The sequence below is a fragment of the Acidobacteriota bacterium genome, assembly GCA_018001935.1.
GTDB lineage: Bacteria > Acidobacteriota > JAAYUB01 > JAAYUB01 > JAAYUB01 > JAGNHB01.
Window position 1 is genome coordinate 115,005 of the sequence record JAGNHB010000001.1, and the last position, 57,671, is coordinate 172,675.

The 57,671-nt window shown below is 67.4% G+C and carries 44 protein-coding genes (1 of these 44 only partly in view); 19 read left to right on the plus strand and 25 right to left on the minus strand.

Annotation, left to right across the window (positions count from 1 at the left end; genetic code table 11):
- Positions 1-68 precede the first annotated feature (68 nt).
- From KA419_00465 to KA419_00515, 11 genes are all read right to left on the minus strand, one after another.
- Positions 69-1,703, minus strand: a complete 1,635-nt coding sequence (locus tag KA419_00465) for a SpoVR family protein (protein MBP7864391.1) — start codon at positions 1,701-1,703, stop codon at positions 69-71.
- 156 nt (positions 1,704-1,859) lie between these two features.
- Positions 1,860-2,774: a DUF3395 domain-containing protein gene (locus KA419_00470; GenBank protein MBP7864392.1), complete on the minus strand. Its 915-nt coding sequence runs from the start codon at positions 2,772-2,774 to the stop codon at positions 1,860-1,862.
- 49 nt (positions 2,775-2,823) lie between these two features.
- Positions 2,824-3,240 (minus strand): response regulator, encoded by a 417-nt coding sequence (locus KA419_00475; protein ID MBP7864393.1) that lies wholly within the window; start codon positions 3,238-3,240, stop codon positions 2,824-2,826.
- A gap of 275 nt (positions 3,241-3,515) precedes the next feature.
- On the minus strand, positions 3,516-4,637 hold the full coding sequence (locus tag KA419_00480; protein ID MBP7864394.1) for a DUF4388 domain-containing protein: 1,122 nt from the start codon (positions 4,635-4,637) through the stop codon (positions 3,516-3,518).
- A complete protein-coding gene (gene tatA / locus KA419_00485; GenBank protein ID MBP7864395.1) occupies positions 4,637-4,831 on the minus strand; it encodes a twin-arginine translocase TatA/TatE family subunit in 195 nt (64 codons plus the stop codon). Before tatA ends, KA419_00480 begins: the two co-directional genes overlap by 1 nt.
- Positions 4,832-4,903: 72 nt before the next feature.
- Positions 4,904-6,811, minus strand: coding sequence for a selenocysteine-specific translation elongation factor (gene selB / locus KA419_00490; GenBank protein MBP7864396.1), 1,908 nt, complete (start codon positions 6,809-6,811; stop codon positions 4,904-4,906).
- Between the two features lie 16 nt (positions 6,812-6,827).
- Positions 6,828-7,835 carry an AmmeMemoRadiSam system radical SAM enzyme gene (gene amrS / locus KA419_00495; protein MBP7864397.1) on the minus strand — a complete coding sequence of 336 codons (1,008 nt, stop codon included), beginning with the start codon at positions 7,833-7,835 and terminating at the stop codon, positions 6,828-6,830.
- Between the two features lie 135 nt (positions 7,836-7,970).
- Positions 7,971-8,213, minus strand: a complete 243-nt coding sequence (locus KA419_00500) for a hypothetical protein (protein MBP7864398.1) — start codon at positions 8,211-8,213, stop codon at positions 7,971-7,973.
- 33 nt (positions 8,214-8,246) lie between these two features.
- Positions 8,247-11,699: a protein kinase gene (locus KA419_00505; protein MBP7864399.1), complete on the minus strand. Its 3,453-nt coding sequence runs from the start codon at positions 11,697-11,699 to the stop codon at positions 8,247-8,249.
- Positions 11,700-11,838: 139 nt separating this feature from the next.
- Positions 11,839-13,221, minus strand: a complete 1,383-nt coding sequence (locus KA419_00510) for a replication-associated recombination protein A (protein MBP7864400.1) — start codon at positions 13,219-13,221, stop codon at positions 11,839-11,841.
- A gap of 39 nt (positions 13,222-13,260) precedes the next feature.
- The gene (locus KA419_00515) at positions 13,261-14,046 is read right to left on the minus strand and encodes an RNA methyltransferase (protein ID MBP7864401.1); all 786 of its coding nucleotides are present in this window, start codon (positions 14,044-14,046) and stop codon (positions 13,261-13,263) included.
- A 267-nt stretch (positions 14,047-14,313) separates the two neighbouring features.
- Here KA419_00515 and KA419_00520 point away from each other — a divergent pair, with 267 nt between their 5' ends.
- The 7 genes from KA419_00520 (at position 14,314) to KA419_00550 (ending at position 21,858) form a co-directional block, all read left to right on the plus strand.
- Positions 14,314-16,479, plus strand: coding sequence for a LysM peptidoglycan-binding domain-containing protein (locus KA419_00520; protein MBP7864402.1), 2,166 nt, complete (start codon positions 14,314-14,316; stop codon positions 16,477-16,479).
- Between the two features lie 48 nt (positions 16,480-16,527).
- Positions 16,528-17,139 (plus strand): hypothetical protein, encoded by a 612-nt coding sequence (locus KA419_00525; protein MBP7864403.1) that lies wholly within the window; start codon positions 16,528-16,530, stop codon positions 17,137-17,139.
- 4 nt (positions 17,140-17,143) lie between these two features.
- The gene (locus KA419_00530; protein ID MBP7864404.1) at positions 17,144-18,040 is read left to right on the plus strand and encodes a zinc ABC transporter substrate-binding protein; all 897 of its coding nucleotides are present in this window, start codon (positions 17,144-17,146) and stop codon (positions 18,038-18,040) included.
- Between the two features lie 5 nt (positions 18,041-18,045).
- Positions 18,046-18,837, plus strand: coding sequence for an ABC transporter ATP-binding protein (locus KA419_00535; GenBank protein MBP7864405.1), 792 nt, complete (start codon positions 18,046-18,048; stop codon positions 18,835-18,837).
- The gene (locus KA419_00540) at positions 18,822-19,697 is read left to right on the plus strand and encodes a metal ABC transporter permease (GenBank protein ID MBP7864406.1); all 876 of its coding nucleotides are present in this window, start codon (positions 18,822-18,824) and stop codon (positions 19,695-19,697) included. The genes KA419_00535 and KA419_00540 overlap by 16 nt, the downstream gene beginning before the upstream one ends.
- Positions 19,694-20,086: a hypothetical protein gene (locus KA419_00545; protein ID MBP7864407.1), complete on the plus strand. Its 393-nt coding sequence runs from the start codon at positions 19,694-19,696 to the stop codon at positions 20,084-20,086. The genes KA419_00540 and KA419_00545 overlap by 4 nt, the downstream gene beginning before the upstream one ends.
- Before the next feature lie 89 nt (positions 20,087-20,175).
- On the plus strand, positions 20,176-21,858 hold the full coding sequence (locus tag KA419_00550) for a hypothetical protein (protein ID MBP7864408.1): 1,683 nt from the start codon (positions 20,176-20,178) through the stop codon (positions 21,856-21,858).
- 15 nt (positions 21,859-21,873) lie between these two features.
- On the opposite strand, the gene KA419_00555 is transcribed toward KA419_00550, so the two are convergent.
- The 10 genes from KA419_00555 to KA419_00600 all read right to left on the minus strand — a co-directional run bounded on the left by KA419_00555 (position 21,874) and on the right by KA419_00600 (position 35,456).
- Positions 21,874-23,514 carry a hypothetical protein gene (locus KA419_00555; GenBank protein MBP7864409.1) on the minus strand — a complete coding sequence of 547 codons (1,641 nt, stop codon included), beginning with the start codon at positions 23,512-23,514 and terminating at the stop codon, positions 21,874-21,876.
- Positions 23,515-23,545: 31 nt separating this feature from the next.
- Positions 23,546-24,784, minus strand: coding sequence for a radical SAM protein (locus KA419_00560; GenBank protein ID MBP7864410.1), 1,239 nt, complete (start codon positions 24,782-24,784; stop codon positions 23,546-23,548).
- Positions 24,785-25,264: 480 nt separating this feature from the next.
- Positions 25,265-25,957, minus strand: coding sequence for a YggS family pyridoxal phosphate-dependent enzyme (locus tag KA419_00565; GenBank protein ID MBP7864411.1), 693 nt, complete (start codon positions 25,955-25,957; stop codon positions 25,265-25,267).
- Between the two features lie 315 nt (positions 25,958-26,272).
- Positions 26,273-27,355: an ABC transporter permease gene (locus KA419_00570; protein MBP7864412.1), complete on the minus strand. Its 1,083-nt coding sequence runs from the start codon at positions 27,353-27,355 to the stop codon at positions 26,273-26,275.
- Positions 27,348-28,325, minus strand: coding sequence for an ABC transporter ATP-binding protein (locus KA419_00575; protein ID MBP7864413.1), 978 nt, complete (start codon positions 28,323-28,325; stop codon positions 27,348-27,350). The genes KA419_00570 and KA419_00575 overlap by 8 nt, the downstream gene beginning before the upstream one ends.
- Before the next feature lie 271 nt (positions 28,326-28,596).
- Positions 28,597-29,349 carry a hypothetical protein gene (locus KA419_00580; GenBank protein ID MBP7864414.1) on the minus strand — a complete coding sequence of 251 codons (753 nt, stop codon included), beginning with the start codon at positions 29,347-29,349 and terminating at the stop codon, positions 28,597-28,599.
- A 182-nt stretch (positions 29,350-29,531) separates the two neighbouring features.
- Positions 29,532-31,343 carry a M36 family metallopeptidase gene (locus KA419_00585; protein MBP7864415.1) on the minus strand — a complete coding sequence of 604 codons (1,812 nt, stop codon included), beginning with the start codon at positions 31,341-31,343 and terminating at the stop codon, positions 29,532-29,534.
- A 14-nt stretch (positions 31,344-31,357) separates the two neighbouring features.
- The gene (locus KA419_00590; GenBank protein MBP7864416.1) at positions 31,358-33,556 is read right to left on the minus strand and encodes a PP2C family protein-serine/threonine phosphatase; all 2,199 of its coding nucleotides are present in this window, start codon (positions 33,554-33,556) and stop codon (positions 31,358-31,360) included.
- Positions 33,553-34,008, minus strand: coding sequence for an acyl-CoA thioesterase (locus KA419_00595; protein MBP7864417.1), 456 nt, complete (start codon positions 34,006-34,008; stop codon positions 33,553-33,555). Before KA419_00595 ends, KA419_00590 begins: the two co-directional genes overlap by 4 nt.
- Positions 34,005-35,456 (minus strand): insulinase family protein, encoded by a 1,452-nt coding sequence (locus KA419_00600; GenBank protein MBP7864418.1) that lies wholly within the window; start codon positions 35,454-35,456, stop codon positions 34,005-34,007. Before KA419_00600 ends, KA419_00595 begins: the two co-directional genes overlap by 4 nt.
- A 372-nt stretch (positions 35,457-35,828) precedes the next feature.
- Between KA419_00600 and KA419_00605 the strand changes: the two genes are divergently transcribed.
- The 6 genes from KA419_00605 to KA419_00630 all read left to right on the plus strand — a co-directional run bounded on the left by KA419_00605 (position 35,829) and on the right by KA419_00630 (position 46,050).
- Positions 35,829-38,111 carry a hypothetical protein gene (locus KA419_00605; protein MBP7864419.1) on the plus strand — a complete coding sequence of 761 codons (2,283 nt, stop codon included), beginning with the start codon at positions 35,829-35,831 and terminating at the stop codon, positions 38,109-38,111.
- Between the two features lie 67 nt (positions 38,112-38,178).
- Positions 38,179-40,467 carry a lytic transglycosylase domain-containing protein gene (locus tag KA419_00610; GenBank protein ID MBP7864420.1) on the plus strand — a complete coding sequence of 763 codons (2,289 nt, stop codon included), beginning with the start codon at positions 38,179-38,181 and terminating at the stop codon, positions 40,465-40,467.
- A 20-nt stretch (positions 40,468-40,487) separates the two neighbouring features.
- Positions 40,488-41,372: a site-specific tyrosine recombinase XerD gene (xerD, locus tag KA419_00615; GenBank protein MBP7864421.1), complete on the plus strand. Its 885-nt coding sequence runs from the start codon at positions 40,488-40,490 to the stop codon at positions 41,370-41,372.
- A gap of 26 nt (positions 41,373-41,398) precedes the next feature.
- Positions 41,399-42,301 (plus strand): substrate-binding domain-containing protein, encoded by a 903-nt coding sequence (locus KA419_00620; protein MBP7864422.1) that lies wholly within the window; start codon positions 41,399-41,401, stop codon positions 42,299-42,301.
- Between the two features lie 84 nt (positions 42,302-42,385).
- On the plus strand, positions 42,386-44,137 hold the full coding sequence (locus KA419_00625) for a TldD/PmbA family protein (protein ID MBP7864423.1): 1,752 nt from the start codon (positions 42,386-42,388) through the stop codon (positions 44,135-44,137).
- A gap of 11 nt (positions 44,138-44,148) precedes the next feature.
- Complete coding sequence (locus KA419_00630; GenBank protein ID MBP7864424.1) at positions 44,149-46,050, plus strand: hypothetical protein; 1,902 nt, start codon at positions 44,149-44,151, stop codon at positions 46,048-46,050.
- Here the strand turns inward: KA419_00630 and KA419_00635 are convergent.
- A complete protein-coding gene (locus KA419_00635; GenBank protein ID MBP7864425.1) occupies positions 46,044-47,270 on the minus strand; it encodes a response regulator in 1,227 nt (408 codons plus the stop codon). The genes KA419_00630 and KA419_00635 overlap by 7 nt on opposite strands.
- Positions 47,267-48,223 carry a phosphatase PAP2 family protein gene (locus KA419_00640; protein MBP7864426.1) on the minus strand — a complete coding sequence of 319 codons (957 nt, stop codon included), beginning with the start codon at positions 48,221-48,223 and terminating at the stop codon, positions 47,267-47,269. Before KA419_00640 ends, KA419_00635 begins: the two co-directional genes overlap by 4 nt.
- Positions 48,224-48,497: 274 nt before the next feature.
- Here KA419_00640 and KA419_00645 point away from each other — a divergent pair, with 274 nt between their 5' ends.
- From KA419_00645 to KA419_00670, 6 genes are all read left to right on the plus strand, one after another.
- Positions 48,498-49,475 carry an ABC transporter ATP-binding protein gene (locus KA419_00645; protein ID MBP7864427.1) on the plus strand — a complete coding sequence of 326 codons (978 nt, stop codon included), beginning with the start codon at positions 48,498-48,500 and terminating at the stop codon, positions 49,473-49,475.
- Complete coding sequence (locus tag KA419_00650; protein MBP7864428.1) at positions 49,475-50,233, plus strand: ABC transporter permease subunit; 759 nt, start codon at positions 49,475-49,477, stop codon at positions 50,231-50,233. The genes KA419_00645 and KA419_00650 overlap by 1 nt, the downstream gene beginning before the upstream one ends.
- Positions 50,234-50,240: 7 nt before the next feature.
- Positions 50,241-51,794, plus strand: coding sequence for a Gldg family protein (locus KA419_00655; protein ID MBP7864429.1), 1,554 nt, complete (start codon positions 50,241-50,243; stop codon positions 51,792-51,794).
- On the plus strand, positions 51,791-52,315 hold the full coding sequence (locus tag KA419_00660) for a hypothetical protein (GenBank protein MBP7864430.1): 525 nt from the start codon (positions 51,791-51,793) through the stop codon (positions 52,313-52,315). Before KA419_00655 ends, KA419_00660 begins: the two co-directional genes overlap by 4 nt.
- A complete protein-coding gene (locus tag KA419_00665) occupies positions 52,312-53,259 on the plus strand; it encodes a methylenetetrahydrofolate reductase (protein ID MBP7864431.1) in 948 nt (315 codons plus the stop codon). Before KA419_00660 ends, KA419_00665 begins: the two co-directional genes overlap by 4 nt.
- A gap of 543 nt (positions 53,260-53,802) precedes the next feature.
- The gene (locus KA419_00670; protein ID MBP7864432.1) at positions 53,803-54,039 is read left to right on the plus strand and encodes a transposase; all 237 of its coding nucleotides are present in this window, start codon (positions 53,803-53,805) and stop codon (positions 54,037-54,039) included.
- Between the two features lie 74 nt (positions 54,040-54,113).
- Here KA419_00670 and KA419_00675 read toward each other — a convergent pair whose 3' ends face one another.
- Together KA419_00675 and KA419_00680 are read right to left on the minus strand one after the other, a co-directional pair.
- A complete protein-coding gene (locus KA419_00675; protein MBP7864433.1) occupies positions 54,114-56,195 on the minus strand; it encodes a carboxypeptidase regulatory-like domain-containing protein in 2,082 nt (693 codons plus the stop codon).
- Between the two features lie 123 nt (positions 56,196-56,318).
- Positions 56,319-57,671, minus strand: partial view of a hypothetical protein gene (locus tag KA419_00680; protein ID MBP7864434.1) — the 3' portion only. The gene runs 1,152 nt beyond the window's last position; the window shows 1,353 of its 2,505 coding nt (coding positions 1,153-2,505); the start codon falls outside the window, past its right edge; it ends in the stop codon at positions 56,319-56,321.

A 57,671-nucleotide genomic window follows, 5' to 3' on the forward strand; every position in this document is an offset into this window, starting at 1 on the left:
CGTGCTCCCTTGCCGCTCAACCAACGAAACGACCTGGCCGTCCAAAAAGTTCCCGCGGGGAAAAGAAATCAGAGGTTGGTCCGGGTGAGCTTCCGGTTCTTCATGGTGTAGACCACCCGGCGGAACTTGAGTTCGCGGGGGGGGGCGTCCTCGTCTCCGTCGTCGGTGACCTTGCCTTTGTGGGGCCCGTCGTCCACCCGTTCGCTGGTCTCCAGCTTGACCGTGTTGCCCCAGAGGTACTCGATCCCCATCAGCACGGCCGGGACGAACTCGGCGAGGAGCGGCTTGCCCTCGAAGCGATGGTCGAGGTAGAGAAGCCCCTCCACGGAACGGCCGGCGTCCACCTGAACGAAGGGCGGGTGGTAGAGATGGTGGAGGATCATCTCCCGGTAGTCCTCCACCTTCCGGCTCCGGACGAAGTACTCCCAGACCATCCGCGACCGGTTCAAGCGCCGGCCGGCGACGAAGAGGTGGTTCCGGTCGAGGAAATCCTGTTCGAGAAAACGGTTGACGAAGGTGAAATCGCAGAGTTCCCGCCGGACCTGGAAGATGAGGCCCCGGCCTTCACCGGTCCCGGCGTCCCAGGCGCGGCGTCGGTCGTGGTCCCGGACCTTCTGGAAATCCCAGCGGTACCGGCCCTTGTCGGAAGACTCCTCGAGGTACTCGAACAGCTTCATCCCGAGGGCGTAGGGGTTGAGCCCAACGCGGGGCATGGCGGTGACGCCGGCGTTGACCCGGGCGTAATCCACCTCGTGGCCGCGGATCCGGTCGTCGGTAAGGAAGAGCCGGTTGTGCCAGTAGCTCGCCCACCCCTCGTTCATGATCTTGGTCCGGATCTGGGGCTGAAAGAAGACCGACGTGTCCCGGACCACCTGGATCACCGATTTCATCCACCGGTTTTCGGAGCGGTTGAGGAAGGCCGAGTGCTCCAGGACGTGATCCATGGCGTCGAGGGCCTCGACCTTCCGCTCCTGGCCGCTTTTCGCGAACAGGGCCTCGAACTCGGGGTGATCCCGGATCACCTCGGCGAAGAAGAGCCGTTCCGCCTGGTCCGCGTACTTCTTCAGCAGCGCGTTGTAGCGGTCGACCTCCTTCAGGTAGTCGTGGACCGGGACCTTGCGTTCCTGCTGAAGGAAAACGTCGAAGTAGTAGTCCAGGCGCCCCGGGCGCGTTTTACCCTCCCTGCCGGACCGGGAGAGTTCACGGAAGTAGCCGACGAGGTTGTCCATGCCGCGGGCGAATTCGATGACGTAGTCGAGCTGCCGCCCCTTGTCTGCCCTCAGCTTGGCGATCAGGCGCTTGTCCGCCAGGGCGCGCCCGTTGAAGTCGTCGTTCCAGGTCCGGGCGAAGAAGAGGTTGTTCTGGAAGAAGTCGATGTGGGCCAGGACGTGGTAGAAGATCATCACGTTCAGCCAGTCCGGGTTGTTGTCGTTGTAAAAGGAGATGGCGGGGCGCGTGTTGATGACGGTCTCGTAGGGGTTGCCCGGGTAAAGCTCGTAACGGCCTTTCTCCCTCAACAGTTCTACGTCGTTGACCCAGTAGTCGTAGAGGGTCGGGATCATGTTCTTGGGACCCAGCTCCAGGAGGTCGCGGTTGGTGACGATGTACTCCAGGGTCTCGTCCTCGAAGACCAGCCCCGCCGCGGACGCCCTGGCCTTGCAGCCTTCCATGATGGCCTTGGTGTGCTGGCTGATCAGTTCCATCCCTCACCTCTGCGCGATGGTGTCACGAACATCCGCGTCCTCCGCCCGGTGCCGGAACGGGACCGTGACGGGACCGGAGCGGGGTCTTCACCGCCCCGCTCCCGGGGTTTAAAACGGAATCCCCCGCCGGGGCGGGGGATGGGGGACGATGACGGATCAATACCCGATGTCTTCGGGCAAGATCAGGTACTCGTACTCGGAAGCGGAAATCGTGTACTGGCGCCCCCGGTAGCGGTAGGTGACCCGGAGTTCCTTGTCCTTGCCCGGGGCGGGGTCTCCCCCGAGGTTCCGGTTGCTGACGTAGATCTCCAGCCGATCCCGGTAGACCCGGTCCCGGAGGATCCGGGTCACGTCACGCCAGTTGCGGCCCCAGCCGTAGTCGGCGTCCAGGATCTCGAGCCGTCCCCGCCGGGGCGGGCCGCCGGGGTCGCCGTCCATGTCCGGGAGGGAGAGGTACTGGTATTCGGGGACCACCACCTGGCGGCGGGAACCGTTGTAGGCATAGCTGACCGTGAGCCGCTTGTCGGCCCCCGGCAGGGGGTCGCCGCCCAGGTTCTCGTTGCAGACGACGATCCGGAGGCGATCCCCCCGGATGTAACGCCGGAGGCGGTTGGTCACGTCCCAGAAAATTCCCTTGGCCCCGTACCGCGCATCGAGGATCTCGAGACGCCCGTAGCCCGGTCCCGGCCCCGGTCCGTGCCCGGGCCCCCCGGGTCCGGGCCCCGGTCCCCCCGGCCCCCCGGGTCTCCCTTCGATGACCAGCCAGTCGTTTTCCATGACGTTGGCCTGGCGAATCTCGCCGTCCCTGCGGACCCTGTACTCCACGCGGAGGTTCTTGATCTTCCCGGGGTAGGGGTCTCCACCCATGTTGGCGTTGGTGACCTGGACGTTGATCCGGTCGCCGCGGATGTAGGACTGGAGCAGGTTGGTGACGTTTTTGCCCCGTTGGCCGTAACCGTAGAATGCGCGCTCGATGATGATGTCGGCGAGGGCCTGGCCGACAGCGACGACCGCGACAAGGAAAAACACCATGATCAATTTTCGACGAAAGACGTTGGGTTGACGCATCATGTCTTCTCCTGGCAGTGGATTTTTCCGATGCGGCCTCGGCTCGAGGCCGTCAGGGTGAACCGGGGTCCCGGGCGGAGGACTCCCCGCGGCACAGCGGGAGGAGTTCCTCGACCAGGTTCGCCTTGTTGAGAAAGGTTACACCCGCCACCCGAAGGGCTTTCCGCAATTCCTCCGTGGGGTCGTCACCGCTCATGAGGATCACCCGCAGCCCCGGGTGAAGCCGGACGATGGTCTCCATGGCGTCCAGCGGGTTCGTCCCGGGCATGATGAGGTCCATGATCACGAGCTGGACCTCGGGGGAGCGCGGGTCCGTGAGGAACGAGAGGGCGCCGTCGGCGGACGCCACCGAAAGGGCCTCGATCCCGGACTCGGCGCACAGGTCCACCGCCATCTCACGGACCAGGTCGTCGTCATCGACGACCAGGACCCGATGCGCTCTGTCTGAAAACGGCCCGCTGACGGCCATCGCTCCTTCCTCTGAGTTACCGGTGATTTGCCGCGCGATCGAACCCATTATAAACGAAAACCGGCCCGGTTACAATCCGTCAATGCCCACGGCCGGCCGGGCCGCCAAAGCCGGAATCCCCGCGAAAAGCCCCTTGCAGCCCGCGAATCACGCGAACAGTCGCGAATCGGAATATCAAAAGCCATCGTATTTCTTTGTATTCGCTATTCGCGTCTATTGGCGTTATTCGCGGGAAATATCCAATTGGCGACTTGTGGCGGGGGCATCAAGACCGATCAGCGGAGGCCGATGATGCCCTTCCGTTCCAGGTCGTCCAGGAGGCGCAGGATCTCGGTCGCCCCCAGCGGCATGATCTGGGAGAGCATCTTGATGTTCATCCCCTCGCCCAGGCGGCTGAGCAGGAAGGCCTCTTTCGGGGAGATCTCCTCCTTGCGGATCCCCGAAAACTCCTTCTTGACGAAAGGGGCCATCAGCGGGGTGAACTTCAGGATCAGGTAGGAGTGCTCCTCGTTGACCAGCCACTTTTCGGTGCTCTCGAGCCAAACCACGTCCGCGCCGCCCCGGCGGAGGTCGTCGACGGTTTCCCAGGCCCGGGTGAACTCCCGGCGAAGGACCATTTCCCGGAGGCCCTCCTCCGCTTCCTCGAGCGAGGGCGCCGGCCTCAGCTCGGGCTGGAGGACGACGGGTTCCGAGATGGAATCGATGCACTCCTGCTCGAAGAGACGGTAGAGGGCCTCGAAGACGTCGTAGGCCGAGTGCCGGGTTTCCATGACGAGTTCGGACGGGGAGTGGTCGTGATCCTTGAGCCTGCCCCAGATCGAGATGGCGAACTCCGACAGCTTGCGCATCCGGGGGATGGCCCCGGGGACGGCCCGCAGGCGGATGTCGGGCGAGGGCATCAGTTCCCGGAAACGCCGCCAGTCGTCCTTGCGGCGCATGCCCTCCAGGACCAGGAAGTCCAGGCTCAGGTTCAGGTCGGGGAAATCGTCGGGGATCCCGGCTTCCTCGTCGAACAGGAAACTCCCGTCCTCCAGCAGGAACAGGTCGTAGACGGTTTCCTGCGCCCGCTCCCGGATGGCGGAATCCAGCGCCTGCAAGGTCATCAGGCCCTTGCGGATGAGGATCTCCCCCAGGAGACTCCCGCTGGGTTCCCCCTCCTGGTGGTTCAGGGCCTCCATGAGCGTGTTCTCGTCGATGTACCCCCGGGAGAGGAGAAACTGGCCGATGCGCCGCTGGGGGTCGTTGCTGACGGCGTTGGCGAGGTGGCCGCGGAGGACGGTCAGTTTCACGTAGCGGGCTTCGGCGGAGATGAGGAGGATACCTGACTTGCGGGACAGCGAGAACCACTGCAGGAGTTCGGCCAGGGGGAAGGTCTTGATGTTGCTTGCCAGGGACATTATTTTTCGGGGGCCTTGGGTTTGTCCTTCTCGTCCTCGCCTTTCTCCGACGACTTCAGGGAGGTCTTGAAATTGCGGATGCCCTCGCCGAGCCCCTTCGCCAGTTGCGGGATCCGCGTCGACCCGAAGAGCAGGAGGACGATGGCCAGGATGATGAGAAGTTCTGTGACGCCGAGGTTCAATTCAGCCTCCATATCATGCAATGCGAAGATACTATCTTACCCCATGGTGTAAAGCAAACGATTTCATCCCGGCCGTCGGGCGCGTCATTTCAGCCGGCGGCCGTTGCCGATGCGCAGGGTCACCCCCCGCCGGTCCAGGAACTCGAGAAGGTCGATCACGGGCTTGCGGGAGAGGCCGACCAGGTCGCGCACGGTGGCGGCGTCGAACACCGTCTCCCGGGAAAAGTTCGCCCGGAGGGTGGAAACGAAGGCGTCCAGGATGGCGGGGTGGAGGTAGAACCCGTCGTGAACCCGGATGACCCGTTCCGTCTGGAGGGCATAGTCGAGCAACGCCCCGGGGGCGGCCGGCTCCCACCGCGTGAGGACGGGCTCGAGGCTCTCCCGGTCGACTCCCGTCGGGCCCGCGTCCCTGAGGAACTGGTCGAGGGCTTCGAGGAAGGCGGAATGCCGCCGGGCGAGATCCTCGGGGCGGCCGGGGAGCGTCAGCCGCTCGTCGTCCGCCCGCAGGTGGCCGGCCTGGGCCAGGCGGTCGAGGACGTGCCGCACCAGGGGTTCCCTCAGTCTCCGGAAACGCCCCAGGACCTCGTCCTTGCGGATGGCGGGCGCGTAGGGATTCTTCTCGAAGTGACGGGCCAGGCTGTCCCGGATTTCCGCGCCCGCTTCGTCGATGCTTCGGGAGAGGGCCCAGAAGGTGTTGTCGGCGGTGCACGACACGAAACAGGCGTCGGGAGGCGCGGCCGCCAACCGGGCGGCCAGGGGTTCGACCGGCAACCCCGTCAGGGCCGCCAGTTCGCCGAGCGCCAGGCCGCCGCCGACGGCATTGCCCAGGAGGTGGCGCAGCAGGCCCGTCTCGCCGGAGGTCCCGAGGGCGCCGAGCTGCTCGCGCAGGACGAGGGAGTTGCGCCGTCGCAGCATCTCGGGGTGGTTCTCCAGCACGGTGCCGCCCCCCATGGTGATCAGCGGCGAGTACTGGCGGAACACGAAGTGATCGCCGGGGAGGGCCGGCGTGGCCGACTCCAGGAGAACGCGGGCGAAACCTTCCTCCCCGGGGGAAAGGGCGCTCTGCCCGAGAAAGCGGAGACGGGCCAGGATCTCCGCGCTGCCCAGGTGAAAGTGCACCGGGACCCCGCTCCGGACGGGGCGGGGAAACGACGGGAGGAGCTGGACCCTGGCCAGGATCGAGGTCGAGGGGATCAGGCCCGAGGGCGTGGTCAGCACCACCCCCCGCTCGATGGCCTGGTGCCCCACCCCGGAGAGGTTCAGGGCCGCCCGCTGCCCCGGGAGGGCGACGTCCTCCTCCGCGCCGTGGACCTGGAGGTTCCGCACCTTCGCTTCCGTGCCCGCGGGCGAGACCACCATCGTGTCGTTCTTCCGGATGGGGCCCCCGCGCACCGTCCCGGTGACCACGGTGCCGAAGCCCTTCAGGGTGAAGACCCGGTCGATGAACAGGCGGGGGATGCGTTCCTCCCGGTCGGCCGTCTTCGAATCCGCCAGGTCCCGGAGCACGGTCTTCAGGGTGTCGAGCCCTTCCCCCGTGACGGCGCTGAACCGGATGACGGGGGCGCCGTCGAGGAAGGACCCCGCGAGCATCTCCGCCACCTCCACCTCGACGACCTCCAGCAGGTCGGGGTCTGCCAGGTCGGTCTTGGTCAGCACCACGGCGCCTGCCCGGACGCCGAGCAGCCGGGCGATGTCGAAGTGCTCCCGGGTCTGGGGCATGATCCCCTCGTCGGCGGCGATCACCAGGAGGATCCCGTCGATGCCCCCCGTCCCCGCCAGCATGTTCTTGACGAAGCGCTCGTGACCCGGCACGTCGACGAACCCGAGGGTGTACGGCGGGTCCACCCAGTGGGCGAACCCGATGTCGATGGTGATGCCCCGTTCCTTCGCCTCCTTGAGGCGGTCCGCGTCGATCCCGGTGAGCGCCTTGAGGAGGGTCGTCTTGCCGTGGTCGATGTGGCCGGCGGTCCCGAGGGTGAGGTGCACGCTCATGAAGTGCGTCCCTTCATCAGAGGATGATCCGGACCGCGGCGCCGCAGTCCGGGCAAGCCGGGCGGTCGAGCCGGTTGCGGACCACCCGGAAGCCGCGCCGCTCGATCAGGAGGGCGCCGCAGGCGGGGCACGCGGTGTCCTCCCGGCCCAGGCCCGGGACGTTCCCGCAGTAGACGTGTTTCAGCCCGATCCCGGTCCCGATGCGATGGGCCTCGAGCAGTTTTTCCGGCGGGGTGGGGGGGCGGTCCGTCATCCGGTAGTCCGGGTGGAAGGCGGACACGTGCCAGGGGATCTCCGGGTGCACTCCCGCCAGGAAACGGGCGATCTGTGCAATCTCCCCGGGGGAGTCGTTGAGGCCCGGCACCAGGAGGGTCGTGACCTCGACGTGAACCCCGGCGCCCGAAAGGCGCCGGATCGTGTCGAGGACGGGCTGCAGGCTCCCGCCGCAGACCTCCCGGTAGAAATCCTCCGAGAAGCTCTTCAGGTCGACGTTGGCGGCATCGAGGAAAGCGGAGCAGGCTTCGGCGGCTTCCGCCGTCATGTAGCCGTTCGTCACGAACACGTTCCCGAGGCCTCTTTCCCGGGCCCGGATGCCCGTGGAGCGCGCGAGTTCGAAGTAGACGGTGGGCTCGGTGTAGGTGAAGGACAGGCTGCGACACCGGCTGTCGAGGGCCGCCTGGACGAGTTCGTCCGGGGTGACGGCCCTGCCCGCCGGCGGCCCGCCCCGGAGCGGCAGTTGGGAGATGGCGGAATTCTGGCAGAAGCGGCACCGGAAATTGCACCCCTCCGCCGCGACGGAATAGGATCGGGAGGCGGGTTGATAATGGTAGAGGGGCTTCTTTTCGACGGGGTCCACGTGCTCGGCCACGATCCGGTCCGCGACGAGGGAGAAGAGCGTTCCCCCGCGGTTTTCCCGGACCCCGCAGACCCCTCTCCGGCCGGGGGAGACCCTGCACCGGTGGGCGCAGAGCCCGCACCGGACGGCGTCATCCTCGATTCGCTGGTAGAGCAGGGCCTCTTGCATGTTCCCCCGTTCCCGGCGTCCCCGCGGGCCCCGGCCGAAAACCGGGAGGTGCGGCCAGGCCGGCGTCGGGGAGAAAAACGGGATGCTTCGCTGGGGGCGAGAGCATCCCGTTCGATTCGTAAGATGGCGGAAAGGCTAGGAAGCGATTTCCTTCGCGATGTCCACGGTGGACTCGGAGAGCTCGCTCTTGACGCCCAGCCGCATGCAGGCGCCGTCGTAAATCTGCCGGGTGGCCTTCTTGCTGTTCTGCAACTCGATCAACCGCTGCTTGACCCGGGCCAGTTCCTCCTCGATCTTCCGATCGATGTCCTCGATCTCCTTGCGGGCCATCTCGCGGGTCTCTTCGTAAAACTTGCGCTGTTCCTTACTCAACTCCATGATAATACCTCCCATCCGGTAGATTATAGTCTGTTATCTGACCTCGAAAGCCAGGGTGACGTTGGTCCACACCTTGACCTTGACCCCGCTCTTCTCCGCGGGGGTGTACCGCCACTTGGCGAGGGCGGACTGAACGGGCCCGGAGTAGATGGGGCCGGCGTTCGGGGGGCTCACGCTCCGGATGATGACCTTCTCCACGGCGCCGGTGTGGGAAACCAGCAACCCGCAGGTGACGGTGACTTTTCCCCGGATGTTGATCCGCTTGGCCGCGTCGGAGGGGTTCGAGGGAGACGGCTGAGCGACGGGTTTGGGCGGTTTGACGTCCGAGGTGAGGGCGACCAGGTCCCCGGTTTTCACCTGGTCCTGCGCCGTGGGCAACCCGAGCTGGAAGTCGCTCCGGGGCTGGACCGCGGGCGTGGCCGCGGGGCGGGGCGCCGTGGCCGGCGGAGGCGCGGGCGCCGTGGGCACGGGGGCCGGGGCCGCCGGGGCCGGTTGTGGCGGCAGGAAGGGCAGGCCGGAGGTCGGGAGCGGAACGCTGCTGGTCCCCTGGGCGCCCGGGATCACGCCGATCGCCGCGGGTTGCACGTTGGGGCGGACGGGTTGGGGCGGCTGGGGCGTCCCGGGCGGGGGCGTCTTGGCATCGGGGCGGGTTCCGGCGACGGGCGCGGTCTGAGAGGGACCGGGCGCGGTCGAGGACGGGGTCTCCCCCGTCTCCCCGGGCGCGGGTTCACCGCTGGACGTTCCAGGTTCCGAAGAGGGCTCGGAGGGGCCGGCCTGTTCCTGCCGGGTCCCCGGCGCAGGTTCCGGCTCTTTCTTGCCGCCGCCCATGAAGAGGACGATCAGCAGGATGATGATCACGACGCCCGCGGCGGCCCCGATGAGGATGCCTTTCGGGAAGGGCTTGCCGGCGGGGGCGGCGGCGGTGAACGCGGGGGCCTGGCTGGCTCGTTTCTGCTCTTTCAGCAGCTTGGTCGGCGACTTGTCGTCCGCCGGCTTGGGCGCGACCGGGGCCTTGGGAACCACGGGGGCCTTGGGGGCGGCCGGGGCCGCCGGGGCCGGCTTCGGTTCGGGGGCCTTGACCGGTTCCGGGGCCTTCCTGACTTCCACGGGTTTTTTCGGCTCGGGGGCCTTCTTCGGGGGCGGTTTGACCGGTTCCGGGGCCTTCTTGGCCTCGGCCGGTTTCCGGATTTCCAGCGGTTTCCGCTGATCCGCGGCCGGCTTGAGCTGCGGCGTCGGCGTCGGGGGCTCCATGGGCTTCGCGGGGGCTGCCGCGACCGGCGTGAGGAACGGGGCGGTCGGGGCGGAAGAGGGTTTATCCGCCGGCTTCGCCTGGCTGGAGACGATGATCTCCTCGTTGACCGCGGGGGGGGCTGCCGCCCGGGCCCGGGTTTCGACGGGCATCGCCTGGAGGCCCGCCATTTCGTCCTGGCCGAGGAGGACCGTTTCTTCGCTCGGCGGTTTCGGCGCCGCACTCTCCGCGCCTTCCTGGAACTCGTCGAAGGACAGGTGCTGGACTTCGGCCTCTTTCAAGCCGAAGTAGTCGGGGAACACCCGGATCAGGATCTGGGCGAGGTCCTTCGGGGTCGGAACCGCCCCGCCCGCGTGCAGGTAATCGTGCAGGTCCTTGATCATGGAGGCCGCATTCTGGTAGCGCTTGGCGGAGTCGATCATCAGCGCCTTGTCCACGATCTGCTTCAGACGGGGCGGGAGGTTGTTCAACTCGTTGTCGAGCAGGGGGATTTTACCCGAGCGCACCTTTTCCAGAACGTCGAACTCCGAGGAGTCCTCGAAGAGCACCTTGCCGCTCACCATCTCGCAGAGGACGATACCCAGGGAGTAGATGTCCGAGGACTTGTTGACGTTCTTCCCCCACGCCTGTTCGGGGCTCATGTAGAGCAACTTGCCCTTGAGGGCGCCCTTCACGGTGTGGTGAATCTTCGATTCGGCCTTGGAGATCCCGAAGTCCACCAGCTTGACCTCGCCTTCCCGGGAGATGAGGATGTTCTGGGGTGAGACATCCCGGTGGACGATGTTCATCTCCTTGTTGTTGAAGTCCTTCTTGTGGTGGGCGTAGTCGAGGGCGCTGGCGATCTGCAGCGCGATGTAGGCGGCGATCTTGTGCGGGACCCGGATCTTGATTTCCTTGGCCTTGCTGAGCACTTTCTTCAGGTCGAACCCGTCGACGTGCTCCATGGCGATGTAGTAGGAGTTGTCGATTTTCCCGAAATCGAAGATGTTGGCGATGTTCTGGTGGGTCAGCTGCGCGGCGATCTTCGCCTCGTCGATGAACATCGTCACCAGTTCCTTGTTGTCGGAGAGGTGCGGGAGGATCCGCTTGATGGCGACGATCTTCTGGAAGCCCTCGTGCCCGCGCTTCTTGGCCTTGAACAGCTCGGCCATCCCGCCGTGGCCGATTTTCTCGATGAGGGCGTACTCCCCGAACTTCTGGCCCTCCTCGACGACTTCTTCCTCCGGTTCGGGGCGGGGCGACTCGATGACCTTCCCGATGCTGGTGTCCGAGAGCCCCACGCCGCTGAGGGTGTCGCTGAGCTTCCGCTCGAGGTCGGTGTCGAAGGACATCATGAGCCGCTCGACCGCCTTTGCGCTGTCTTCCGCATCCTTGTCCCGGAGAATGTCCTCCTCGAGCTGCTTGATCTTGAGCTGACCGGTGTCGGGCATGACGGGGGCGACGGCCGTCGCGGCCGGAGCGGCCGGAGCGGCCGGGGCGGCCGCGGCCGCGGCCACGGGAGCTGGGGCCGGGGCGGGTTTCGGCGCCTTGGCCCGGTCCTTGGTGTCGAGGGAGATGCCCAGGCCGGAGAGCGTGTCGCTCAGCAACCGGTCCAGGGACTCGTCGCTGTCCACGGGTGCGCTCTTGACCTCCTGGGCGAGGACCGTGGACGCAATCTCGTCCTTCAGGAGTTTTTCAACGTCGAGGACGCGGGGCTCGGGCTCCGCCGCGGTGGGCCCGGGCCGGACCCTGGCGACCGGGGGGGGCGCCTTCACGGGTTCGGGCGGGGCCGCGGACGGGGAAACCGGTCTCGCGGTGGAGGGCTTCAGGGAGGCGTCCAGCATGGAGTCGATCGTGCTCTCCTCGGCGACCTCCTCGGCGATCTCCCGCTGCTTCTCCCGGATGGAGTCGCGCTTCGAGCTGATCAGGGCCTGGGTTTCCCCGGCGTACCGGCGGACGATCTCGAGAAGCTGCTCGTCGGGGATGGGCTTTTCGACGAACTCACTGGCCTTGTTCTCGTGAATGGCCTTGACGCGGTACTTCTGGCCCTTGTAGACGGAGGTGGCGATGATCACCGCCGTTCCCTTGCCGCTGTCGCTCTCCTTGATCTGCCGGCAGACGTCGAATCCGTTAACCTTGGATAACATGGCGGATAGCAACACCACGTCGGGTTGTTCCTGGGCGAAAAGGTCGAGGGCCGCTTTGCCGTCCTGGGCGGTGATCACTTCGTAACCCGCGTCCCCGAACAGCTTTTTCATCTGTTGAAGATCTCGCGTGTTGTAATCAGCTACCAAGATTTTCCTGTCACCCATTAAAGCCCTCGAAACCCCTAAATTTCCTAGAGATATTATCCCATTTCGGATCGGATGTAAACAGAAAACCGACCCGTTTTTTATTTTATCGCCGACGTTTCGGGCGGTTCAAGGTGAATTGCTCCTTCCGCTGACGAATTTCCCTCAGCTTCTCGGCGATCCGGGACTCGGTCCCCGCGTTCGAGGGGAGGTAGTACGACCTGCCCGAGAGGCTTTCGGGCAGGCACGGCATGTCGGTCGTCCCCTCCGGGTAGTCGTGGGCGTAGAGGTAACCGTCGCCGAAACCCTCGGCGCGCATCAGCGCCGTGGGCGCGTTTCTCAGGTGGAAGGGGACCGGTTCCTGGAAGGATTCGGCCACGTCCTTCGCCGCGGCGAGGTAGGCGCTGAGGATCGTGTTGGACTTCGGCGCCAGGGCGTTGTAGACCGCTGCCTGGACGATGGCCAGCCGGCCTTCCGGGAGCCCCAGGAATTCGTAGGCCTGCCAGGCGCGCACCGCCAGGTGAAGCGCCTGGGCGTCGGCCAGGCCGATGTCCTCGGAAGCGCACTGGATGATCCGTCGGCAGATGTTTCGGGGGTCCTCCCCCCCCTCGAGCATGCGGACCACCCAGTAAACCGTCGCGTCCGGGTCGCTGTTCCGCATCGACTTGTGGAGGGCGGACAGCAGGTTGTAATGCTCCTCCCCGTCCTTGTCGTAGCGGAGGACCTTGCGGTGGAGGACCTCCCGGAGGTCGTCGTCGGTGGGGACGATGGGGGCGGCCCCGTCCGACCGGCTTTCCGCGAACGCGCAGAGTTCCTCGAGGAGGTTGAGGGCCTGGCGGGCGTCGCCGTCTGAGAACCGGGCGATCTTGATGAGGATCTCCGGGGAGAGGGACAGCCGCGGGTCGCCGACGCCGTTTTCGGGGTCGCCGACCGCCCGGTGGAGGATTCTTTCCACGTCGCCGGGCGACAGGCTCCGCAGGGAGAAGACCTTCAGGCGGCTCAGCAGGGCGGGGTTCAGGTCGAAGCTGGGGTTGACGGTGGTGGTCCCGATCAGCAGGATCTGGCCCTTTTCGACGAAGGGGAGGAAGGCGTCCTGCTGGGCCTTGTTGAAGCGGTGGATCTCGTCGATGAAGATGATGGTGCGGTTGCCGGTCTTCTCACGGAAGAACGCGGCGTCCGACATGGCTTCCCGGACTTCCTTGATGCCGGTCAGGCAGGCGCTGAAGGAGATGATCTGCGTCTCCAGCAGCCGGGCGATGATGAGGGCGAGTGTCGTTTTCCCCGAGCCGGGCGGCCCCCAGAGGACCATGGACGGCGGGCGCCGGGACTGGATGAGCCGGTGGAGGGGCTTGTCCTTGACCAGCAGGTGTTCCTGCCCGACGAAGTCCTCCAGCGCGGTCGGCCGCATCCGCTCCGCCAGCGGGGGCCTCCCCCGGGCTTCAGCCCCGGTGGGGGGGGATTCTGCGTGCGTTTCTGATGGACCGCCCATGCCGCTTCGTTCCTCTCTCGTCTGTGAACCCATTATACCTCAGGAAAGACCGGAACGGTACCCGCGATCCAGCGTAAAGAGAAGCAGGGAGGCGGCGGTCGAGGCGTTGAGGGATTCCGTGCACGACGACGTGGGGATCCGCACCCTGAGCGAGGCCCCGGAGACGATCGCCTCCGAGACGCCGTGCCCCTCGTTGCCGACGACGAAAAGAAATCGTTCCGCGGCCAAAAGTGCCGTGAGGTCGGTTTCGCCGCGGGGGTGGAGCACGGCGATGCCCAGGCCCGCCCGGTCCGCTTCCGCACGGAGGGCGTCCACGGAGGCCGGTCTCCAGGTGGGGACGCGGAGGCTCGCCCCCGCCGAGGCCCGGATGACTTTTTCGCTGAACGGGTCGGGGGCCGGCGGGATCAGAATCAGGAAGGGGAGGCTGAACGCCGCGGCCGACCGGTAGATGGCGCCGACGTTCCCCGGGTCCTGCAGGCCGTCGAGTGCCAGCCACGGCCCGGGGGGCGCCGGTCGTTCCAGGAGAAGGCGGCGGTCGATGACGCCTTCGGCGAGGACCGCGGACGGCGACTTGAGGGAACTCAGCCTGGCCATCACCCCGTCGGAGACGGTCACCCGTTCGCAGGGGGGAAGGTTCTCGGGCAGAACGCCTTCCGACCCCTCGCGAACGAAGAGGGCCCGGATGCGGTGGGTCGATCGGAGGGCTTCCCCGAGCAGCTTTTCGCCCTCGACGAAGAAACACCCGCTTTCCGAGGGGGGAAGCCGCCGGAGGCGGAGCAGGGCCACCACGCGGGGGTTCTGCCGGCTGGTGATGCGAACGGACATGGAGGCACCTTGAGGGACGCGGGATTCGAGGGCGCGAGGCCGGGGCCCGGGAGCGGGGCGCGTGGAAACGGGTCGGGGGAGGGCCTTCGGGACGCGCCGGCCGCGGCGCGGCCGGGTCGTCCCCGGAACCGGCCCGCCGTCCCCTTTCCCCCGGTCGGCACCCCCCTCAGTCTGCCGTCCCCGAAGCGCGAATGCAAGGGTTTTTCAAAGCGCCGGGTGAAATCCTCAGTTGACTTCCCGGCGGAATTTCGTTAGGTTTGACCGGTTATGAGAGTCGTCCTTCTCGCCGTCGTAACGCTCGTCGCGGGAGGTCCATCCGTCTGGGGCCTCCCGGGGCCGGATTTACCCCGGCGGCCCCCATCGGTCCAGGAGACCGATCTCCCCCCGGACCGCTCGAACCTGATCGAGTACAGCGAGGAACTGCAGCCGGAGAACCTGGTCCTGTCGGCCTGCGAGCGGTCGTTCGCCATCGGGGAGTTCCTCTGGTCGTGCGGGAGGGCGGAGGACGCCCTGGCCCAGTTCACCTACGCCCTGGAGCGCCTGGCCCTGAACTGGCAGATCTTCGACACCAACCCCATGGCCCGTTCCCGGATCTACCTCCTCCTCATGCGGGCGGCGAACTACCGGAGGGAGCTGGAGTTCTTCCGCCGGTCCGAGGAGGACCGGGAGGACATGGCCAACCGGGAGATTCCCCCGGTGGAGCGGCTCGAGGAGGACGACGGCGTCAACCTCCACCCCGACCTCGAGGCCTTCATCCAGGACAACATCCGCAACGGCGGGTACAACATCCCCATCACCCTGAACCGCCAGGTGGGAAACTTTCTCGGGTACTTTTCCGACCCGAAGCGGAAGCGCTCCATCGAGATCGGTCTCCAGCGCCTGGGGCGTTACCGGGGGACCTTCGAACGGATCTTCCGGGAGGAGGGAATCCCCCTCGACCTGATCTTCCTCGGCATGGTGGAGAGCAACTACAGCCCCAACGCCTATTCGCGGGCCAAGGCCAAGGGCATCTGGCAGTTCATCGAGGAGACGGGGCGAAACTACGGCCTGCGGATCGACTGGTGGGTGGACGAGCGCTGCGACTTCGAGAAGTCCACCCGCTCGGCCTGCCGCTATCTGAAGACGCTCTACGAGATGTTCGGGGACTGGAACCTGGCGATGGCGGCCTACAACTCCGGGGAGAACCGCATCCTCAAGATCCTTTCCAACCAGCCGGGGAAGAGTTTCTGGGAGATGTGCTCAGACCGCAACCTCCCCCTGGAGACCCGGAACTACGTCCCCGCCATCCAGGCCTCGGTCATCATCAGCAAGCACCCGGACCGCTTCGGCCTCACGCCGCGAAAACCGGACACCCTCGCGTACGTCACCGTGGAAATCCCCTCGCCGACGGACCTCCGAATCCTGTCCAGGATCATGGGAATCCCGGACACCGTGCTCCAGGACCTCAACCCCTCGCTCCGCCGGATGGTCACCCCCCCCGACACCGAGTCCTACCTGATCAACGTCCCGACGGGGATCCCCCTGGCGGAGTTCGCCCGGGTCTGGGACATGCCCGATTTCCAGCGGATCGATGCCCAGACCCACACCGTGTCGGACGGCGAGACCATTCACTCCATCGCCCGGAAATACGACGTCGCCATCCCGACCCTCAAGGACTTCAACCGGATCAAGGACACGCAGCCCTCCCTCCCGCCGGGCACCGTGCTCCAGATCCCCCTGGCGTCCTCCTACAAGAAGGACCTGCCGCAGTTCCGGTTCGACGTCTACGGGAAACAGGACGCCCGGTACCACAAGGTGAGGAAGGGAGAGAGCCTGTCCTCGCTCTGCCGCAAGTACGGCGTTTCGGTCAAGGACGTCCGCAAGTGGAACAAGCTCGGCAAGAAGAGCATCCGGCCGGGCATGGTGCTCAGTTTCGGCCCGTCCCGGTCGAAAGGGAAGGGGGGCGGTTCGCGCGAACCGGGGGCGGTGTCCACCGACGGCGGGACCTACCAGGTCCGGAAGGGCGACACCCCCGCTTCCATCGCGAAAAAACTCAAGATTTCGACGGGGGCCCTTCTCTCCGCCAACAACCTGAAGTCCGGCGCCCGGCTGAAGGCGGGGACGCGCCTGAGGGTGCCCGACGGCGGCCCGGGCCCGGGAGACGACCCGGGGCGAAACCGGAAGACCGCCGGCAGGGGGAAGGGAAAAACCGGCGAGAAGACCGCTTCCGTGAACCGGAAAGGAACCGGCAAGGCTCCCGTCGTTTCGGAGGGCAGTGCCGGGAAGGGGAAGACGGGAGCGAAAACCAGGCCCGCCCGGAGCCACAAGGTCCGAAAAGGGGACACCCTGTTCTCCCTCGCCCGGAAGTACGGCGTCGACGTGGCGGCTCTGAAGAAGGCCAACCATCTCAAGTCCAACGATCTCCGGCCGGGTGCAACCCTGGTCGTCCCCTAGGGGGTTCGCCGCGAAACGGGAAGGGCCCGGGGGGAAAGGGAGGGAAGCATGAGACCGATCCGCATCGCCGTTCTGACCGTTGCCGGGTTCCTGGCCGCGGTCCCGTCGTTCGGCGTGGGACAAAGCTCCGGGGACACCCCGTTGCCGGCCCGGGAGCCGGAGCTGGGCGGGCAGACCTCCTCGCAGGCCAGGACGCCCCTTCCCCTGGAGCTTCCGGAGGAACTTCCCGTGACCTGGGAACTCATCCACGACGTCCTGGAGAAGATGGGTTACGAGGTGGACAGCGAGGACCGGGGCGAGGGGCGGATCACCACCCGCGAGGATGCCGGGATCTCCGGGGCGAGCGCCCTGGCCACCCTGAAGAAGATCGCGACGGTGGCCACCGATTTCGTCTCTTCCTTTCACGAGGCCCGCTACACCCTGGAAATCCGGGTGGCTTTTCTCCAGCCCCAGCGGACGACGGTCAGCGTTTTCGCCGCCATCCAGGGCCTCAAGCGCGCTCTCGACGGCACGGAGACCTGGGTGAGGCTGGACTCCATCGGCACCCTGGAGCGGCGGATGCTGAACGAGATCAGTTTTGCCGCCACGGGCAAGCGCCCCTACCACGACCCGCTTCCGTACTGGAAGAAGCGTTCACAGGAAATTTCCATCAAGCAATAGGCGAATGGTGCACAGAACCGCTGTCGTCCTCCTCCTCCCCGCTCTCCTCCTGGCCTGCGCCCCCCGGGTCGAACGGCCCGACGGCCGTCTGCGGGTGGTGGTCAGCATCCTTCCCCAGGCGGACTTCGTCCGGGCCGTCGGCGGCGGTCGGGTGGACGTCACCGTGATGGTCGGCCCGGGGCAGTCCCACGAGACCTACGAACCGACGCCTCGCCAGGTCGCGGAACTCACCCGGGCGACCGTGTACTTCACCGTCGGCATCCCCCTGGAGACGAACCTGGTTCGACGGTTGGCGGAGTCGAACCCGGGCCTCCGGATCGAGGACATCTCCCGCGCCGTCGAACGGATCCCGGGACCGGCCTGCCACGGGGAGCACCACCCCGGCGAACACGACCACCCCGTGGACACGGCGGACTTCCACACCTGGATGAGCCCGCGGAACGTCAAGGCGATGTGCAGGGCCATCCGCGACACGCTCGTGAGGCTCGACCCCGGCCACCGGGCGGAGTACGAGGCGAACTTCCGGCGCTACGAGGGGCAGCTCGATGACCTTGACCGGCGGATCGCCGCCATCCTGGCCCCGATCCGGGGGGGGGTGCTCTTCGTGTACCACCCGGCGTTCGGGTATTTCTGCAGGGATTATGGCCTTCGCCAGGAGGCGGTGGAGACGGAGGGGAAGGAACCCAGCTCCGCCCGGTTGGCCCGGCTGGTGGACGAGGCGAGGGCCAGAGGGGTTCGCGTGATCTTCGTCCAGCCCCAGTTCGCGGCCCGGAGCGCCGAGGCCCTGGCCTCCGCCATCGGCGGGGCGGTGGTCGCCATCGATCCCCTGCCGGAGAACTACCTGCGGGAGATGGAAACCATGGCCCGGACCATCGAACAGCACCTGTCGGCCGAACGGTGACCCCCGTGACGGCCTCGGACCCCCGGATCGCTGTCGCCGTCGAGGGACTCTCCTTCTCCTACGGGAGACACCGGGTCATCGAGTCCGCCGACTTCCGCATCGAGGCCGGGGATTTCGTCTGTGTCATCGGCCCCAACGGCGGGGGGAAGACCACGCTGCTCAAGCTCTTCCTCGGGCTTCTGACGCCGAATTCGGGCCGGATCGAGATCTTCGGCCTTCCCCCGCGGGCCGCGCGGCCCCGGATCGGGTACGTTCCGCAGAACGCCCGGCTGGACCCTCTTTTCCCCATCACCGTCCAGGAGGTCGTTCTCATGGGCCGGCTCGGAAAGGGGTCGCTGTTCGGCCCCTATGGACGGAAGGACCGGGAGGCCGCGGCGAAGGCCCTGGGGGACGTCGGCCTGGGGGACCTGGGGGGCCGGCCTTACTCGGCGCTCTCCGGGGGGCAGCAGCAGCGGGTCCTCATCGCCCGGGCCCTGGCTTCGGGGCCCGACCTCCTGATGCTGGACGAGCCGACCGCGAACCTGGACCGCCGGGTGGAGACGGAATTCACCGGCCTGCTGCGGGAGATCAACCGTCGCATGACGGTGGTGATGGTCTCCCACGACCTCGGTTTCGTGGCGCCGGTGGCACGCAAGGCCTTGTGCGTGAATCGCCGGCTTCACATGCACCCGACGGCCCACATCACGGGCGAGGTCATCCGCGACCTTTACGGGGGCGATGTCCACGTGGTGCAGCACCATCGCGACTACACCCCCGAGTTCGAACGGGAAGGGAAAGACGGATGTCCGCATTCCTAGAGGCGGTGGCCAACCAGAGTTTCATGCAGTACGCCCTTCTGACGGGGGTGCTGGCGGGGGTGGCCTGCGGCGTGGTGGGAACCTACGTGACGGTCCGGCGCATCTCGTACCTCGCCGGCGCCATCGCCCACTCCATCCTCGGGGGGATGGGCGCCGCCCTCTTCCTCCAGAAATCCGCGGGCATGGCCTGGTTTCACCCGCTCTACGGGGCGGTCCTGTCAGGGCTGCTCGCCGCCGTCGTGATCGGGTGGGTGACCCTCCGGGCACGGGAACGGGAGGACACGGTCATCGGCGCCATCTGGGCCCTGGGCATGGCGGTCGGCATCCTCTTGATCTACCGGACCCCCGGGTACAACCAGGACGTGATGAGCTACCTCTTCGGCAACATCCTCCTGGTCACCCAGCGCGACATCTGGCTCATCGCGGTGCTCGACCTGCTGGTGATCCTTCTCGGCTCCCTGTTCTACCGCCAGTTCCAGGCGGTCTGCTTCGACGAGGAGTTCGCCCGGATCCGGGGGCTGCCCGTGGACGGGGTGTACCTGCTGCTGCTCTGCCTGACCGCCCTGACGGTCGTCCTGCTGGTCACCGTGGTCGGGATCGTGATGGTGATCGCCCTCCTGACGCTCCCGGCGGCCACGGCAGGCCTGCTCTCCCGCACCCTACGCCGGATGATGCTCCTCGCCGTTTTCTTCAGCATCCTGTTCACCACGGTCGGGCTGGCCGTCAGCTACGAGCCCGACCTTCCACCGGGGGCCACCATCATCGTGACCGCCGGCGTCACCTACATTATCACCCTGACCGCCACGCGCCTGGCCGGTCGCAGGCGCGGGAAAAAACCAATCGAGGAGGCTGCCCCGTGAAAAAACTGCTTCTGGAAACCGTCTGTCCCCACTGCCAGGCGGAACTCTCCCACGACGAGTGGATTGACCTGAAGATCCGCCTGTCCGACGGGCGGGAAGGGAACATCTCCCTGAGCGCCTACTTCTGCGACTACGCCCTCAAGACGCCGTTCTTCATCGAGGAAGGGGTCGTGGCGGACTTCTTCTGCCCGCGCTGCGGCGCCGACCTCGTCATCGACCGTCCCTGCGGGGAGTGCGGGGTGCCCCAGTTCTCCCTGGGGATCAAAACCGGGGGCGTCATCGACGTCTGCCGGAAGAAAGGGTGCCCGGGACACGCCATGGGGGGGTTCGGCGACCCCGACACCCTGATCATGCTCCTCAACAAGCTGGTGGACACACCCTACCTGTGACCGCCGCCGACCCTGGACCCGCCGGCCCGGGGAGCGGCCCGGACCCGGCGGGGAGCCTCCCGTCGCAGTGGTCCCGGCGGAGGGCCGGCATGGCCCTCCTGGGGATCTTTCTGCTCGCCGCCCTGGTGAACGGGGCCTGGATGCTTCTCGACGAGCGCCCTCCCTCCTGGGACGCGGCCCTCCACCTGACCAACGCCCGGCGCGTGGAGTCGCTGCTCGTCTCGGGGGAATTCTCCGGGCGCCTCCTGACGGCCTCCCCCTACTACCCGCCCCTCTTTTACTTCCTGGCGGCGCCTTTCCTGGCCACGACCCCCGGCCCCCCCTGGTTCATCCTCCTCCAGACCGGTTTCCTGGCCGTGCTGGCCCTGTCGACCTACGCCCTCGCCCGGCGGCTGTGGGGAGACCGTCGACGGGCGGTCCTGGCGGCGTTTTTGACGGTGGCCTTCCCCCACGTGCAGTGGCTGTCCCGGGAGTTCATGATCGACCTGGCGGCCCTGGCGGTGAACACGCTGGTCCTTGCGCTCGCCTTGTCCACCGAGGGATTCCGGGTCCGGCGGAGGGCCCTCCGGCTGGGCGCCGCGGTGGGCGTCGGCCTCCTGCTCAAGTGGACCCTCCTCTTCACCGCGGCCATCCCCCTTCTCTGGTTGATGGTCGACGCCTTCCGAAGGGCCGGGACCCGGCCGGAACGCCGGCAGGTCGTCGACAACATCCTCGCGGCGGGGGTCGTGGCGGGGGTTGTCGCCTGGCCGTGGTACCTGGCCAATTTCCGCTTCCTGGTCACGCACTTCGTGCCCTACACCCAGGGGCTGGGCACGGTGGAAGGAGACCCCTCCCTCTGGACCCTGGACGGCTGGACTTTTTACCTGCGCGCCCTCCTGGGGCACCAGCTCTTCGTGGTCTTCTTCGTGCTCTTCCTCGCGGCGGCCGTGTCCCTGGCCGTGCGGAAGCCCCGGCCGGCAGGCCTCGGTTTCCTCTGGGCCTGGATCGGCGGCGTCTACGTCGTCTTTTCCCTCTTCGCCAACAAGGCGCCCCGCCACCTCTCGCCGGTGCTGCCCGCGGTGGCCCTCCTGCTGTCGTCGTGGGTCTTCCGCCGGGAGTCCGCCGCCCGCGCCCGGGTTCTGGCCGCCTTCTGCGTCGGGGTGGCCGCCTTCCAGTGGTGGATGGTCACCTTCGGGGCGCCCTTCCTCCCCGATTCCGTTCTGCTGGCGGTCAAGCACACCCCGGCTTACCAGGAGCGAATCCTCCGGTTTAAAGGCGCCGATCCCGTTGGTGAGCGGCTCGTGACCTGGCCCGACGGCTGGTTCGCCTACAACCAGACCGCGTTCGGCCTTTGGGGGGCGCCGGCCCGCGAGGACTGGAGACTCGACGAGATCCTGCGCCGAGCCCGGGGGCTGGACGGACCGAAGAGCGCCGCCACGGGTGTGAAGCCCCGCCTGTGCATCGGGCTGGTCCCCGACGCGGCCCGGTTCAATGTCTGGTCGTTCCGGGAACGCGCCGAGGCGCTGCGCATCGGCCCGTCCCTGATCTGGCGGGTGGCCTCGGCCGAGGCGGACGGCCGGGAGATGAACCACTACCGTTTCATCCTCGTGAAGAGCGGGAACCAGGGGCCTTCCTGGGGAACAGCGGAGAACCGTGCCGTCTGCGCCCTGATCCGGGCCCACCCCGACCGGTTCCCGGTCCGGGGCGAATGGCCCCTCCCGGACGGCTCCCGATGCTGGATGTACGAGAACGCCGCCTTCAGGGACCAGGGCTTCAACCCCGGGATCGAGTGACCTCCCCGACCTCCGTCAATTGATCCACTGCAGCGTGCTGTAGGCGCTGAACAGCAACTGGTCGCCTTCCGGGCTGGGGGACACGAAGTTCGATGCGAAAGCGTAGGTCCCGTACGACGAGAAACCCTCCATGACCGTGTCGTAGACCCACAGGCAGTGATCGCCCATGACGGATGCGACGTAGACCTGCCGCCCGTCGGGGGAGATGGCGATGTGATAGATCATCCCGGCCGCCCCGGTGGCGGTGATCGGCGTCCCGATCGGTGAGAACGAGGGGTAGTCCAGGATCAGGAGATTGTTGACCAGTTCGCCCGTGCCCACGTAGATCCGCCGGGTGACGGGGTCCTGGACCAGGCAGTATGGGTGCTGGGCCAAGGGGATCTCCGTGCGTGCGATCAACCCCGGGTTAAGAGCGTGGAGTTTCTGGGCGACCCGGTCCACGGCCAGAAGGTAACGGGAGTCCGTGGTGAACCGGCAGGCCTGCAGATCGACTCCCCCGAGATAGGACAAGCCGTCCACCAGTTGGTTTGCCACGAGGTCCCAGACGAAGATGGAGGTTCCCGTGACGATCCCGAGGTAACGGCCGTCCGGCGAACAATCCAGGGACGTCGCCGCGGCACTGGTCAGGAAGAGCTGCTCGTCAAAGAGGACCGTGTCGAAGCGGTACAGGTTCCCGGTGTTGTACTCGGCGGTATAGAGGTACCTTCCGTCCGGGGAGATGGCCAGGGGGCCCCAGTCGCCGTAGTCCGACCCCCGGGTGTAGACATTGGTCCCGGTGTAGCGGTCGTAGATGCGCAGACTGACGATGCCCCGAACGTAGACCCGCGAACCGTCGGGCGAAAAGCGGATCTGCGTGGAGTTATCCCCGGGCAGGGAGGCGAAGGTGACGGGCGGGTTCCTCAGAGACGGTGTGACGGGGACCTCGGGGACGCCGTTGATGGCTTCTGCTTTGCTGAGGGTGAGGTTGTGCAGGATGAGGAACCCGGCCACGGGGCCGCTGGCGTAACCGTGGAGGTTGGTTTCCGCCGGGAGCCCGCCAGGGAAGAGGGCCCCGGGGTACTGGATGATCCGCTGCCGGGCCGCCAGCGTGAGGGTGGCCGACTCGTGCTTCGTGCCGTCGGGCTCCACCGCCCGCAGAAACACGGTGATGGGGAAGTCGTTCACGTTGAGGATGGCGATCCCCGTCCAGAAGTCGGTCGAGTTCTCGAACCACGGGAAGTGAAGCACTTTCTGCGGGGAACGGAAGGACTGCAGGCCGGCCATGCAGGGTCCCGCGCTGCCCGAGGACGTCTCGAAGAGCACGATGGCGTTCACCTTCGACGCGGCAGCCCCGCCGAGGTCCGGTTCGTGGCTGGTGATGAAGAGAGAGCCCGTGGACGGGGACGGGAGGTAGGGGAGCAGGGTCGTCAGCGGGCCCTTGCGGTAACCGTTGGCCGGGACGACCAGCGTGGCCGCGGTCATCAGGGCCCCGCTGTCGTCGTAGGCGGTCACGTCCACGGTGACGACGGCGCCGTGGCCGTTCTGGATGTCCAGGCGGGTCGACCAGGTGCCGTCCAAGGCAAAGTGGGCCACGTACTGGGTGAAGTCGGTGGCGAAGGTCATCCCGGCCAGCGTCGCCAGGAAGAGGGTGAACAGGGTCACTCGGCTTCTCGTCATGTCAACCTCCCGCCCGAAAGGGCCCCCGGATCTACAATCCCTCGTTGCGAATCATGGCCTGGAAGAAATCCATCGGTTTTTCCCCGTCGTAGAGGTGCTGGTACATCTGGTAGGACGCCTCGTCGAGATCGATGTCCTCGATGTCCGGCCAGGCCGCGATCCGGAACCGGACCCGCTGGACCGGAGGCCCCTCCGCCGCGCCCACCGGGGGAAGCGGGTCCCCCGCTTCCCGGGGCAGCCTCTCCAGCGCCGCTTCCGGGGTTTCCTCCCGCCCCCGGCAGGGGATGCACTTCCCCCAGGCCGGGGACACCCACGCGGTCAGGTAGAGGAAATAGGGCGAGAAGTGCTGCTGCTTGCGCTGCAGGATCTGAGCGGGGGTCCACCCCAGGGCGCGGGCGATGTCCGCCACGAACTCGGAGAAGAAGTAACGCGGGCTGTCGGGGTGAGTGCCCACCCGCGCTACCCGGCGAAGGGTGACGAAGGGAAGGCCGCTCCGGGCGGTGAGGAAGACCAGGTCCCGGATGGAGCCGTTGTTGACGCCCGGCACGAGGGTGAAGCTGAGGGCGGGGGCCATCCCCTCGTTCAGGAGGTTCTCGAAGGCCCTCAGCTTCAGGTCCAGGACGTCCCGCCCGCAGATCTGCCGCTCCGTCTCGCGGTCCAGGCTGTAGAGCGAGAGGAAGGGCTTGTGGAGGCCGGCTTCCTTCAACTGGCGCACGTAGTCGAGGTCCGCGAGGCGGAGTCCGTTGGTGACGAGGTGGAGGCGTTTGCCGTACTTCCGGACCAGCCGCACCAGGTCGAGAAGGTCCTCCCGGAGGGTGGGCTCGCCGCCGGAGAGTTCAATCGAGTCGCCGTCGAAGTCCTGGATGGCGCGCTCGATCCGTTCGCAGCTCAGGTTCGGTTTTGTCCGGTCGGGCAGGTAACAGAACATGCAGTCGAGGTTGCAACGGTACTCGACGGGGATGATCAGGCGCTTCTGGGCGGGGTCGAAGGGGCGCCGGTTGGCCCCGGTGTGGCAGACGGCGCGGTAGAAGGCGGGGTCCGGTTCGATGACGGCGGACGAGACCCCGTGCGCGGGGCACCGTTTCTCCAGGTGGACCCGGCCGTCCCGCACCAGCACCCGCGCAGGGACCTCCGCCAGGCAGGCGCCGCAGATGCTGCGCGTCAGCGGCTTGATCACCTCCGCCCCGTCGTCGGCCGGGAAATCGCCCGCGGGTTGGGAGGTGCCGGGAGCCGGCGCCGGCAGGGAAAGGTGGGTGTCCGTTTCCGTCATGGGCAGTGTCCTCCGGATTTCGCTTCAGCAGGACGAGCATAGGGGATCCCTTCCCGGATGTCAAGCCACACGGGACTGCCGGGGTGAATCGGCCGCTCCGAACTTCGCCGGGACCGGAACTCGCTCGCGAGACCCCCCGCGTTCCCCGGTTTCTACGGTACCTTCAAATCGAACTCGCTGCCGAATGAACACACTTTGGGGAACATCCTTCCGCGATGTCGGCCGGGCGCGGTTCGAGGAAGCGCCCCTCCAGGATGACGCCCGTTTTTGCTTTTTCTGCGCCTGCTGGTGCGCCAGGGAAAGCCTGGCCGATCTACCTGACTGAGAGGTGTCAGGCGTGATAATTGCTCATTCATCATGTAGTTGCGGTCTCCTGCGCGAGAGTGATCAAGCGTGGGGAGCAGGCCGGTCTCCAACGCGAGGGCGCGTTGGGGGCGACGGGGGGAGAACCCTCCCGGACAACGACCGTTGTCAGGTTGTCTATCTGTCCCCGAAGATGGCGGTGCCGACGCGGACCATCGTGGCCCCTTCGGCGATGGCCGCCTCGAAGTCGTGGCTCATGCCCATGGAGAGTTCACGGAGGTCGAGCGTCTCCTCATAGCGGGGCGCGAAGCGGTCGCGAAGCTCCCTGAGGCGGGCGAAGAAGGGGCGGGCGTCCTCGGGGTCGTCGCACCAGGGCGGCAGGGTCATAAACCCCCGGACCCGGACGTGTTTGAGGCCGCAGGCGGCATCCAGGATCGCGGGGAGCGTCTCCGCCGTGCAGCCGCTCTTGGCGTCCTCGCCGCCGAGGTTCACCTCCACGAGGGCGTCCAGGCCCTTCCCCAGGTCGGCGCACCGCCGCTCGAGGCGCTGCAGGAGGGGGACGTCGTCCACGGAGTGGACCATCGAGAAGAGTTCCGCGGCCCGGTTGGCCTTGTTGGACTGCAGGTGGCCGATCAGGTGCCAGGTGACGGGGAGCCCCGCCAGGGCGGCGATCTTGCCGGCGGCCTCCTGGACCCGGCTCTCGCCCAGGACGACGGGGCCGACTCCCGCGAGGCCGGCGACAGCCTCCGCGGGGAAGGTCTTGGACACCGCCACGAGGGTGACGTCCCCGGGCCGACGGCCGCAGGACCCGGCCGCACGGTCGATCCGCTCACGAATCCGGTGGTAGCGTTCCACGATGCCGTCGCTCATCTCGAAAACCTCCGCTTGCCCATGGCCATCCGGGTTGGTGTCGGAATCGGTCTCGTTGCCCAGGCTCGCCGCCTGAAAGGACGAAAGGACTTAAAGGACCAAAAGGACCAAAAGGACATCCAGAACCAAATGGACTGAAAGAACTGCAGCCACGCAACGAAATCGCCATTGGCCCGGTGCCTTCTCCGGCCCCGATACCGACCCCGGTACGCGTCCTCCGGACCTTCAGCCTGGCAGCCTTCAGCCTAACAGCCTTCAGCCTGACCGCCTTCAGCCTGACCGCCTTCAGCCTGACAGCCTTCAGCCTATCAGCCTCTACTGCCACCGGAACCATCGCAGGGCCAGCAGGAAGCCGCCCACGCACCAGGCGGCCAGGACCGCCATCTCGGACCAGGCGGCCACGAGAGGGAGCCCGTCGTTGACGATCATCCGCATGGCGTCGTTGGCGGCGGTGAGCGGCAGCGCCCGGATGAAGGGCTGGAAGGACTCCGGGAACCGGGCGTAGGAAAAGAAGGCCCCGGAGAAGACCCACATGGGCAGCATCACCAGGTTCATCCAGCCCATGACCACCTCGGTGGTCCGCGGGCGGGCCGCCACCAGGAGCCCCAGGCCGGCGAAGGCGAAGGAGGTGGCCAGGGCCACGACCACCAGGTCCAGGATCGCCCCGTGGACCTTCACGCCGAAGAGGAGCCAGCCGAAGCCCACCAGGGCGAACATCTCCGGCAGCAGCAGGACCAGCCGGGAGAGGATGTACGCCAGCAGGAAGTGGGCCCGCCGCATGGGGGTGGCCGCGTAGCGTTTCAGGAGCTTGTTGACCCGGGCCTCAACCACGGCGTAGCCGATCCCCCACATCCCGCTCCCCATGAGGTTGAGCCCGATCAGGCCCGGGATCAGGAAGTCGATGTAGCGGGAGCCGGGCCGGCTGAAAGGGCTCTCCCCGGATGGGAGGGCGTCCCGGCGGCCGGCCGCGCGCTGGAGGAGGTTCTCGGTCACCAGGCGAGCGTAGCGGGAGTCCCCCCGCGTGGGGTCGAAGCGGTAGGTGACCCGGACGGTCCCGCCCGGCGGGGTGGTCTCCGCCACCACCAGGAGGTCCAGTTTTCCCTTGCCCAGGCTCTTCTCGGCCTCTGCCTCGGAGAGTTTCTCGAGGTGGGCCTCCGGGCCCAGGAGGGTTTCCACCCGTCGAACGGCGGCGGCCTCCCCCAGCACCGCCAGCCGCGGCTTCTCTGGCGGGGCGCTCCGGAAAGCGCTCCCCAGGGCCAGGGCCAGCAGCACCGGGAAACCGAAGGTCCAGAAGAGGGCTTCCTTTTCCCGGAAAAACTCGAGGATGCGCGTCCGGGTGAGTTCCCGGAGCGGGCTGAAACGGGCCGGACCGGTAGAGGGGGGCCTGGGGTCACTCATCGCGAAGCTCCCGTCCCGTGAGGTGGATGAAAACGTCTTCCAGCGTGGGCTGGTGGGTGGTCAGGGAGGCGATCTCGGTATCGCGTTCCTCGAGCAGGGAAAGGAGGGCCGGGAGGGCGTGCCCGATCCGTGTCACGGTGAGGCGGAGTCGGCCGTCGCGCTCCCGAACGTCGCGGACGCCGGGGAGGCCGTCCAGCAGGGCGAGGTCCAGGGGGGGGCGGGGGACGAACTCCACGATCTGGGCGGCGTCCAGCGCCGCGATCAGTTCGGCGGGGGAGCCGAGGGCGATCACCTTCCCGTGGTCCATGACGGCGACGCGGTCGCAGAGCCGGGCGGCCTCCTCCATGTAGTGGGTGGTGAGGAGGACGGTCCCCCCCTTCCGCTTGAACGCCTCCACCAGGTCCCAGATCTTGCGGCGGGCCTGGGGGTCCAGCCCGGTGGTGGGCTCGTCCAGGAAGAGCAGTTCGGGGTCGCCGGTCAGGGCGCAGGCGAGGGCCATGCGCTGCCGTTGCCCGCCGGAGAGCTTGCCGACACGGGCCAGGCGCTTCTCGTCCAGTTCCACCTCGGCGATGGCCTGGTCGGGGTCCCGACCGTTCCGGTAGAAACTCCGGAAGAGGCGGACGGTTTCCAGGACCGTCAGTTTTTCCGGGAACCGGGTCTCCTGGAGCAACACCCCCAGGCGCTCCCGGCAGGCGTGGTCCCCGCCGCGGCCCCAGGTGTGGCCGAGGACTTCCACGAGACCCGCGTCGGCGGGGAGGAGGCCTTCAAGGATCTCCACGGTGGTGGTCTTCCCGGCGCCGTTGGGCCCGAGGAGCCCGAAACACTCGCCCCGGCCGACTTCCAGGTCCAGCCCCGCCACGGCGGTGACGTCCTTGTAGCGCTTGACCAGCCCGGCGCAGCGGATGGCGGGCCCCGTCCGGGGATCGTGGACTGGAGCGGGATGATCTTGACCGGGACGGAGGGCAGGCATGCCGCCCGGCGCGGAAAAAGGTTCTGTGGAGCGGGGCCGGGGTGTTGTGGAGGGGTCGGGCATGGTCGGTGGTCCTCGCGTGTTCTCTTCGCCCCGGTCCTTTCGGGGCGAAGCGATGAAAGCGGATGATAACCGGTTTGCCCACCGAAGTCAAAAGCGGATGATGGGTTCATGTCCGGGGATACGGGAGTGCCTCACCGGAGGGCCTGAGGTGCGGCGGCCCTCCCCGCAGCCGACTTCTTCCTGCCTGCAATGGACAGGAGTGAACCCCTCAGCGTTTCCCGAGGATGCTCAGCACGAAGCGGACGGCCATCACCGCCAGGCAGCCGATGACGAGGTAGAAGCTGTAGTCGAAGAGGGCCCGGAAGACGAGGTTCCCCCGCCGGAGCACCACCACCGCGTCGGCGTAGATGATCTCGCACCCCCGGTCGTTCCGGACGGTGCTCGTGGTTCGCGTCCCCCAGCCGTTGGGAAGGCGGACGCGATAGTCCACGAGGAGGCCCCGGACCTTCACCTGGTCCCCGGTCCGGATCTCCTCCAGCACCCGGCTGACCGCGTCATTCGCCGGGATGATGTGGTTGTTGGCGATCTGGTTGAGGTTGAAGCGGCTCCCCAGTTCCGCGCTGTCCCACCGGCACCAGCAGGTGAACTCGCCGTGGGAGAACTTCACCCGGTGGAAGACGTCGCTGGCGACATTGCGTCCCCAGAGGACGCACAGGTCCTTGGTGTTGAAGGGGTCATCCCGGTGGGTCATGTCGTGCCAGGCGTTGCTGTCGTAGTAGGAGACCACCAGGCCGGCGAACTCGTAGTGAAACCGGGGCGTCAGTTCGGCGGTGTAACCGTCCCGGTCCACCTTGAACGGCGCGGCGTCGGTGGGGGTCTGAACCGGTTCGGCGGCCAGGTCGGGCAGGATGTCCCCCACCGGGGGGAGCGACTCCCGCCCCCAGTAGGAAACCACCAGGGTCAGTGCCCCGGCGGCCAGGAAGAGGCGCAACAGGATTGTCGTCATCGAGGTGTTTTGCATGGGCCCTCGTCCCGCCGGGCGGAAAACCGCGAACCACACGAAGAGACTCGAATGCCTGGAATTACGGCAGTGTTCCTTGCGCGCTCGCGCCGGGGTGCCCGATGCTCAAGGCCTCGGCACCGCGGCCGCGGGGACCGCTTCCCGCGCCTGTCTCCTCGCGGAATTGGGGTCCGCCCGATGGGTCAGTTTGCGAAGCACTGTGCCAGGAGAACGTAGTCGGCGGCGTTCACCGTCCCGTTCCGGTCCAGGTCCGCCGACAGGATCACGGCGTTGAAGTTGCCTTCCCCCTGCCCGATGTCGCCGGCGACGTAACGGGCGAAGATCAGCAGGTCCACGGCGTCGGTCCTGCGGCTGACGTTGAGGTCGCCCGTCACGAAGACCCCCCGCCGGACGAACTCGTCGTAGATCGCCCACTGATTCTGCCGGCCGAACAGCTGGGCGTCGGCCTCCAGCATGGCCGTGGCCCCGCCGTAGAAAGTGGGGCCGTAGGGCATCAGGTAGTGGCTCTGCAGGACGATGCGGTCGGTGACGTTCTTCCCGAGCTGGAGGAAGAGGTTCACCAGGGCGCACGACCAGATCTCCCCGTCGGTGTGGATCTGCCCCGTCATGTCGTCCGGGTAGACCTTCCCCGTGTCCGTCCGCCTCAGGCAGGGCGGGTCGAAGAAGGAGATGGTGGCAAAGTCCCACTCCGCGATGCAGAAAGGGTCGAAACTGTTGGCGACGCTGTGGTTGTAGGTGTTGCTGAAGGCCCAGTAGTCGCTGAAGCCCTCGCCGATGGAGCCCGCCTGGCCGTACTCGAGGAAATAGTTGGGGCTGGTGCTGTCCTGGATGGCGTGGCCGAGCTCGTGGACGATGACGTCGGCGTCTTCGGCGTCCGGCACCCCGCCGTCCCCGAAGGCGATGTGCCCGCGCCCGCTCCCGTAGGGCCAGTAGTGGGAGTTGTCCGCCCCGCTGAGCCCGTGGGCGTCCACCTCGATGCGGTAGTTCATGATGCCGGTGAAGCCGAGGGCCCGGATGTGCCGGACGCAGGTGTCGATCCAGTAGTAGGCCATGACCGCCCCGAAGCCGGGGTCGGTGCGTTCGTAGACGAAGACGGGCGTGCTTTCCTGGGGCGGGGCGGTCCCCGGGGGCTCGTTGGACAGGGAACTGATCTTCACGTGGGGGCCGACCAGGGCGTATTTCCCGTTCACCGGCGCGTCCAGGCCTTGCAGCGTCACGGAGGTGTAGGCGCCCTCGAAGTCCGCCGGGGGCGACGTCGGGGTCAGCGCCGTGTTGTTGAGTGCGTTCACGGGATTGGGAAGGAAGACCTGGCCCGTCCCGTCCACGTGTTGCAGCCCCTGGAGGACGGCCAGGGTGCGGAGGGGCGAACCGCCGACCACGAAGATCGACCGGGCGATGGGGGACGCCCGGTGGAGCACGATCGCCCACGCGGCGCGGGGGACGCCGGCCTCGACCCAGTAAACCGGCCGGACCGATTCCGTCGCGACCGGGGAAAGAAGGGCCCCGGGGAGGACACGGGCGGGAATGAAGCCCTCCGGATGCCGGTCGAAGCCGGCCCATGCCATTTCGAGGGCCGCCCGGCGGTCCGGGAAGGTTTCATTCCAGGAAACGGGGGCGTCGGGCAGGGAGTCCACGGCGAGGTAGAGGCGGTTCTCGTGGTCCAGGTGGAGGTCGAGACGCCCGTTGAGCACCGGGATGCCGCCGTGTTCCATCGCCAGGCGGACGTGGACGCCGGCGGGGGACCGATCGAGGCGCTCCTCCCGAAGGTCGCCCGCGGCGGAGTGAAAGCGGGCGGAGGGGGTTGTGGCGAGGAAGTGCCCCACGGCTTCCCCGGGGGAAGGGAAGGCCGGGGAGCCCGGGCCGGGCTTGAACCATCGGGCCCGCGGCGCGTCGCCCGCGGCCGGGGATGTTCCCCCGGGTGCGGCGCAGGGAGCGGGGGTCAGCAGGGCGGCCAGCAGGCACAGACAGGGTATGCGCACGGGTGACGGGTACATCGAAGCTCCTTGGTTCACGGGTTGTCCGCCGGGCGGGGCGGCAGGTCCGGGCAAGCGGCCTGCAATGGATCGGATGCATGGTCGGGCGCTCCGGTTGCGCCGACCTCGAGCAGGACGAGGGTGATGTCGTCGTGTTGGGGGACGCCGGCGAACCACTCGGTCACGGCGGAGGTCACGGCGGAGTGAAGCTCCTCGAGGGGCCGGCCGCGGTTTTCATGGAGGGCGGCGAGAAGGCGCTCCTCGCCGAAATCCGTCCCGGACTTGTCGACGGCGTCGGGGAGACCGTCGGTGTAGACGGCGAGGAGATCGCCCGGATGCAGCGAAACCTCCCCGATCTCGAACTCGATCTCCGGGAAGACCCCCAGGACCGTCCCGCCCGTCTCGAGCCGCTCCACCCCGCCGTCGGCACGGATGAGGAAGGGGCTCTCGTGCCCGGCGTTGCAGTAGAAGAGCCGGCCGTGCCGGGTACAGAGGCGGGCGAGGAACAGGGTGGCGAATTTCTCCTCCGGGGTGATGTTGAAGAGGTGCACATTGAGCGCCTGAAGGAAGGAGTTCATCTGCCGCGTCGTCCCGCCGGGCGTGCAGGCGGTCCCTTCCAGGGGGGGCTGGGCGCGGGAGGCGCTCTGCACGCTCGCCATCAGGAGCGCGGCGGAGATCCCCTTCCCGCTGATGTCCCCCACCAGGATGTCCAGGATGCCGTCCGCCCGGGGGATGAAGTCGTAGAAGTCGCCGCTGACCTCCCGGGCCGGGCTGCATTTGCCGATGAGGGCCAGCCCCGGGACTTCCGGCAGCTTCTTGGGGAAGAACTCCTGCTGGACCTGCCGGGCGATTTCCAGTTCACGGCGTATCCGCTGCTTGTCGGCCACCTCGATGAGCAGGCCCCGAACGCTGCGGGCCATCGCGTTGAAGGACTCGGAGAGCACGCCCAGCTCGTCCCGGCGACGAACGGGGATCTCCACGCTGAAATTGCCCTTCCGGAGTTCCTGCGTCCCCCGGTAGAGCTGGTGCATGGAGCGCGTCACGGCACGGATGATGAGCACCCCGACGACGATGGAGAACACCTCGACGACCAGGAAGAAGTAAATGAAGAAATAGAGCATCTTCAGGAAGATCTGGCCGGCGTAGGACCGGGACGAGAGGTACTCCAGGACGGTTTTCAGGGGGATGCGGAGGTGGATGGCCAGGGTCTTCCCGGTGGCGGACAGGGAATGGTGCTCCTGGTTGTACCAGTCGGTCGCGGTGACGGTGTCCACGGTGGAGATGGTGAAGCTGCCCCCCGCGCCGAGGCTCGTGAACAGTTTCTCGTTGTGGGGGATGTCCGAAGCCGCGGGCGCGGAGCCGTTTCCCCGGAACCCGTTGAAGGGGCGGAAGGAACCGTGCCGAAGGCCGGCCCGGCTGTCCCGCTCCTGGGTTTCGATGGTGGCGTAGGCCAGCAGGCTGGCGCTCTTGCTGAAGTACTGGTAGAGATCGTCGTCGAAGGGGACGAAGATGTCCATGAAGTAGGTCTGGCCGTTGACCTGCAGGGGGTTGTGGGAGTAGATGAACGCGCTGTAGTGCTTCAGGAGGACGCCGGAGTACGGGAGCTGCTGCAGCCAGTCGGGGAGGTACTCGGGGAGGAACTCCTTCGGCGGGAGAGAGGAGTGGACGGCCAGGTAGACGATGTGCCGGTTCTCGTCGAGTCGGTAGTAGAGGATGTGCGGGGCCGGGAGGTCCGGCGCCCGTTTCTCGATCACGGCGCTGAAGGTGTAGTGGAGGTAGTCGGGGTCCTCTCGGGACTCGGGCTGGTCGTAGACCGTCTGCATCAGCTCGGCGCTGAGGCTGTTCAGGCGGAACCCCAGGTTTTTCATCTCGTTGTCGTATATGAAGATGGAAAGGTTGATCAGGAAGAGGTAGAGGGTGATGACCGAGATCAGGAGGATGACCAGCAGGGGGATGAGCCCGGCGAAGAGGTGAAACACGATGATCCGGTTCCGCACGCGGAAGAGCACACGTTCCCGGAAATAGTGATACAGCCGGAAGACCGCCCACGGGATGCTGACCAGGAGGAGGGGGAGGGAGAGCAGCAGCAGGAGGGAACTCCCGGGGAAACCGCTCCACTGGAGAAGGGTCCCGACCACGTAGGACGCCATTCCCAGCGACAGGATACGGGGCATCCAGCGGCGCCACAGGGCAGGGAACGGCCGGAGCCTGGAGGTGTCGTGCTCCGCGCTCATGAATGCTCCGCCCCCGGGACGGGATTTTCGCCGAAACGACGGAGCAGTTCCAGGAAAGGTGCGGGGAGGGCCGCGCGCTTCCCGTTCCTCCCGACCGGCAGGTGGGTGGTTTCGCCCTCCGCGACGGGCAGGCCGTCGGCCGTGAGGACGCGGTAGGCGAACCTCACCAGCCGCGGGGTGCAGGTCAGGGCCCGGGTCTCCACCCGGATGGGGTCGTCGTAGGACACGCCGCGCCGGTAGCGGCAGCGCACCTCGACCACCATCAGGAACACCCCGGCGGATCGTTCGAGGTCGGCGTAGGAGAACCCGGCCGCCCGGCAGTACTCCGTCCGGCCCACCTCGAACCAGACCAGGTGGGAAGCGTGGTGGGCCACCCCCATCTGGTCGGTTTCGGCGTAACGGACCCGCAGGGCGACCGCAACGGCGGGTCCGGAGTCGGAACGGGGACTCATGGCTGTGTCACTGGGGGGGCCGAAGCCCGGCCCGGGGCCCCTGCCGCGGTGAAGGGTCTCAGCGCGGCCGGGACGGCGTTGGAGTCCGGCAGGGCGGCAAGCGCGACGGCGACCCTGTACTTGCCCGCGGAGAAGAAAGAACGGGCCAGGAAGGGGACGTCTTCGGGGATGGCGGCGTCCATGGGGCGGAGGTAGGCCTGGTTGACCCCGTTGCCCAGCCGGAACCACTCCATCTCGGTCAGGAGGTCGAGAAAACCCTCCGTGGAGGACGTCCGGGCCTCGATGGACCGCCGCCACTCGTCGCGGAACCGGTCGAAATCCGCCGAGCCGAGCCGGGTGTCCGCCAACCGGGACAGGACCCCCAGGGTTTCGCCGATCACCTCGAGGTCGAAGTCCGCCGGGCCTGCGATGCGGACGAGGACGTGACCGCGAAGTGCCAGCGCTTCCAGGGACGGCTCGAACCGGTATTCCGGGTACCGGACCCGGAGCCCGGCCATCCGCTGGGAGAGGAGACGGAACAGGACCCAGAGGGAAGGGTAGTCCTCACTCTTCCGGCGGATGCACTCCACCCCCACGACGGCGCAACCGTAACGGGCCCCCGGGGCGAGATGGAAAACCGTGACGGGTTGGTCGGCTGCGGGCGGGGTGAACTGGGCGACCAGCGGTTCCCCCTTGGTCCACGAGCCGAAGGACTGGATCAGGAAACGTCGGAACTCGCTTTCACCCAGGGGGGCCACCAGGCGGACAAAGCTCCGGTTGGGCATGAAGAGCCGCCGGAAGTGACGGATCATGTCCTTCAGGTCCAGGGCCCGGACCGACAGGGCCGTGCCGTTGGGGTTGCGGGCGTACGGGAACGGGGCGTAAAGCAGGGTGTGGAAAGCGCCCTCGGCCACCCAGGCCGGGTCCCGCTCCCGGCCCTCGAGCTCCCGGGCGAGGCCGTCGCGCACCGAGAGGAAGAGGGGTTCGCTGTACTTGTCGGACTGGAGAACGCGCGACAGGGCCTGCCCGACGGTGAAAAGGAGGGAAGACTGCCCTCTCGCCGTCAACCGGACCCCGTCATGGGTGACCAGGATGTCCGACTCGGGGACCTCCGGGGCTCCCACCTCCTGGGCGGAGATCTCGATCTCCTGCCGGAGTCTCTCGAGCACGTAGCGGGCGGTGACGAGGGTGAGGCCTTCCTTCCCGGAAGGGTCGAAAACGGCCCCCTGCTGAAGCCCCAGCGTCAGGGCGAAACGTGCCTGGTCGGACCGAAGCATCACCCCGCCCAGCTCGTTGAGCAGGGTTTTCCGGACAAGAGGTGGCTGGGGAGCGGTCTCCGCCGGCAGAGCCGGAAGGCACGCCGCCAGGAGAGCCGCGGCGACGCACGCGCGAACGGCGGGGACCCATCGGCTGGGGAAAGGGATGAACAGGCGGGTTTCCCCGCTTTTCGAGAACATTTCCGGTGTCATCGGCGTGATCGGGTCCTTTGCATCTCAATGCCTCGAACGAGGCGGAAGTATAACACACATCCGAAAACCCGTTATGGGCGTTTTTTTTTCCCGCAAGCAACTTTATGATTGAATCCAGAATAGTTTGACGTATACTGACTCCGAGTGGTCAATATCGGGAGAAAGAACATGTCCGATATCGTTTTGTTAACCTTCCTCATCGTGGCAGTGGTGGTCTTCGTCATTCTGTCCATCAAGGTTGCCTGACGGGACTTTCCGGGCTCGGGCCGCAAGGCGGGACCCCGGTGCCGGCGATGGGGGTGAGCCTGGCCGCCGCGAAAGCGGCCGGCCGGGGATCGGATCTAACAACTTCCTCACCTTAGGAGAGCGTGGATGAGCATCGAACCCGAATTTGCACAAAGCCTGGTTCAGGAGCTTCAACAACGGGCGGAAGAGTGGATTGGCCGGTTGAACGAGGACTTGTCCTCCCTCAAGGCTCGTTCGATGGACCTGGTGAATTCATTTGGCAAGACCCTGGCCGAGAACCTTCAGACCGGCGTCGCCGAGGTGGCCGAACGCCAGACGGCGATGATCGTGCAGGTTCGAGAGCAGCTGGATCAGGAACTGGGCCTCGAAAAGCAGAAGGAGCAGGAAAGGGAACTGGAGAAGCAGCGGGAGTTCGAGGCGGCGAAACAGCGGGAGTTGGCCCTTGTCAAGGAGAAGGTCTTCGAGCGGGAAAAGGAGTGGCGCGGCCAGTGGAAGAACGCGCTGAAGAAAATCCGGTCGGCCGTTTCTCAGCGGGACGTCCTGGGTGCCCTTCTGGATGCTTCGCAACTCCTCTCCGGCGCAGGGTTGGTCATGATCGTCAAGCGAGGGGCCGTGACCGGTTGGGACGGGCGGGGCTTCGACGAAGTTTTCCTCGAGAATTTCAAGCTCTACGCCGCGATCGTCGAGGAAGACTTCGCGCTGAACGAAACCACCCTGTTCAAGAACGCCCAGGTGTTTTCCCACGAAAACACGCCCGATTACCGAAGCACCCTGGAAATCCCGGGTTTCCTGAAACCCTCCAAGTTCTTCCTGGCGCCGCTGTGCCTTTTCGATGCCGTTTCCGCCTTTCTTTATCTCGACGGCGACCAGTTGACGGAGGAAGAGGCGATCGTCCAGGGAGACCTGGAACTGCTGATGTCCGTAACCTCGCTGTGGCTGGAAAACCTGGCCATGCGCAAGAGCCTGGGGCTGCCCGTGGAGATCCCGGCCGAGCCGGTCGCCGAACCGGCCCCGGCGGCCGTGGCCGTCGCGGAAGCGGTTGAAGAGGAAACCGTCGAGGAAGTCGTCGAGGAGCTTCCGGAGGAAGCCCCCGCCGTCGAGGAGGCACGGGAGGTCCCGCCCTTCATGGCGGAGATGCCCGTTCCCGAGCCCGTCCGGGAGGTCGAGGAACTCGAGGTGGTCGAGGAATTTCCCTCACCCGTCCCCGAGCCGGTGCAGGAGATCGGGGAACTCGAGGCGGTCGAGGAAATGCCTCCGCCCACTCCCGAGCCGGTGCAGGAGATCGAGGAACTCGAGGTGGTCGAGGCGATGCCTCCGCCTGTTCCCGAACCGGTGCAGGAGATCGAGACGTTCGAGGAGGTCGAGGCGGTCGAGGAGGCGCCGCCGCCCGTGCCCGAGCCCGTCCAGGAAATCGAGGAACTGGAGGGGGTGGAGGAGGCCCCCGAGCCGATCGTGAAACCCGAGGAGGGCAGGGTCGAGGAGAAGGCCGAGGAGGAGCTTCCCCCCGAGGTGTCCGAGCGGCTTCACCGGCTCGAGACCGCGTGGGACCTCTCCGTGACGGAGCCTCCCCCGGCGCTGGAGGAGGAGGAAGCCCCCGCCGTCGAGGAGGCCCTCCCGCCGTTTTCCTACGATCTCAAGCCCGAACCGGTGACGGATTTCGAGCCGGTCATCGAGCCCGAACCGGCCGTTGCGGTTCCCGAGGCGGAGGAAGACCTCTTCCCCGAGGCGGAGGAAATCACCAAGAAACAACTCGGTCCGCCCCCCGAGATCCCCATGATGCTCGAGCTGGAACCCCGGCCCCCTGAGCCCGAGGCGTCCGCCGTGCCGGAGATCGAGATCGACCTGGAGGGTCCCGCCATCGGCGTCTCCCCGGCGGCGCCCTCCCCCTTCGCTCCCCCTGTCGTCTTCGAACCGCCCAAGCCGGCCCCGGTCGAGGAGGTCGAGGAATTCGTCTTCGAAGAGAAGCCCATGGAGGAAATCCTCCTGGAAGAGAAAGCGGAGGAGCGCATTCCGCCCCCGCCGACCTTCACCGCTTTCCGCCCGCCGGAACCTGCGCCCCCTGTCGCGCCCCCCGTCGCGCCCCCCGTGGCCGCCGCCCCCGCGGCCCCGCTCTGGGGTTCCCCGGAGGAAGAGCGGCTGCACGTTGACGCCAAGCGCTTCGCCCGTCTGCTCGTTTCCGAGATCAAGCTCTACAACGAGGAATCCGTCGCGGAAGGTCGCGTTGAAAAGGACCTCTACCGCCGGCTCCGGCGGGACATCGACCGCAGCCGGGAAATGTACGACAAGCGCGTCTCCGGCCAGGTCTCGTCCCGGATCGATTACTTCCACGAAGAGCTGGTCCGGATCCTCGGGGAGAATGACGGCAGCCGGATGGGCACGGAATATCCCGGTCCGCAGATCACGTCCTGACGTGAAAACCCGGTTTCGAGCTTTACCGCCGTTGTTGCGCCCGGCCGCCGCGGCGGTTTTTTCTGCCTTGATTCTCCTCTCCGCCCTCCCTCCGGGCGGCCCCTCCAGCCCCGTGAAGGCCGGCCCGGCGGCGGAGCCGACCGCCGGCTTTTTCCCCACGGTGTCTTTCGATCTCCTCCTGCAACGGGACCCCGGGTTGCGGGCGTTTGCCTCCGCCCGGGAGGAGATCGACCGGCTCCCCGCCGCCGCGGAGCGCACTGAAAGGTGGCGCGGGGTCATCGAACGGAAGGCGGGCCCCGGGGATGAGACCTGCCGCGGGCTCGCCCGGCTCAAACTCGGAGACGCCCTGGCGGGGGAAGACCCGCCGCGGGCCCTGGAATCCTACTGTCACCCCGAGGTCTTCCGGCACACGGCCCTGGCCGGTCCGGCCTTCGAGCGGTTGATGTCGCTGCTCGAATCCCGGCCGGAACTCGCGGACCCGGCCCTCCGCTTGCTGGACGCGGCGAAGGCCGGCGCCCCGGCCGACCCGGAACTCCGTTATCGGTGGGTCCGGCATTGGGCCCGCGCGGGCCGGGCCGGGCCGGTCTCCCGCATTCCCGGCGGGAGTGTGGCTGCCCGCGGGGCAAACGTCGCCTGGCAGCGGTTGGAGTCCGTCCTTTCGGCCCGGGAGGCCGGCAACGGAAAAGCGGCGCGGGACGGGATCCGGGACGCCCTGATGGACATTTCTTCGCCCGCGGCCTGGGATGAGGCGCGTAATCTCGCCGAAGCGGCCTCCGCGAGGGATTGGGCCGGGACGTTCCTGTCGGCGGCGGAGACCGCGGAATTGGGGCGGAAATTCCTGGAAAGCCAGCAGTACCGGCGGTCCTGGCGCTGTTTCTCGGCGGTCTCCGCAACCCCCGCCTTCCGCAAGCTTCCCGTCTCGATGCACCTTTCGGCGGCCCTTTCGGCTTATCGCGCGGGGGAACCGGCCCTTGCCCTGCGCTGGGCGGAAAAGATCAAACCCTCGACGCCCGTGGAGACGGCCGACCGTTGGTGCCTGATCGCCCTTTGCACGAACCGCCTGAAGAAGGTGGACCTCTTCGGGAAGGCCGTCCCCCATGTCCTCGCGCTGGGTCAGGAGTCCGACCTTTACCTCCCGGTTCTGCGGACCCTGGCGTTTGGGGCCGAGATGGACGGTGACCTCGAAGCGGTCCGGAAGCTCTACGGCATCGTCGCGGCCCGGGGGGATTCCCGGGAAACGCGGGCGGAAGCCTGGTGGAAGATCGCCTGGGCGGACTACGCGGAGGGGCGTTTCGACCTGGCGGACGCCGGCTTCGTCCGGGCCCACGGGGAAGACCCCGGGAAGGAGTTCGCCCTGGCCGCGCTGTACTGGCACGGGGTCTGCTCCCTCCGCCGGGCCAACGCCCCCGAGGCGTCCGCGGTGTTCGCCGCCATCCCCCGGGTCTTCCCCTGCTCCTACTATGCCGAGTTGGCCCGTGAGCACTCCTCCCGCCTGGGCCGGATCGACCCGCTCAACGTGCGCACGGCCTACTGGATGGCTTCCCTGCAGGTCCGGTACTTTCCCCCGGTCGAACTGCCGCTGGGGACATGGGTCACCGGGCCGGGCAAGGGGGAACTCGCCTTCCTCCTGCAGTCCTGGGCGGCGGGGTATCCCGACGCGACCCGGCGGCGCCTCCTGGCCCTCGGGGGAGAGAACCCGCCCCGGGACGTCCACGCCCTTCTCTTCGACCTGTCGTGGAAGGCCGGTGACACCTTCCTGCTGATCCGGCATTTCAACCGGGCGTGGCCGGAGGCCTACGGGATGCCCCTCGAAAGCCTGCCGCGCCCCGTCTGGGAAGCCCTCTACCCCGCGCGGTACCGGGACCTGGTCGAGCGGGAACTGGCCGGGAGCCCCGTGGACCCGTGGCTGGTCCTGTCGCTCATCCGGCAGGAGTCCGCTTTCCGCGAGGATGTCCGCTCCGTTTCCAACGCGGTGGGGCTGATGCAGCTTCTGCCCTCCACCGCCGCCGTCGAAGCGCGGTGGAAAGGCCGGACGGCCCCCCTCGAGAAACGCCTCGAGGAGCCCGGGTTCAACATCCGGCTCGGGTGCGGCTACCTGCTCAAGGTGCTCCGCATGATGGACGGGCGCGTGCCGCTGGCCCTGGGAGGGTACAACGGCGGGCCCGGAAGGGTGGTGAAAGTCTTCACGCGCTGGCAGGGGAGGCTGTCCATGGAGGAGATCGTCGAGATGATCCCCATGACGGAGACGCGGAACTACGTCAAGTCCATTTTTCGAAATTACAATTACTACTGCCGCCTCTACCGGGGGTCCCCCGCCGCCATCCGGCCCTTCCTCGACGGGCGGGCCGGTTCCTGAACCCCGGCGGAGGACACCCCATGGCCCGCGACCTGATCGGTGAGTACCTCAACCACCTCCTGGTCGAGAAAGGGTTGGCGTCCAATTCCCTGGCGGCCTACCGACGGGACCTGGCGAAGCTGGCCGGTTTTGCGGGCGAAAGACAGCTGGAACCGGCGGCCCTCACCCGGACGGACCTGCTGGAATTCCTCAAATCGCTCTATCTTCAGAACTACAAGCCGACCTCCATCGCCCGGATGGTCACCTCCGTGCGGGGCTTTTACCGCTTTCTCGTCTTCGACGGTCTCCTGGCCGCGGACCCGGCCCACCTGCTGGAATCGCCCCAGCGGTGGAAGAACCTCCCCAAGTACCTGGACCCCGACGAGGTGACGCGCCTGCTCCTGGCGCCGGGGACCGACAAGCCCGCCGGGGTCCGGGACCGGGCCATCCTGGAGATCCTCTACGCCACCGGCCTCCGGGTGTCGGAGCTCACCGGCTTGCGGGTGCAGGATTTTCAGCCCGAGATCGGCTTCCTGACGTGCATCGGAAAGGGCAACAAGGAACGCATCATCCCCGTTGGGACCCACGCGGCGGACTGGGTCCGGAGGTATCTCCGGGAGTGCCGCCCCCTGTTCGTGAAGCGCCCGGTTGCGGTCCTCTTCGTCAACCGCAGGGGGGTCGGCTTCACGCGCCAGGGAATCTGGAAGCTGGTCCGGGACTGCGGCCGGAAGGCGGGGATCACCAAGCCCCTCACCCCGCACGTGCTCAGGCACTCCTTCGCCACGCACCTCCTGGAACACGACGCGGACCTGCGCTCGGTGCAGATGATGCTGGGCCATGCCGACATCTCCACGACCCAGATCTACACGCACATCACGCACCAGCGCCTCAAGGCGGCGTACCTGAAGTTTCACCCGAGGACGTAGGCTTTCGAAATGCAGGAGGTTGAGGGATGCGAGTCGTAACGACGGGGAGGAAGAGGGTCCCAAGGGCCCCGGCGCGGCGCCTTTCCGCCCGGGTGCGGGCCGTGCTGCCTGCGGCGGGCCTCGTGGCGGCCCTGGCCCTGGGGCTCGGCGGGTGCGGCGGGCAGGCCCCGGCGGTGCGCGTCGTCCGGCTGGCCACCACCACCAGCACGGAAAACTCCGGTCTGCTGGCCTGGCTGCTGCCGAAGTTCGAGAAGGATACGGGGATCCGGGTGGACGTGATCGCCGTCGGTTCGGGAAAGGCCATGGCGTTGGGTCGCACCGGTGACGTGGACGTCATCCTGGCCCACTCCCGGGAGGACGAGGAACGGTTCATGCGGGAGGGGTACGGCCGCTACCGCCTGGACGTCATGTACAACGACTTCGTCCTGGTCGGGCCCCCGGCGGACCCGGCGGGGGTTCGCGGCACCCGGGCGGCGAGCGCGGCCTTCAAGGCCATCGCCGCCGCCGGTTCCCCCTTCGTCTCGCGGGGAGACGAGTCCGGGACCCACCAGGCGGAGCGGAAATTCTGGGAAGACGCCGGGGTGACCCCCGGCGGGCCGTGGTACGCCGAGGCCGGGCAGGCGATGGGGGCGGTCCTGCTCATGGCGTCCAACCAGCAGGCCTATGCCCTGACGGACCGGGCGACCTACCTCAAGATGAAGCCGAAACTGGAACTCGAGATCCTCCTCGAGGGCGACCCCGCGATGTTCAACCCCTACGGCGTGATCCCGGTCCGCCTGGCGAAATTCGGCCGGCCGGAAAAGCCGGAGGCCGAGATCCTCGCCCGATGGCTGGTTTCCCCCGCAGGCCAGACAGCGATCGCGGAATTCGGGGTGGCCGCCTGCGGCAAGCCGCTCTTCTTCCCCAATGCCCCGGGGACGGGCCGCTGAGTTCCGGGGAAGCGATTCAGCGCGAAACCTCCCGGTTCCCGCAACGTATTGGTAATTTCGCAAATTTCCGACAGGAGGAAATCGATGCTCGATTATTTCCGCAAGGGACGGCCCGGCCTCCGGTGGACGGCGCTCGCCGTCCTCCTGGCGGCGGGTTTTTCCGCCCTGCCCGCGCAGGACAAGTTGCTCGACGTCCTGGCCGCCGAACTGCAACGGGAGATGGACGCCCTGAAGAAACAGGAAACCGCGCCCTACTACCTGGCCTACCGGGTGGACGAGGTCCGCCGGGTGATCGTGTCGTCGTCTTTCGGGGCCCTCACCCAATCCGACGAGACCGTCAACCGCTACCTCACCGTGATGGTCCGGGTCGGCGAACCGAAGCTCGACAACACCCACTCCCTCCGTGGCGACATGATGGAGGGGCTCCTCTCACGGGTGCCCGTCCGGGTCGCCCTGCCCCTGGACGACGACGCCGACGCCATCCGGGCGATCCTGTGGAAAGAGACCGACAGCCGGTACAAGGCCGCGGTGGACCGCCTGGCCAAGGTCAAGGCCAACGTGGCGGTCAAGGTGGAGCAGGAAGACAAGTCCGCCGACTTCACCCTCACCGGGTCCCCGGCGGTGCACTTCGAACCGCCGGTCGCGGCCGTGTCCGTGGACCGGGACGCCTGGGCGGCCCGGGTGAAGGCCTACTCGGCCTGCTTCAAGGAGAACCCGAAAGTCGCCGAGGGGGATGCCGGATTCAGCTACACCACGACGCGCAAGTACTTCGTGTCGAGCGAGGGCGTCCGGGTGGTCCAGAACACCGCCGGCGCCTACATCCGCATCAACGGGAGCACCAAGTCCGACGACGGGATGGAACTGCCCCTTTACCGGACCTTCTTCGCCTACACGCCCGAGGGCCTTCCCGGCGACGCCGAGGTGCTCGCCGAGGTGAAGGCCCTGGTCAAGAAACTGGAAGCCCTCCGGACCGCCCCCGTGGTGGACCCCTACTCCGGGCCCGCCCTCCTCTCTGGCAAGGCCTCGGGGGTCTTCTTCCACGAGATCTTCGGTCACCGCATCGAGGGGCATCGGCAGAAGAGCGAGGACGAGGGGCAGACCTTCAAGAAGAAGGTCGGGGAGAAACTGCTCCCCGAATCCCTGACCGTCCTCTGCGACCCGCTCAGGAAGCAATTTGCGGGGCAGGACCTCTGTGGGTACTACCTGTTCGACGACGAGGGGACGAAGGCGGAACGGGTCACCATCGTCGACCGGGGCGTTCTCCGGGATTTCCTCATGTCCCGTTCCCCCATCGAGGGGTTCCCGCGTTCCAACGGGCACGGCCGATCGGAGGCGGGATACGCCCCGGTGGCTCGCCAGTCCAACCTCATCATCGAAACGGAGGGGAAACTGAGCATGGACGACCTGCGCAAGCGCCTCGTCGAAGAGTGCCGCAAGCAGGGGAAGCCCTTCGGGCTGCTCTTCCAGGAGGTCACGGGGGGCTTCACCATGACGGGCCGTTACATGCCCAACGCCTTCAACGTGACGCCGGTGGAAGTCTACCGCATCTACGCCGACGGCAAACCCGACGAGCTGGTCCGGGGGGTCGACCTGGTGGGGACCCCGCTGGTGATCTTCAGCAACGTGGAGGCCGCCGGCGGCGACACGGGCGTCTTCACGGGGACCTGTGGCGCCGAGTCCGGGGGCGTTCCGGTCACGTGCGTTTCACCCACGCTCCTGATCCGGCAGATCGAGGTTCAGAAAAAGGACAAGTCCCAGGAAAAACCGCCCCTCCTGCCGAGGCCCTGCGTGGAAGGTATCGACGGGACGGCCGTCTCCGCCGTCACCACCCGATGAGAGGAGGACTCATGACGAACGTACAGAAAACGGCCCGCCGGGCCCTGGCCCTGCTGGCGCTCCTGGCCCTGGCGGCGCCCGCCCTCGCCCAGGACGAGGCTTCGCGACTGGCGATCCGGAAGGCCATGAAGGATGAACTGCAGCGGAACCGGGAGCAGCTTGCCCTGCCCGGGCTGCAGAAACCGTTCCAGATCGTCTACCGTCTCAGGGACATCGACACCACCGTGATCCGGGCCTCCCTGGGCGCTCTCGTGCAGTCCCAGTCCCAGCATCGGCGGGATCACCGCGTGGATGTCCTCGTCGGGGATTACTTTCGGAACAACCTCAATTTCTTCGAGATGACGGGCGGCATGGTGGGCCGGATGGTGATGCGGGGCGGTGGCGGCGGCGCCGAGATCCCGATCGAGAACGACGTGTCCGTGATCCGGACGGCCCTGTGGTCCTCCACGGACGAGGCCTACAAGGAGGCCGCGGAGGAGTTCGAGCGCAAGATGTCCGCCGTGTCCCAGCAGAAGCTCACCGAGGAAATGGCCGCCCTTCCGGACCTCTCCAGGGCTGAACCGGTCACCCGCGTGGAGCCCCCGCGGCGTTTCAGTGTCGACAAACCCCACTGGGAAAAGGTGGTGCGTGAATTGTCCGGGGCCCTGCGGAAGTACCCCGACGTCCAGGCGTCCTCGGTCTGCGCCTGCTTCATCCAGACCGATGCCTCTCTCCTCTCCACCGAGGGGATCGAGACCGTGGTCCCCGTCACCCTGGCCGTGGTGAAGGCCGACTTCTCCACCCAGTCCGACGACGGGACGCCCCTGCGGGACTACGTCTGCTTCCTGGGGCCGACCCCGGCCGACCTGCCGTCCCCGGACAGCATGAAAGCCTCCCTCGAGCAGGGGGTGGCCCGGTTTTGCGAACTTCGCACGGCACCGCTCTTCGACGGGTCGTACAGCGGCCCCGTCCTCTTCGAGGCGGAAGCCGTGGGCGAGCTTTTCGGGCAGCGTCTCTTCTCGGCGTCCGCCCCGGGGTTGATCGCCGCCCGGAAGCCCGTCTGCGACAACCCGCAGGCCGCCCGGATGGTGGAGATGATGTCGGGCAAGTCCCTCGAGGACAAGCTCGACACCCGGGTGCTCCCCAAGGAGTTCTCCATCGTGGCGGTCCCGGGGCTGCCGTCCTTTGGGGATGTCCGCCTGGTCGGGACGTTCTCGGTGGACGCCGAGGGGGTGGTCCCCGCCGAAAAGCTGACCCTCGTGGAGGGGGGGATCCTGAAAAATCTGCTCAACGGGCTCATCCCGACGCCGAAGTGCCCGAAGAGCACGGGGCACAGCCGCCTGGTGATCAACCCCATGGCCCCCGCCGAAGCGGTCGGGCCCGGGGTCGTTTCCGTCGAGACCACGGGCACGGCCCCGAAGGACGGGCTCAAGGCCGAGCTGCTCCGGCTGGCCAAAGAGGCCGGTTCCAAGCAGGCGTACATTGTCCGCAAGCTCGCGAACCCCGCCATGGAGTCGAAAGACCTGCAGGGCCTCGTGGCAGGCCTGATGATGCGGATGGGGAGCGAAGCCGGCGAGGACAGGATCGGTGAGCCCGTCTACGTCTACCGCGTGGACGTGGAGACCGGGAAGGAGGAACCGGTCCGCGGCTGCACCCTCGCCGGGGTTCCGGTGAGCGCCCTGCGCCGGATCGCCGGCGCCGACGCGGAACGGCTTGCCTACAACACCCTGGTCCCGGCCTCGGCGGGGGACAGCGCCGCGAGCGGCATCCTCTCCCTGTTCGGCGGCGGGGGGGGCGGCGGCGGCTGGCGCCCGTCGGGCATCCCGGCTTCTTTCATCGTGCCCCGGGGCCTTCTGTTCGAGGAACTGGACCTCAAGAAGGAAAGCCGGACCGCGACGCCCCGGCTCCCGGTCGTGGCCTCACCCCTTCAGTGATCCGCCTGTTGGTCGCCCGGGGCCGGAGCCCCGGGCGGCCAGGCGTCCGACAGGACCTGCCGGACCTTTTCCAGCAGTTCCCGGGGCGAGAAGGGTTTCTGGATGAACTGGAGCCCGGGCTCCAGGACGCCTTCGCCGCCGATGGCCTCGTGGGCGTAACCCGACATGAACAGCACCCGGGCATCGGGCCGGATCTCCTGGAAGGTGCGCGCCAGCTCGGCGCCGGAGATCCCGGGCATGATCACGTCGGTGAGCAGCAGGTGGATGGGCCCCTTGAACTGCTTCTCGAGAACGAGGGCGGCGTCCCCGTTGTCCGCTTCCAGGACCCGGTAGGCCATGGCGCGGAGAAGGTCCTTCACCAGGGCCCGGACACTCCCGTCGTCTTCCACCAGGAGAATGGTGAAGCCCTCGGCGGGGGCCGGCGGGACGTCGGCCAGGCTGATCTTCACCTCGGCGGGGTGCGGCACGCGGGGGAGGTAGACGCTGAAGGTCATCCCCGTCTCACCGGCCGAGGCGGCTTCGACGAACCCGCCGTTCTGCCGGACCGTGACGAACATCGACGCCAGCCCCATCCCCCAGGGGTCCGTGTCCGGGGGCAGGAAATCGGGGCGACAGGGCAGGCGGCGGAAATCCTCCTCGGTTCGGTGGCCGGTATCCGAAACCTGGAACCCGACGTAAGGCCCCGGATTGACCAGCTGTTCAGCGGCCCGGGTCTCATCGACTTCGGCGTTGTGGGTCCTCAGGATGAGCCGTCCACCGGCCGGCATGGCTTCCTTGGCGTTGAAGACGAGGTTGAGGACGACCTGGTCGAGCTGTCCGCGGTCGATGGACACCCACCCGAGGTCGGAGCTGAGCTCCGAGAGCATCGAGATGTTCTCCCCGACGAAGCGCCGCAGGATTTTCTCCAGTTCCCCCACCACCATGTTCACGCAGAGGACTTCCTTCTGGATGTGCTGACGGCGGCCGAAGGCGAGCAGTTGGCGCGTGAGGGAGACCGCCTTCCCGCCGGCCTCGCGGATCTGGTCCAGGTCCTTCTGGATCGGGTCGTCCGGCCGGAGCTTGAAGGAGATCAGCTCCGCGAAGCCCAGGATCGCGGTGAGGAGGTTGTTGAAGTCGTGGGCGACACCGCCGGCCAGCCTCCCGAGCAGTTCCATCCGTTGGGACTGCGGGGATTTCTCCGGGTCGGTCGGTGGCGGCGGGTAAGGCGGCAGGTCTTTCACGCGATGCCTCCGAGTGTGCAGGGGTTTCTCCCGGGCGGTCCCGGCCGGTCGCCGCTCAACAGGCGGTAGAGCGGGGCGGCCGACGCCGCGCAGAAAAGGTAGGCGGCCAGGCCCGCGACGAGGTCGACCGCGTAGTGATAGCGCAGGTAGAGGGTGGAGAAGATCAGGGCGATCCCGACGGGCAGGAGGACGTAGAAGAGTTTCCGCGTCTTGCGCCAGGCGAAGTGCAGGAACACCAGGGTCATCATGGTGTGCCCGGAGGGGAAACAGTCCCGGTGGATCGACTCCAGGCGCGTCTGGAGCGCGGAAAGGCCCCCGTAGGCCCAGACCCCCTCCAGGGGGAAGGCGTAGTGCCCGTGCAGCCCGAAGGAAGGGCTGATGGCCGGCAGCAGGAAGTACCCCAGGTAGGAGAGGCAGAAACCGTAGCAGACCAGGAAGACGAACTGGTCGTAGTCGCCGGTTCGTCCCCGGAGGAAGAGGGCCAGGCCGATGGTCACGGGGATGAAGTAGAAGCTGGAGTAGACCAGTTGAAGGGCCTCGGTGAGCACCGGGTGGTGGGTTGCCTGGAGCGCGACGGAAGGGTGGGCGCCGAAAAGGGCGAGGTCCCAGGACCTGAGCAGGGCGTCCCCGTCCCGGGCGCTGTGGACGGAGACCACCTTCCCGACGGCCATGAAGAGCAGGGGGATGGCGGCCACGGGGTACCAGACGCGCAGGATGCGGAGCGGCAGGCTGCGGCTGGGGAAGGGGAAGCGCCCCAGCACCAGGATGAAGAGGAGGAACAGGCCCAGGGCGGCCACCTGGAGGCCGGCGTGCTCCACGGCCCGTTGACGGGTCAGGGTCATCAGGATCGTGAAGAGGGAGAAGACGAAAAGGACCTTGTCGCCGGGCCGGAGACCCCCGGGGGCGTAAGGCCGGTCTCCCGACGAGTTGGCGCTCTGATTCCCGTTTGCCATCCGAAGGATCCCGTCATTCGATTCCCGCCGCCCGGATGCGGGCGGTCGGACAGGGATAGTATACAACAGTTGACGTCCCGGCAAAAAGGACCAACGCCCTCCGGGTGACGGCTCAGCCACGGGTTTTCCAGAGACCTTCCCCTTCGGTCCCCCGGTCGTTGCGAGACCGTCGACGGTTGAAAACGGTGCCGCCGGCAAAAACGCAAGACAAGAAAACCTCGAAAACAAACCGGCGGGCGTGGTAAAATCCCCCTCTTGGTCCGGGAAGGGGTTGATGATCGAAGTCACCGAGCTTGTCAAGAAATACGGGGCCCTGACTGCCGTAAACGCCATTTCCTTCAACGCCCGCCGGGGAGAGGTTCTCGGCCTCCTCGGCCCCAACGGGGCGGGGAAGACATCCACGCTGCGGATGATCTGCGGGTTCACCCGCCCGACGAGCGGCACCTGCCGCGTCGACGGGATCGACGTGGGGGTGAACCCCCTCGACGCGAAGCGCAGGACCGGCTACCTTCCGGAGAATCTGCCGCTGTACCCTGAAATGACGGTCACGGAGTACCTCACCTTCGTGGCGGGGGTCCGGGAGGTCCCGGGCCGCCGGCTTCGCGCCGCCGTGGAGAGCGCTGTGACGGGGTGCGGCCTGGAGCCGGTTCGCCACCGGGTCATCCGGAACATCTCCCGGGGTTTCCGCCAGCGCACCGGCCTGGCGCAGGCCCTGATCCACGAACCGGGGGTGCTGGTCCTGGACGAGCCCACCATCGGCCTGGACCCCGTCAGCATCCTGGACGTCCGCGCCCTGATCCGCCGGATGGCCGGGAAGGGGACCGTCGTGCTCTCCACGCACCTGCTCCACGAGGCCGAACTGCTCTGCGATCGCCTGCTGATCATGGACGGCGGGAGCATCCTGGCGGAGGGCCCCCCGGCCGAACTGGTCGGGAGAGCGTCCGGTCCCCTGAGCTGCGAGTGCCTCCTGGAAGGGGAGCGCGAGGTCGTCGAGGCCATTCTCGAATCCGACTCCCTGTTCCGGGGTTTCTCCCTGGACGCCGGCTCCGAGGGCCTGTGGCGGTGCCGCTTCGACATCGCCGAGGCGGGGATGCGCGCCGAGATCGTCCGGCACATCCTGGACGCCGAGCTGAAGCTCTGCGGGTTCCGGCTCCTGAAACCCACGCTGGAAGAGGTCTTTCGGGCGGTCATGGACGCGAAGCCCGCCCCGGGAACGGTCCCCGCCGCCGGGCGCGGCGGGGGGGAGGCGTGATGTCCCTTCGAAAGATCCGGCTCGTCTTCATGAAGGACCTGCGCGCGGGCATTTTCTCCCCGGTGACCTGGGTCGCCGTGGTGGTCTTCGGCCTGCTCTGCGCGTTCATCTTCCAGGTCTATTTCTTCAAACTGCTGGAGATGGCCCGCCAGGCGGACCGGACCCTGGACGCCCCTTACCTCCTGGCCCGTTCCTACAGCGGTTTCGTCGGGAGCCTGATCCTCTTCGTCATCCCCCTTCTGACCATGGGGGCTTACTCCGAGGAGAAGCGGCACGGCACCCACGAGCTTCTGTTCACCCTGCCCCTGACCAGCCTGGAGATCGTCGTGGGCAAATTCCTGGCGGGTTTCGTCATGGTGCTCCTGCTGCTGTTCCAGGCGATGCTGTCCATGGTGCCGCTGTTCTTTGTCGCCCATCCCGCGGTGATGCCCCTGGCCTGTGCCCTCCTCGGCCTGGTGCTGTTCTCCGCCGCGATCCTCGGCATCGGGCAGGCCCTCTCCGGCCTTACGGACAACCAGGTCGTGGCCGCCTGCTCGACCTTCGCGCTCATGCTGCTCCTCTTCCTCTTCGATCGGTACAGTTCGGGCACCACCCTGGGGGTTGAGGGCGTGATGGCCTACCTGTCGCCCCTTCACCACCTGGACGACTTCCTGAACGGGGTCCTGGACCTCTCCCACACCGTGTTCTTCCTCTCCGTCCTGGTCGCCGGGCTCTTCGCCACGCACCAGGCGGTAGAGGCCGAACGGAACCGGAGGTGAGGCGGCCATGCTCCACCGGATCCTCTTCGTCTCGGGGCTTTACCTGCTGTTCAACATCCTGGTCCATTTTCAGGTCCTGAAACGGTGGACCCTGCTGCACAGCACCCTGTCGGCGCTGAGCGCCCTCCTGCTCATCGCCGGGCTTTTGGTGAACATGGACCGGATGGCCGACCGTTATCGTTCGGGGAGAGGCCGTCACGGCGGACGGAGACTCCTGGCCGGTGTCGCGATCGCAGTGATCCTCGTCTGCCTGAACGTCCTGGCGGTCCGTTACAACGGGCGGTACGACACCACGCCGGGCCGGTATTTCTCCCTTTCCACCCCCACGGTGAACCTGCTGCGCACCCTCCGGCGCCCGGTCACCCTGCACGCCTTCACCTCCGGGGACAACGTGGAGACCCTGAACATGCTCCACAATTTCGGCATGGGTTCCCGCTGGGTCCGGTGGGAGATGCTGGACGCGGAGAAGGACCCCGACAGCGCCCGCCGCCTCGGGGTCGAACGAAACGCGGTGATCGCCGTGGAGTCCGGGGAGCGGGTCGAAACCGTGGCCATCCGGGGAGACGGGACCGTGGACGAGGCCCGGCTGGCTTCCGCCGTCCAGAGTGTCCTGGAGCCCGTCCGGAAGAAGGCCTGCCTCACCCGCGGCCACGGGGAAAAAATCACGCTGAACGACAACCCCGGGGTCGTGGCGGCCTTGACGGACTTCCACTACGCGGTCGAGGACGTGGACCTCGGAAAGACCGGCGTGGTCCCCCCGGATTGCCGGTTCCTGCTGATCGGGGGCCCGGAAACCGCTTTCACCCCGGCGGAGGTCGAGGCGGTGCGGGCTTACGTCCGCCGGGGCGGGGCCCTGATGGTGCTGCTTGACCCGCCGCCGGGGGACCCGTTCGCGGAGATCCTCTCGGACTGGCGGATCGAGGCCCGGACGGACGTGGTCATCGACCCCCGGGAGGGGGAGATCCTGCTCAGCGGTGCGGGCGCCATCCCCAAGGGGATCGAGATGTCCGTGATCGAGCGATTCCCCTCGCACCCCGTGACCCAGGGCCTCCGCGAACTCCTCCTGTTCCCCATCGCCCGGTCGCTTTCCTACCGCGGCGGGGGGAACGAGGTGGAGGAACTGTCCGCCCCGCTCGCCGTGCTGGACGTCCCGACGGCCTGGGGGGAATCGGACATGGACGACCTGAGAAGCGGCACCTTCGAATTCAACGAGGGGACCGATTTCCGGCCGCCGCTGGTCCTGGCCCTCGCGTCGCGCAAGGCGCCCCTGGGCCCCGGGGGGCCCGTTTCGCGGATGGTGGTCGTCTCGTCGGCGGATTTTTTGGACGACCGCTGCATGAACCCCGCGCTCTCCAACGCGGAATTCTTCACCCGTTGCGTCCACTGGCTCAGCGGGAACGAATGGCTCCTGTACATCCGGCCGCGGCTCCAGGCCCGGGTGGGGTTCGACCTGTCGCCCCGGCACGAGCGGCTGTTCTACTACCTCGTCATGGTCCTGCTTCCCCAGCTCCCCCTTGTCGCGGGGGCGGCGTGCCTCGTCCGCCGCTGGAAGCGGCAATGAACGCACGCACCGCGATCCTGCTGGCGGTCGCCGCGGTCGTCCTGGCCGTCCTGGTGCTCGTCTCGCAACGCCGTGAGGCCCCCGTCCAGGCCCCGGTGCGGGTCCTTTTCGACGTCGAGGCGGACCGGATCAGCCGGGTGACCATCTTCGAGGGGGAGACCCGGGTGGCTGCCCGCCGGAAAGGCCGGGACTGGATCCAGGAGTACCCCGTCTCGGGCCCCACCGATTCGGGGCTCTGGAATGACCGCTGCCGGGCCCTCGCCCGGTTGGAGTACGACAGGGCGTTCAAGGTGCCCCCGGAGTCGCTGGGGGCCTACGGCCTGGACCCGCCCGTGAGCGTGGCGGTCTTCGAGGTGGATTCCGGGAGGGTCTTCAAGGCCGAGTTCGGCAAGGAGAGCCAGGCGGGGCCGCGTTCGTTCGCCCGCCTGCCCGACGACCCGCGGGTGTTCATGGTCTTCCGGGCGGCCCGGGACCACTTCCGGATCAAGATCGACCGGGATTTCATCGGAGGAAAGAAGTGAAAATCATCGAACTGGTGAAGAACACGACCAAACCCATGCTGTCCTTCGAGATCACGCCGCCCGAGAAGGGGCGGGGCGTGCAGGAGATCTTCCAGACGCTCGACGCGTTGATGCCCTTCACCCCGCAGTTCGTGAGCGTGACCTACCACCAGCCCCACGTGGTCTACGAGGAGCGCGACGGCGTGATCCAGCGGGTCCCGAAGCGCAAGAAGCCGGGGACGGTGGGGATCTGCGCCTCCATCAAGCACCGTTACAGCGTGGAACCGGTCCCCCACTTCATCTGCGGGGGGTTCGACCGCTACGAGACCGAGGACGCCCTCATCGACCTCCAGTACCTGGGGATCGAGAACATTCTCGTCCTGCGGGGAGACCCGCCGCCGGGGCAGAAGACCTTCATCCCCGAGAAGGACGGACACGTCCACGCGTCCTCCCTGGTGGGCCAGATCGCCGCCATGAACCTGGGGCATTACCTCGAGCCCCTGGACGGCGCCGAGCCGAGCCGCTTCTGCATCGGCGCCGCCGCCTACCCCGAGAAGCACTTCGAGGCGCCCAACGCGGAGAAAGACCTGGAATGGCTCAGGCACAAGGTGGACCAGGGGGTCGATTTCCTGATCACCCAGATGTTCTTCGAGTCCCACTATTTCCTCGACTTCGTCTCCCGGGCGAGGGAAGCGGGGATCACCGTCCCCATCGTCCCCGGCATCAAGCCCATCTCCAGCCGCCGGCAGCTCTACGACCTCCCCGGCACCTTCCACGTCAACGTGCCGAACGCATTCCTCCAGGCCATGGAAAACGCCCGCTCCCCGAAGGAGGAGTTCGACCTGGGCGCGAAGTGGATGGCCGGCCTCGTCGGGGAACTGCTCGAAGCGCGCGTCCCGGGGGTCCACGTCTTCACCATGGGCAAGGGCGCCGCCACCAAGGCGCTGCTCAAGCGGGTGTTCTGACCTTCGTCACCGGGCACGGACGCACCGGGGTGGGCCGGAGAGGGGATTCTATTTCGAACGTGTCAAGCGTTGACGCGGTCGCAAAAAGTACCATCACCCTCCGGGTGATGGCCTCAAATGTCCAGTCTCCAGACCATCACCCCCCGGGTGATGACTCAAACAAAGGTCTTACAACCACTTTCCCGTTCGATTGACGACTTTTTACGAACCCATCAAGCGCTGATGCTCCCCTGATGGGTCATTGCCCCCCGGAAACAGCTTAAAACCCAGCCTTTCATCTCGCGTCCCGCCCGGATCGCGGCCTTTGCGTCCCCACCCCATAGGGGTGAAACATTTGTAGTCAAAGCGCAGATTTTTAAAGAATTCGCCCCGCGCGCCGCCGGGGGTGGATCGTGCCGCGGGGCGCCATGTCGGGCCGGCGGCGCGCTGGGCGGGGGAGACGTGGCCCCGCCCCAAGCTACAAATGTTCGCCCCCTACGGGGGCGGGGACGGTCGACCGCGGGGCGAATCTTCACCCGGATTTACATCCCTTTTGTCTTCGCCGTGAGCGGACGGTGTAATTTCCTCCACGGGGGCCGACTGGACGACGTCTGCCGGTACATCACCGGCATCGTGCAGAATCAGGGCCACAAACTTCTCGCCATCGGGGGCATGCCGGACCACCTCCATGTCCTCGTCGGCCTCAACCCTTCCGGGGCGATCTCCGCCCTGGCTCGTGACATGAAAAGCGGATCCACCCGCTTCATCAAGGAGTCATGGAACTTCCAGTTGGCGTTCTGACGCAGGGTTGAAACCGGAACAACCCCCGACGTCATTCCCGAGGGCAAGCTCCCGCCGGGTCTTCGCGCGGGCGTTCAGCGGCAGAGCAATTCGGCCAGGCCCACGGCGTCCGCGGCGTCGAGGGACTGGCTGCCGTCCAGGTCGGCGACGCCGGCCGGGGCGGTGAAGGGGGCCTGCCCGGCTAGGACGTTTCCGGCCAGCGCCTGCCGGAGGATCACCAGGTCCGCCGCGGTGACCCGCCCGTCCCGGTCCAGGTCGCCGGTGAGGTTCAGGATGGGCCCCAGGTCGAACTCCAGGTGGAACCAATGCTGGACGCCCTCCGTTGGCGGGTTTTCCACCGTTTCGACCCCGGTGCGCACCAGGCACTCCGGGTGGTTGGTCCAGTACCCCGTGTCGCCGGTGAAGGCGAAGTGCGCCGATTCCGTGGCCAGGGGAAAGCGCACGTCCAGCCGCCGCCGCGTGCCCCAGGTGTTCAGGTTCAGGGTGACGTCGCTGTAGTGGACCTGGTAGCACGCGCTTCCGGGCGGCCCCTGCGGGGCGGCCGGGGCGGTCCCGGTGGCCGCCAGCGTGGCCAGGTCGACCCGGGCGCCGGCCAGCCCCGTCGCGGAACCCTCGTAGACCGCGCCCCAAGGGTGCGTCTCCCGCCACAGCCCCGGCACCGTGGCGTCCCAGTCCTCGTGGAGAACGGGGAAACTCCCCACCGAGAACCGGCTCTCCGGCGCCGTCCCCCCGAAGCCGGCCCCCAGTTCGCCGCGCTCCCGGAAGGAGGTTCGCCCGGCCGTCGTGCTCATCGGGACCCAGGTTCCGCCTGCCGTGTTGGCCTGCGCGTAGAACTCCAGCGAACCCGACGAGGCCCGGGCCGGGATGTTCAGGGCCCGCAGGAGGGCCGAGGTCAGCCAGGCGTGCTCCACGCAGATCCCGCACCGCTGCCGCAGCAGTTCCCCCGGCTTGTACGCCCAGTCGTAGAAGCTGCGCCCCCAGCACCACCCCTCGCCGCTGATGGTCTGCCAGATGCCGGAGGTGACGTCCCGGAAGGGCTGGTCCAGTCCCTGGGGCGGGACACTGAAGACCCCGTCGTGGTCGATGTTGCGGCACACCCACGCGTAAACCGCCCACGCCACCGCGTGGGTGGAGGTCCGGTCGCCCTCGGGAAGTGCGGCGAGGAGTTGCCCGGCCAGGGCCGCCACGTCGGGGTCGTCCGACCGGATGCAGTCGTCGGCCTGAAGATAGCACCGGACCGCTTCGGGGTAGCCGGCGGGCGACGCCGGGATGACGGCGTCCGTGGGGACCGCGACCGGCTCGATGCCGGTGGCGTGCAACAGGGACCCGAAGGTGACCCGGAGGTCCTCGGGGTCCACGCCCCGGGCCAGGTCGAAGTCCAGGCGGGTCTGCGCCCCGGCGACGGTCTCGACGCGGCCCGCGACGGCGGTGCGGTACCCGTTTTTCCCCGCCAGGACGACGTAGCGGGGGAAGGTCACCGGAACGTCCGGCAGGGTGTAACGCCCCTCGCTGTCGGAGACGGCCTCGCAGGCCAGTCCCCAGGGGTCCCCCCAGATCCGGACCCGGGCGCCCGCGAGGGGGGCGCCGCCGGACGTGACCGTTCCCGCCAGGGTCCCCGTGGGTGTGGCGCCGAAAAAGACCTCGTCGAACCAGGCCGTCCCGGGGCCGCAGAGAAGGAGGTTCACCTCGACCTTCGCCGCTCCTCCCGGGGCACGCACCTTCAACGGCGAGGGGAAGTCGGGGGAGAACTCCCGGGTCCCCGTGTGGGTGGGGTAGTTCACGAAGCGGAGGATCGCGTCGGCAGCGTCACGGAAGACCAGCTGCAGGCCGCACCGGCCGGGGGCGGCCACCTCCCGGAACGCCGCGTCGCCGGAGAGGGTGTACACCCGGCCGGCCTCCACCGTCACCACCTGCTGCCACATGGCCGGGTTGGGGGAGGGGTTGTCGATGCGGACCGACCGGACACCCGCCGACCGGGCGGACGGGTCCCAGGTGAAGACGGCTGCCCCGCCCCCCGGGGTGAAGGGGGCCCAGCCGTCCGGCTGGGAACCGTTCCCGGACTCGAGCCCGCCGTTGACCAGGAGGTTCCCGTCGGCGGCAACGAAGGGTGTCCAGCAGCCGAGGAGGATCAAGAGAAGAATCCGGTGATGAGGCATGGGCTTCACTCCCGAATCGTGTACGGCCGGGGTTGGGGGCCCTTCCCGGGCCGGTCCGCCGTCGAAGGTTGAACCCCGCGGCCCGTCGAGGGTTTCAGTGCCCGGCGCACGGAGACGCCGGGGTCACTGCCTCACCGTGCAAAGGACGTTCTTGTAGGGGTCCAGGACGATCCGGTCGGGCTTGAAGGGGAGCTGAATCGCGTTGGTCTCCGTCTTCGCGCCCTCCACGCTCAGAAGCCCCAGGCGGCGCATCTGCCCGCCCGTCTCGGCGTAGAAGGGGACCTTCATGAAGAACGCCGGCCCGACGCCCGACTGGGTCAGGGAGAACTTCAGGGTGGTCTTCCCGCCCGGCCCGGGCTCCAGGGTGTACTTGAAGTCGTAGGTGGGGACCTCCTTCCCGTAGACCCACTGCTCGAAGAACCAGTCGAGCGGTTCCCCGAAGTGCTTCTCCGCCACCCGGCGGAAATCCCGGGTGGACGCGTTCGCCAGGCGGTGGGTCGTCAGGAAGTCCTGGAGCATGGCGAAGAACTTCGCGTCGGGCTCCCTGGACCGGGGGTCCTTGAACAGCAGGCGGAGCATCTGGAGGACGTAGGCGCCCTTGTTGTACACCAGCGTCGAGGAGATCCCCCTCGCCTTCTCGGTGTCCAGCTGGACGTCCAGCCAGAGGGGGCCGTAGTCCACGGCGTGCCCGCCCGAGGGGCAGGCCCCCAGGAGCACTTCCCGCTTGTTCTGCCAGAAGGCGTCCACCTTCTTCGGTTCCACCTGCTCGAGGAAGAGGACCACGGAAAACTCGGCGATCCCCTCCACGAGCCACCGGTCGTGGTAGGTCTTCTCGCCGACCAGGTGGCCCCACCACTGGTGCGCCATCTCGTGCACCGCCACGGTGCGGTAGAAGAGGCGCGTGTCCTCCGTCTCCAGGACGCCCATGAACTGCAACAGGCTCCGGCGGACCGACCCCGGCAGGAGCGCGTCGTAGGGGAGGAAGATGAGGGAAGGCCAGCTCTGGCCGTAGCCGATCACGGGCTGCTCGGTGACGGCGATCTCCTTGAAGGGGAGGGGACCGAAGGCGTACGCGAAGATCTTGAGGGCCTGAAAGCTCATGCCGGCGGCCGTTTCCGCCATGGACGCCGTGCTGAAACCGCCCCGCGCGACGCCCAGCTGCCCGTCGAGGTCGCCGATCGTCCCGCGGGCTTCGAGTTCCATGGCATCGATGGAGGCGGAGATGCTCTTGAGGTCGTCCGGAACGTCCTTGCCGGTGTAAGCGGTGACGTTCAGGGTGGCGTCCCCCCGGGACTTCTCCACGAAGTTCCCGAAGTTGAAGCCCACCACCGGTACCGGGACCTCGGTGTCCCACTCGGTGACGAGCTGCGGGCCGGACGTGTCGCTTTTCAGAAGTTTTCCCGTGGCCAGGAAGCGGAACCCCTTGGGGGAGGTGAACCGCAGGGTGAACCGGGTTCGGTCCTCCAGGACGCCGAA

What these genes read in the sequence shown, in the direction of transcription:
- KA419_00465 (MBP7864391.1), bottom strand. Translation starts at nt 1,703, where the DNA reads ATGGAACTGATCAGCCAGCACACCAAGGCCATCATGGAAGGCTGCAAG.
- KA419_00470 (MBP7864392.1), bottom strand. Translation starts at nt 2,774, where the DNA reads ATGATGCGTCAACCCAACGTCTTTCGTCGAAAATTGATCATGGTGTTT.
- KA419_00475 (MBP7864393.1), bottom strand. Translation starts at nt 3,240, where the DNA reads ATGGCCGTCAGCGGGCCGTTTTCAGACAGAGCGCATCGGGTCCTGGTC.
- KA419_00480 (MBP7864394.1), bottom strand. Translation starts at nt 4,637, where the DNA reads ATGTCCCTGGCAAGCAACATCAAGACCTTCCCCCTGGCCGAACTCCTG.
- tatA (MBP7864395.1), bottom strand. Translation starts at nt 4,831, where the DNA reads ATGGAGGCTGAATTGAACCTCGGCGTCACAGAACTTCTCATCATCCTG.
- selB (MBP7864396.1), bottom strand. Translation starts at nt 6,811, where the DNA reads ATGAGCGTGCACCTCACCCTCGGGACCGCCGGCCACATCGACCACGGC.
- amrS (MBP7864397.1), bottom strand. Translation starts at nt 7,835, where the DNA reads ATGCAAGAGGCCCTGCTCTACCAGCGAATCGAGGATGACGCCGTCCGG.
- KA419_00500 (MBP7864398.1), bottom strand. Translation starts at nt 8,213, where the DNA reads ATGGAGTTGAGTAAGGAACAGCGCAAGTTTTACGAAGAGACCCGCGAG.
- KA419_00505 (MBP7864399.1), bottom strand. Translation starts at nt 11,699, where the DNA reads ATGAAAAAGCTGTTCGGGGACGCGGGTTACGAAGTGATCACCGCCCAG.
- KA419_00510 (MBP7864400.1), bottom strand. Translation starts at nt 13,221, where the DNA reads ATGGGCGGTCCATCAGAAACGCACGCAGAATCCCCCCCCACCGGGGCT.
- KA419_00515 (MBP7864401.1), bottom strand. Translation starts at nt 14,046, where the DNA reads ATGTCCGTTCGCATCACCAGCCGGCAGAACCCCCGCGTGGTGGCCCTG.
- KA419_00520 (MBP7864402.1), top strand. Translation starts at nt 14,314, where the DNA reads ATGAGAGTCGTCCTTCTCGCCGTCGTAACGCTCGTCGCGGGAGGTCCA.
- KA419_00525 (MBP7864403.1), top strand. Translation starts at nt 16,528, where the DNA reads ATGAGACCGATCCGCATCGCCGTTCTGACCGTTGCCGGGTTCCTGGCC.
- KA419_00530 (MBP7864404.1), top strand. Translation starts at nt 17,144, where the DNA reads ATGGTGCACAGAACCGCTGTCGTCCTCCTCCTCCCCGCTCTCCTCCTG.
- KA419_00540 (MBP7864406.1), top strand. Translation starts at nt 18,822, where the DNA reads ATGTCCGCATTCCTAGAGGCGGTGGCCAACCAGAGTTTCATGCAGTAC.
- KA419_00550 (MBP7864408.1), top strand. Translation starts at nt 20,176, where the DNA reads ATGGCCCTCCTGGGGATCTTTCTGCTCGCCGCCCTGGTGAACGGGGCC.
- KA419_00555 (MBP7864409.1), bottom strand. Translation starts at nt 23,514, where the DNA reads ATGACGAGAAGCCGAGTGACCCTGTTCACCCTCTTCCTGGCGACGCTG.
- KA419_00560 (MBP7864410.1), bottom strand. Translation starts at nt 24,784, where the DNA reads ATGACGGAAACGGACACCCACCTTTCCCTGCCGGCGCCGGCTCCCGGC.
- KA419_00565 (MBP7864411.1), bottom strand. Translation starts at nt 25,957, where the DNA reads ATGAGCGACGGCATCGTGGAACGCTACCACCGGATTCGTGAGCGGATC.
- KA419_00570 (MBP7864412.1), bottom strand. Translation starts at nt 27,355, where the DNA reads ATGAGTGACCCCAGGCCCCCCTCTACCGGTCCGGCCCGTTTCAGCCCG.
- KA419_00575 (MBP7864413.1), bottom strand. Translation starts at nt 28,325, where the DNA reads ATGCCTGCCCTCCGTCCCGGTCAAGATCATCCCGCTCCAGTCCACGAT.
- KA419_00580 (MBP7864414.1), bottom strand. Translation starts at nt 29,349, where the DNA reads ATGCAAAACACCTCGATGACGACAATCCTGTTGCGCCTCTTCCTGGCC.
- KA419_00585 (MBP7864415.1), bottom strand. Translation starts at nt 31,343, where the DNA reads ATGTACCCGTCACCCGTGCGCATACCCTGTCTGTGCCTGCTGGCCGCC.
- KA419_00590 (MBP7864416.1), bottom strand. Translation starts at nt 33,556, where the DNA reads ATGAGCGCGGAGCACGACACCTCCAGGCTCCGGCCGTTCCCTGCCCTG.
- KA419_00595 (MBP7864417.1), bottom strand. Translation starts at nt 34,008, where the DNA reads ATGAGTCCCCGTTCCGACTCCGGACCCGCCGTTGCGGTCGCCCTGCGG.
- KA419_00600 (MBP7864418.1), bottom strand. Translation starts at nt 35,456, where the DNA reads ATGACACCGGAAATGTTCTCGAAAAGCGGGGAAACCCGCCTGTTCATC.
- KA419_00605 (MBP7864419.1), top strand. Translation starts at nt 35,829, where the DNA reads ATGAGCATCGAACCCGAATTTGCACAAAGCCTGGTTCAGGAGCTTCAA.
- xerD (MBP7864421.1), top strand. Translation starts at nt 40,488, where the DNA reads ATGGCCCGCGACCTGATCGGTGAGTACCTCAACCACCTCCTGGTCGAG.
- KA419_00620 (MBP7864422.1), top strand. Translation starts at nt 41,399, where the DNA reads ATGCGAGTCGTAACGACGGGGAGGAAGAGGGTCCCAAGGGCCCCGGCG.
- KA419_00625 (MBP7864423.1), top strand. Translation starts at nt 42,386, where the DNA reads ATGCTCGATTATTTCCGCAAGGGACGGCCCGGCCTCCGGTGGACGGCG.
- KA419_00630 (MBP7864424.1), top strand. Translation starts at nt 44,149, where the DNA reads ATGACGAACGTACAGAAAACGGCCCGCCGGGCCCTGGCCCTGCTGGCG.
- KA419_00640 (MBP7864426.1), bottom strand. Translation starts at nt 48,223, where the DNA reads ATGGCAAACGGGAATCAGAGCGCCAACTCGTCGGGAGACCGGCCTTAC.
- KA419_00645 (MBP7864427.1), top strand. Translation starts at nt 48,498, where the DNA reads ATGATCGAAGTCACCGAGCTTGTCAAGAAATACGGGGCCCTGACTGCC.
- KA419_00650 (MBP7864428.1), top strand. Translation starts at nt 49,475, where the DNA reads ATGTCCCTTCGAAAGATCCGGCTCGTCTTCATGAAGGACCTGCGCGCG.
- KA419_00655 (MBP7864429.1), top strand. Translation starts at nt 50,241, where the DNA reads ATGCTCCACCGGATCCTCTTCGTCTCGGGGCTTTACCTGCTGTTCAAC.
- KA419_00660 (MBP7864430.1), top strand. Translation starts at nt 51,791, where the DNA reads ATGAACGCACGCACCGCGATCCTGCTGGCGGTCGCCGCGGTCGTCCTG.
- KA419_00675 (MBP7864433.1), bottom strand. Translation starts at nt 56,195, where the DNA reads ATGCCTCATCACCGGATTCTTCTCTTGATCCTCCTCGGCTGCTGGACA.